Consider the following 57,671-nt stretch of genomic DNA (forward strand, 5'->3'; position numbering starts at 1 on the left):
ATGTGACTTATCTTATGATGGCAGTAATCTGCGAAAAGGATGCAATCGTATCCATTCCGCTCGCAAGTACCGTTCTGCTGTTCTCGGCAGGGTTATGGTTCGGATGGAGACAAAGGAATTTATTCTATCTTTCCGCCATTCCTTTTGCCATACTGATGATTTTACTATCCCTGTTTATCTGTCACAGTAACCTTAGGGATGTCAACATATTTCTCCTCTCAGGAATTATTGTTATCACCGGTACCACTTTATTGATTTATGCAATCCTTCACCTAAAAAAACAATGGTATGGCACAGAAGAGTAACCTGACAATCGAAGTCCTTTCAATTATCGGAGGAGTGCTGACCGCTATCTTCTTTCTGGGATTTCTGGCACTTTCCTCCATTCTCCGATCCGAAACATCCTGTCTGATTGTAGGAAGTATCCTGATCATTACTACTTTATTTGTCAATCGTCTCCTGACCAAACCTTTTCTGGATGCGATGAATATTACGTGCTACATAGCCGGATGTATATTAGCCGGTTATGGAATGAATAGAAACATAGATGTCCTCTTTATTGTACTGATAGGGATCAGTGTAGTAACGATGCTGTTATCCAAAGGGTTCATCCTGACTTTCCTTTCGGTAATCTCATTCTATATGGCACTGTTCGGAGAGATAACGAACTTATTCTCTTCCCTGAATCCGCTGAATGTGGCTGCCGTGCCTATTATAGCTATTTTCTTATTCGTCAATCTATCTGAGACAAAAATACTCAGCTATACGAACGGGGATTTGTCTAAATACAAACCTATTCATTCCGGTCTGTTCGTATCGTGTGTCCTTTCATTGGCCGGGTTGTCTGTCAATTACTTGACAAAAAGCACAAATGACTGGATCATATCTGTTTTCATGTTAGTGGGTATCCTTCTGATGGTTTATAAAATCATGCAGGTGATGCAGGTTAAGAGTCCGGTACATCAGGTGTGCATTTATCTTCTTTGTATCCTGATCTGCCTTCCCAGTCTGCATGCCCCTTATCTATCGGGCAGTATCCTGCTGATACTGATATGTTTTCAGTACGGTTATAAAGCTGAGTCCGCAGTTGCGCTCCTCCTCTTCATCTATTCCCTATCCAAATATTACTATGATCTGGATATCACCTTGCTGACGAAATCGATCACCCTGTTCTTCACGGGAATCGCATTGCTCATAGCCTGGTATATTTTCACTCAAAAAAAGACAAGACATGAAAAAATATAGCCGAATACTGATTATCGCTAATTTACTCCTTCTTTTGGGATACTTTAACTGGTCTGTTTATCAGAAAGAACAGACGTTGAAAGAGGGACAACTCGTATTATTGCAACTGGCTCCTGTCGATCCCCGTTCTCTGATGCAAGGAGATTATATGAGGCTTAACTATAAAGAAGCAAATTCCGAATTGATAAACAGGCAGGAAGCTAAACGCGGTTATGCCGTGCTCAAGCTGGACAAGAATCACGTCGGAGAATTAATACGTCTTCAGGAATCCCTTGAACCAGTAAATGAAAATGAGATCGTCCTGAAATATAAAACGATAAATGGCAGATTATTCCTCGGTGCCGAATCCTTCTTTTTTGAAGAAGGACAGGATTCTGTCTATAATCGTGCCGCTTATGGTGGATTGAGAGTAGATAATAAAGGACAGAGTTTACTGGTAGGATTGTATGACGGGGATTTCCGGCAGATTAAACCGTACAGAGGCAAATGATAATAGTGTATATAAGAAAACAAAAGAGGATGCCAGTGGGAAAAAGGGTGGCATCCTCTATAGGGGACAAATACTAAAAGAGCACTTTCACAAGCACAATCTTTGTATTCAGATCGCCCTTTTGACTCTTTTCACATTCTAGTGAAAAAGGGATTATAGAAGTCCCGACTTTCACAAGCATAGACTTCCATATATTTCTCATGTGAAAACTCCTCATATTGAGGTTAATGGGGAAAATAGAATTTCACATGAGAGTGGGAAATTTCATTCTGCGATGCAGATACTTACACGATTTTCTTCAGGGGTGGAATAAGGTTGTACAGTATCCCCCTTGAAATCTATGATAATCCTATCAGCTGCAATGCCCTTTACTTTCAATGCTTCAGCAACATTTTTAGCCCGAGTTTCAGATAGCCTGTTATTAATTCTCGGATTACCTGTATTTATATCCGCATAACCTGTCACATTCATTCTTGCAGTAGGATGCTTTTTCATATATTCAACCAAAGAAGCAATCTTTGATTGCTGATCATCTTGAATACGTGCAGAATTCAGAGCGAAAAAGATATTCTGTTTCAAAGTATCTCTGACAGTTATTTCTTTTTTCGACTGATCTACTACAGGAGTAAACTCAGATTTTTCTATCACTGTTGTTGGAGTTACTTGCTCCACGTCATAGTAGACAGGCACTGTCTTTTTATAACTTTTACCAAAAGTAAAAGTAAAACCTGCCAAGGCATTGAACTGCCAGTCAGCATTACGGCCCTTCTTTGAGTTGAACTTGTCTGATAACATATTGGTATTCAGCTCCAGATTAATCCCTACATGATCATTTAAATGAAGATTTGCTCCCAAACCACCACGTCCTCCAACATATGCTTTCTTACCTGTCCAAAGATGATGTAATTTATATCCGTTCGCATTTAAGGCTACAGCTTCATCGTTACTAAATACGCCATTCAAGCCTACTCCCAAAAAGAGATAAGCATTAAAAAAACGTTTAGGATTAAAACCACAACACAAATTACCCAGATCAAGCATAGCATCTACACTGCCTTGCAAATACTTATATGTATAAGTAGTAGTCGGGGTTACCCAACCTCCTTTGGCTTGCCAACCGCTAGCCTCAGCCCGGAGCCCGAACAAAGGAGTAAACTTATACCCAAGAGATATTGCTATTGACGGAGAAAGTAAATCTCCAAAACCAGCTTCCCCCACAGTATAGGCACCACCACCCTGGACAGATAAAAACCAATGCGGATTGTGAACTATCTTTCCTTCCTCTTTTATACGAGGCTGGCTGCTTATACTACCTGACTGTTGAGCAAAAACTGCAGTAGAGCACATCAAAAATGCAACTAAAAGAATGTGATATTTATTCTTCATGTTCGTACTATATAATTTCAATTTAAAACAGAGGACGCTCCTTTTATTCCCTCGGAACGTCCTCTGTAATTATGAGAAGTCATACTTTTGCAAGTCAGACTCCTTTATGAGGAAAATATGACTCTGTTATTGAGCATCTTTCGCCAATTTAACAGGAATATTACATATTACGACTGACAAGTCTTTGAATGTAACAGTAGCTGTTACAGTAAGATTGTAATCTTTCACCAAAGTAGAACCTTGATTTTTCCAAGTAACAACACCTGTTGCATCATCTACTTCTAGTCTAGAATCCTTAGACATATTAGAAGTCAGTTCAGTCCAAGCAGCATTTTCTACGAAAGCATATTCTACGCTAACAATATCATTAGTCAACTTATAAGTATCTGTAGCCTTAGAGCTTAATACCAAAGTTTTTGACGTATTATCGTAAGAATAGATATTACTACCTTCATTGTCCTTAACAACGACCTGCGGCATTGTTGCACCTGTGTTCTCACCAATACCATTACCATAAATGCTTATGCCATTAGTAGTACCAGCAACAAACGGATTAACGAATACAATGTTATAGTTAAAGTTACAGATTTCATCGTTTACCAAAGTAACCTTGTAAGTCATGTTCTTAACATCGTCACGCTTAGTCATCGCTTCAGTCAATTTCACTGTTTCATCTGTGTTGAATGAAGTCAAAGGATCCGGAGTAACTCCAGTAATACCAGTTGCCCACTGGAATTGAAGAGCATTTACGTTATTTACCTTATTGTAATATTCAAAGATATTCTCACCTTCCAGGTTAGCAAAATGTTCACTTACAACAGAAGACATTTCCCAATATCCTGAAGTATTCTGCCCTTTAATTACGATACAGTCATCATAAGTTTTGCCATCTGCAAGAGACTTATATGTTTCATTGTAATAAAGAGGATTATAAACATAAGGAACACATTCTTCCTTCACATAGAATATTTGTTCAAGTTTGATATCACCATGTGAGTTATCATTAGAAGGAATAATAATCTTCACTGAATACTTAGCACCCTTGCCATCAATATCTTTATAAGTGTTCTGAGACTTAATTTGGTTGTTAACACCAACCTTGATAGCTGAAGTCTTAGTAGCATCATCATTCAACTTAATATTAAGCAAAAGTCCCTTATTAGAGATCACAACATCAGTTTGCTGAGAAACTTCTTCACTGATGATTGTTTCTTCCTGACCACTCTTATTAGTCACAGTAACCAATACATTATATTTATGATCCTGACCACCATAATAATTCCAGAATGTTGTAGAAGTCAGCTTAGCAGTACCATAAATCTTATTATTGATAGCCTGATAATCCATATTAACGTTATCAAGAGCATAAGTATTGGTAAATGCTTGATCACCGCTTTCTAATTTATGATAATCAGCAGCTTTAGGATCAGACATATTAATAGTGCCATAATCAGGCTTAGTTCCCGGAGTAGGATCTTCTTCTGTAATAGACAGTTTAATATAAGAAGAAGCAACCAGTTTCTTCGCACCACCATTGCTAGTCAAGAAAGCATCTACTCTTACCACCGGAGTACGTCCGATAGCCGGAGTTCCATTAACGACTTCCGGATTAACCTTGATTACACCATTATCAAGTGTATTTTCTCCATCTTTTGTGATGAACCACTGCTGATTAGTCTTCTCGTCATCATTAGCCAGATATTTCTCAGGTATAGAGAATTCATAGCTCATGCCCTTGAAGCCCAGTGCAGCCAACCATTCTGTCTTATTGTCAGAATACAATCCGACATAATCTTTCAGATCAATCGTACTAGTATATTTAAACGCAGCATTTGCGTCTGCATCCAATGCTACAAATTGTTTGATGAAAGCATCCGATTCACCTTTTGCTATAGATTGCGTACGATTATAGAATGTTATAGCAGCCTCACCTTTTACAGTTTTTGCACTATCGGCGAGTATAAGATCTATTTCTTCAGAAGTAATATGAACGTAATCAGAAGTCAGAGGTTTCTGACCATACCATGCCTGTAAAGCAGCAATGTTATATTCTTGGTTTTCAACCAATGCATTCGGGTTGACAGTAGCACCAATTACAACAACACCATTACTTACACTCTTATCATTTACATTCAAAAGAAGAGTTCTGTCACCGGCAGCACGAGTAGTGATTTTACGATCAATAAAACCATATACCGTTTTTGCATCTACATTTGCATCTTCCGGATTCAGACGGTAGTTCATTGCTACAACATTGGATTTACCCCAGTCTGACTGTGCTTTGAAAGTATTATTAGCATTATACTTAGTTTCATCCAAATAGTTCTTAATATGATAGAAAGGATTACTAGTAGTAGCATACGGAACATCCTGGCTTACAACATCTGGTATGAATGCTATAGAAGACAAAGCAATGCCTGAAACAAGATCAACAGAAATTGACTCACCATCTTTTCCCTGCACGCCAGTAAGTGTCAACACATTACCATTAAGGACTGCACTAATACCTCCTTCAGATGCAGCCTTCCAACTGATATCTGTCGATTCAACGAATTTGTTATCTTTCCATATGTCAAAGCATCCGGTTTCCGGATTAGGTACATAGTACAGACCATTTTCACCAGGTTTACCATCTTCGCCCGGTTTGCCGTCTGCACCGGGCTTACCATCTGCACCGGGTTTGCCGTCTGCACCAGCTTGACCATCTACACCGACAGCTTTGTATTGAGTCTTCACACCATCTTTATACCAATAGCCATCATTTTCGCCAATTGTCCAAACAGCAGCGTCTTTACCAGCAGCACCGTCCTTGCCGTTTGTCAGCTCATAGCTTTTACCATCGCTGAGCGTTACAGTAATTCCATTTTCTCCCTTAGTAACGTTCGTGATGACAGCCCCACCATTCACTTTAGCCTGCAATTCATCCAGTGACACTTTTACAGCATCAATCTGTTGTTGCAGATTGTCAATGTCATCATCGTAGTCCTTACAGCCTACGTAGGTGACAGTAGAAAGTGCTAACGCCCCGAAGAACATCACTTTTACAAATTTTCTTTTCATAACTACTTAAAAATTACATTAATAATATATTATTAAACACTAAGTTTCAATAATGCCTGTCCCGTTACTTGGTAGGTAACGGGTAAACCTTTGTGGTAACCTTTATAAAGTAGTTTTTGTAGAAAACAGATTCAAAAAGAATCTAAATCTTTTACCCCTGCTTAGTAGTAGCGGCAGAGGGGAGGAAAATCTTTTGCCAAAATTTAAGGTTAATACAGTCTTAATACAAAGAATCCGCAGTATTTGTCGTTTATGTGTTCTTTTTTTAGTAGTTTATCTGAGAATTTTTCAATTTTGTTTGCATGTTTTCCAAAATATGTCCATATTTGCAGCGCTATTCAGTCCCGTTACCTACCAAGTAACAGGTTAGTAATCAAACTATTATTCCACCAATAGAGCGTTTCACAAAATCAACGATCCTATTATTTGCTTCATCAATTTTCCTACTACGGAATGGCTTCAGATAAGTTTCGGTCACCGTAATGGAAGAATGTCCCATCGCCTCAGAAATGATACCCGGATGAATTTCACAATAATAAGCTGTCGTAGCCCAGGTATGACGTGCTGTATACGAGCTAAGTTTGCTTTCCAGTCCCAGCCACTGACCTAACAATTCCAAATGCTGATTGAAACTCCGCAAGGCCAACTGATATTCTCGATATGCTTCCTGACTTCCTTCAATACTATGAAGAATTGGAAACAAATAAGGAGAACTAAGATCCCGGCTTATGTGCTTTTCTAATAAAAGCATAGCTTCCGGTGTCAGAGTCACTGATAAGGAACGACCAGTCTTACGCCGACGATACGTTATCACGTTTCCTCTTAAATCGCTTTTACGCAAATAAGCCAAATCAACAAAAGGTAAACCACGAAGCAGAAACATCAGAATAAACAGTTCCTTCGTACGACGTAAATCTGAAGGAATTGTGGATGATTTCGACAAACGACTAAAAACTTTTCGCATATCTTCATCTTCCAGCGCACGTTTCCTATCTGCACGTGTTCCTGTGTAAACAGAACGGAATAAATGCGGAATATATTCCGCTTTACGAAGATCAACTGCACGATTATAAACCGCACGCAACACACGAAGGTAAGTGGAAACTGTATTCCAACTGGAACCACGACTGCGAAGATAGACTTCAAAATCTTTCAACCATTCGGGATTTACCTGATGAAAATCAAGGTATTTACTCCCATGAAAGGTTGTCACAATGTTCAAAGTACTTCGATACACATGGGCAGTCCCAAAGTTTCCCTCTGCCCGTAGCCCATCGGCTACTTTCTTAAAAAATGAAATTAAATTCCCCATTGCATAAACTATTAGATATACACTATAATATAAATACACTTCCTATTATTATAATAGGAGCGAACGGTCAAAAAAACAAAGACCTCTTGATAAAAGTTTGGAGGCAAAGAAACGAATTTTAATTGGATCAGCATCAAAAACACGTATTTTGTTGATTTCTGTTGCTTTTACGCATTATACCATAAGTTTTCAAACAAGGGTTTCACCCTTCACCTTTTCTTTAAAGACCTTTATTCATCAGTGATAGTGGGTGAAGGGAGGTACCTTCACCTCTTTCTTCAGACAAGTCAGATACAATCAACCGCTCGTTTACATACAATCAATAGGATGTTTAAAACAAACATTGAGAAGAAAAAAATAATCTATTAGCATCTTTCCATTAGGTTATAGCTAATGCAAATATCATTATAGCAAAAATAAATTAGCTTATAGCAAAATGAATGATACTTTCATGAACGAATGTCATTCTCAGTTCAAAGGGTGAATAACTAGGCCTTCACCCGATATCGCCGATAAATAAAGGATTTCGAAGGTAAAGTGAAGGTGAAGATAATATTTATAACATCCCTCGTATGGCAACTTAAAGCTAGGCTTTAGCAACCATAAAGCATAGCTTTTGGATATCCAAAGCATTGCTTTATGAAAGCAAAGAATATTATAAACGAAGCTAAATGGCAGAAAGACTTTACCAACTAATTTTAAATACTTAGTTTCCTCCTTTTTCTACAACCCATTTCTCTATATTTCGTGTCTTGGCACTGAAATTCACTCCAATTTTGAACAACTCCCGATCATTGGATTCGAAAGGCTGAGCGTAATGTTTCTCATTTATCTGTAGCAATGCTTCCTCCGCTGTACCATCCAATTTAAACTCCATGATATAAACGAATTTATCTGTCTGGAGAACAAGATCAATACGTCCTTCACTAGTATGATATTCTGCTTTAACATAGAATCCTATTAACTTGAAAACAATAAAAAGAACATTTTGATAATGTAATTCCAAATCACGAATCAACTCATAAGGTGTATCAGCAAAGAAACTTTGTAAACGTCGAAAGAAAGAATCATAATCTCCGGCTTCTATCTCACGAACAAATTTCTGAATTTCAAAAGAAGATTCCACTGCATTAGTATTAGCATAGAAAGGAAGCAAGAATTTAACAAACCCTTCTTCCACTTCACGGTTAGGAAATCCAAGACGATAAATACCAAAGCGCTCATCATATCCTTTTATAGTGAGATAACCACTCTGATAAATGACAGGTATCGGATTGTCGGAAGTAGAATCAACACTATTCAAGACTTCAGCACTCGTTTCTTCGTGCGCCATTCTCTGAAGATCATAATGATGTTTTTTTAATAATTCTACCAGATAGGTAGGTGTACCGGTTTCGAACCAATAGCTGCCAAATTCATTACGTAAGAATGCATTGAGAAGACTAAACGGATTATACATGCCGATGGAATTATGAGTAAAATGGTAACCATCATAGTATTCACGCAATGCAACACATATTTCATTATATGTCATTCCACGAGCATCTGCAAATTCAGAAAGTTCAACCTCCAGATTATCATGCAATTCTTGATCACTGACTCCACATATATCTATATATTGATTCCACATGGAGATATCATTGAGATTATTCAAATCGCTGAATACACTAACCTTACCAAACTTCGTCACACCTGTCAGCATAGCAAATTTAATATAACCATCCATAGACTTCATCACGCCATAGAAAGCTTTCAATGTATTCCGGTATTCTTCCTGCAACTCATCTCTACCAATGGCTTGCAACATCGGTTTGTCATACTCGTCGACAAGAATCACCACCCGCTGCCCTGTTTTTTCTGCGGCCAGTCTAATTAAAGTAACCAAACGGTCATCGATCGTTTCATCACTGGAACATGAACCGTATTGAGCTTCGTAAACAAGAAGTTGTCGATCTATCAGACGGATAAGGTCATTTTCAGTATCAAACTTTTTAGCATTCAGATCCAGATGAATAACCGGATATTCAATCCAGTCCTTCTCCAGACTCTCCATCGCCAATCCTTCGAAAAGTTCTTTTCTTCCTTTAAAATAAGCTTCAAGAGTAGATAACAGCAAACTTTTTCCAAAACGACGGGGACGACTTAGAAAATAATAACTGCCAGTCTTTACCAATTTATAAATCAACGCAGTTTTATCAATGTAAAAGTAACCATCTTTTCGAATCTTTTCAAAGTTCTGTATACCGATAGGATAAATTTTACTACTCATATTCTCAGGGATTTTTGATTTGCAATACACAAAGATACTTCTTTCCAAACAAATAACGCCAAGTTACACACAAAAGTTTCTATCACAAAGCTGCGCAAAAAAAGAACCGCCTCCCCCACAGGGAAAGCGGTTCCATACCTTATTTTTATGTCCGGAAAGGAAGAATTACATCATTCCGCCCATGCCGCCCATTCCCGGAGCGCCCATCGGCATTTCTGGTTTATCTTCTTTCTTTTCCACGATCACACATTCTGTAGTCAGGAACATACCTGCGATAGAAGCTGCATTTTCAAGAGCCACACGAGCTACTTTAGCAGGATCTACTACACCGGCAGCATGCAGATTTTCGTAAACATCCGTACGAGCATTGTAACCGAAGTCACCTTTACCTTCACGTACTTTCTGAACAACTACCGCACCTTCCTTGCCTGCATTGGCAACAATTTCGCGAAGCGGTTCTTCGATAGCACGTTTGATGATACCGATACCTGTTGTTTCGTCCGCATTGTCACCCTTCATGCCTTCAAGAGAATCGATAGCACGGATGTAAGCAACGCCACCACCCGGGATGATACCTTCTTCGATAGCAGCGCGAGTTGCACGCAATGCATCGTCTACACGGTCTTTCTTTTCTTTCATTTCTACTTCAGAAGCAGCACCTACATAGAGAACTGCTACACCACCTGACAATTTAGCCAGACGTTCCTGCAATTTCTCACGGTCGTAATCTGATTTAGTAGCAACGATCTGAGCCTTGATCTGATCGCAACGTTCCTTGATGTTTTCTTTCACACCGGCACCGTTTACGATTGTTGTATAATCTTTAGATACTGTTACCTTGTCAGCAGTACCGAGCATTTCGATTGTAGCCTGTTCCAGTTTCAGACCTTTTTCCTCGCTGATTACCACACCACCTGCCAGGATAGCGATATCTTCCAGCATTTCTTTACGACGGTCGCCGAAGCCCGGAGCCTTCACAGCACAAATCTTCAGCTGAGAACGCAGACGGTTTACTACCAATGTAGTCAACGCTTCGCTATCCACATCTTCTGCGATAACCAACAGAGGACGACCTGTCTGAACAGCCGGTTCGAGAATAGGCAAGAAATCTTTCAGATTAGAAATCTTCTTGTCGTAGATCAGAATGTAAGGTTTCTCCATCTCACATTCCATCTTTTCCGTATTAGTAACGAAATATGCAGACAGATAACCGCGGTCGAACTGCATACCTTCTACTACACCGATAGTAGTGTCAGTACCTTTAGCTTCTTCGATAGTGATTACACCGTCCTTAGAAACTTTACGCATAGCGTCAGCAATCAATTTACCGATTACCGGATCATTGTTGGCAGATACAGTAGCAACCTGTTCGATCTTGTCGTAGTTATCACCTACAGTTTCAGCTTGTGCCTTGATTGATTCTACCACTTTGGCAACAGCCTTGTCGATACCACGTTTGATATCCATCGGGCTTGCACCGGCAGTCACATTCTTCAAACCTTCAGCTACGATAGCCTGAGCCAAAACAGTTGCAGTAGTTGTACCGTCACCTGCATCGTCACCAGTCTTAGAAGCGACTTCTTTCACCAGTTGTGCACCGGTATTTTGGTAAGCATCTGCCAATTCGATTTCCTTTGCTACTGTCACACCGTCTTTTGTGATGTGCGGAGCACCGAATTTCTTTTCGATGATAACGTTACGTCCTTTCGGGCCAAGAGTTACTTTTACTGCATTTGCCAATGCATCGACACCTTTTTTCAATTGGTCGCGGGCATCGATATTGAATAATATTTCTTTTGCCATAATGATATCTTATTTATTTTAAAATGATAAGTTTAGAATTTTGAATTAACCCAAGATAGCGAGAACATCGCTCTGACGCATGATAAGGTATTTAGTGCCTTCTACTTCAAGTTCTGTTCCGGCATACTTGCCATAAAGAACTGTATCGCCTACTTTCAATACCATTTCTTCGTCTTTCGTTCCGTGACCAACTGCCACAACTTCACCCTTCAAAGGTTTTTCTTTTGCTGTATCAGGAATAATGATACCACCAATTGTTTTTTCTTCTGCAGGTGCAGGGAGGATAAGCACTCTGTCTGCTAATGGTTTAATGTTCATAGTTCTTTTTTTTGATTTTATTTGTTATACATTATATTCATGATTTGTCCTCTTCTTGAAGAAGACGCTAAATCAGTTGCGAAAAGTATGCCAAAGCAAAATAATGATTGTTTGGCAGAAATTGACTGACAAAATGACTGACAACAGGTTATTAATGGCAAAAAAGCATATTTGTTCCACACTTTTTAAACAATAGAAGCGGATTATTCCTTATAATAACGTATATTCGTAAATGACCCCCAAGATAAACTGTATAGATTATATGAATAAAATAAGTTTTGGCATATCCATCGCTTTTTGCGTACTCTGTTCCTGCACTTCGCGTACAGGACAAAAAACTTCTGAAGAGACTTTACAGGCTGATTCACTGGCACAGGACACGATTGCGGAAACTGTGGCAGAACCTGTCGTCAAAAAGATTACTCCGGAAGAAATTCAAATCACCAAAGAGCTGCTGTATGATAAATACACACTGGAAGATACATATCCTTATAAAGATACGACCCGCAGTTTCCAATGGGACAAAATAAAAGAACAGCTTGCCCTGCTCGAAAACATACAACTGCAACCGTCTCAATGGGCTATCCTCCAGAATTACAAAAACAGAAACGGTGAAGCTCCATTGGTGAAAAACTTCAAAAGAAATGCCTACGGACGGGTAGCGGATACGCTTGGGGTAGAACGATACCAGTCTGTCCCGCTTTATCTGCTGACGGATACGATAGCACCCGAACGCTACGGACAGGATGGTGAACTGACGCGTTTTATTGAGGACGGAGAAAACTTTGTCAAAGCAGAACCGATATTTACAGAAGGCGAATGGATGATTCCTAAAAAGTATGTCAAAATGATCGGAGATACGGTGGTTTTCAATAAAGCAATCTTTGTGGACCGCCATAATCAGAACATTACCGCACTGGAACGCACGGAAAAAGGGAAATGGGTAGTACGCAGTATGCACCCTTCTACTACCGGACTTCACCGACCGCCGTATGCGCAGGAAACTCCTTTAGGAATGTTCGTACTGCAGGAAAAGAAGGTGAAAATGATATTCCTGAAAGACGGCTCGAAAGAGACAGGAGGCTACGCGCCTTACGCCAGCCGCTTCACGGACGGAGCCTACATTCACGGAGTACCTGTTAACGAGCCCCGAAAGACACAGATAGAATATAGCTGGTCACTGGGAACCACTCCCCGATCACATATGTGTGTACGGAACGCAACTTCCCATGCCAAATTTATTTTCGACTGGGCACCTGTTAATGAGACGATTATTTTTGTTTTGGAATAAAAATCCCTATCTTTACCGCGATTTTATTTCAAGCTTAATCCCTATGTTTCAGAAAGTTATATTATTTTTATCATTCCTTTTCATTCCATTCAGCCATGTTTCAGTCGACACAATGGCCGTTCCTGCATCTGACTTTCCGACTCCTGTGTCCGAATTAGCTGCCGGCGAACAGCTCTTTGAAGAAATGGAGTTGGGTGGAATTGTCAATTTCATTGCATTCCGTCAGGCTGTCGCTGGTTACAACCGCATCAAGGAGAAGAGTAAACCGATTCTGACGCTGATTGACTTCTCAAAACCGTCTACCGAAAAACGTTTTTTTGTCTTCGATATGGAGAAGAAACAACTGCTGTATTCATCAGTAGTCTCACACGGACGAAACAGCGGAGAGAATTATGCCACTTCTTTCTCCAACCAAAACGGCTCTTATAAAAGCTCATTGGGATTTTATCTCACTGAAAACACTTACCAAGGCGGAAACGGCTACTCACTCATCCTAAACGGACTCGAAAAAGGAATCAATGACAAAGCAAAAGAACGTTCTATCGTCGTGCACGGGGCTTCATACGCCAATCCGACAGTAGCCGCCTCGGGACGTTTGGGGAGAAGTCTGGGATGTCCTGCCCTCCCGACAAAACTAGCCAAGCCCATCATTAATACAATTAAAGATGGCAGTGTTATGTTCATCTATGCCAATAATAGCAGCTATCTGGCTCAAAGCGACATCTTAAAAAACGTCAGTGCCCCCATACCGGCACTCTAAACAGCCTTTATCAGAAAGAGCTGCACGGACTAACCGCACAAAGGAATAACGACTTTACTTTATCGGCAGGGTAAACCAGAAGCAAGACCCTTTCTCCGGTTCACTATCTACGCCAATCTCGCCACCCAGTTGTTCCACAATACTGCGGCAAATGGAAAGTCCGAGTCCTGTGCCATGTACAAAGGAATTCAGTTTGACGAAACGCTCAAAAATCTCGTTCTGCATTTCCGGCTCAATGCCAATGCCTGTATCGGCAACGTAGAAACGCAGATGAGCCTCATCAAGCTGATCATAGCCTACCCGTATATTTCCTTCTTCCGTGAATTTAATCGCATTGTTTACAAAGTTAGAAATAACCTGATGTAAACGATTGCGGTCACTCATGATGCGACATTCCGGCAGATGGCGGTCAAAAAGGATTTCCACGTTCGGTCTGGCCTTCATTCTCATAGCGAGAACAATATCTTCACAAAGCAGATTTACGTCCAACTCACGTTCGGTGAAATCGAATGTTCCCGCCTCAATCTTCGATAAGTCAAGAATATCTGAAATCAATTGTAATAACAGGTCATTGTTTTCTTCCACAATATCCATGTACTGCCGTCTTTCCTCCATATCCTCCGTATCCACCATCAGGCTGGAAAAACCGACTATGGCATTCAGCGGAGTGCGTATCTCATGACTCATATTGGCAAGGAAAGCAGACTTCAACCGGTCAGATTCTTCGGCTTTCTCTTTTGCCTCTATCAGTTTGGCTTCCGTTTCTTTCAAAGCAGTGATATCATAGTTGACTCCAATCAATTCCACTTGTCCTTTTTCCGGCTCATAGAGATTCAGCACTACATTGGTACGCACCCAGTTCCATTCATTCTTCGTACCGGGACGCAAAATACGCATCTCACCTTTGAAGGCTTTTGCTTTCCCTTTCTTTGCTTCTTCAAAAAAAGCAAGCATACGGGAACGGTCATCCGGATGCATTTTGGAGTAAACACCGACTACATCGGAAAGAGGTGTATTCTCATCCTCTCCCATATTCTTGAACCATTGCTTGATGGCATAGCCCTGACGATTCAGCAGATTGAGTTTGGCATATCCCACCTTGGCATAATCAGATATAAGAAGAAACAGATTCTCAAAATCAGAAATACGCTTCAAGGCATCAATACGCTCCGTATTATCCATATTGATAAGAATATATCCGGTAAGGTTACCATGATTATCATATAATTTGCGGACTTTTGTATAAAGTTCGATGACACCGGCTTTCAATGGACGATAATATCCCGTGTGGCGGGCACATTCGAACGAATAACGGGCACGAAAATCCGTAATACTGCTCTTACGTATACTCTCAAGTATCTGGGCATCCACATTCGGGTTTTCAAAGAAATTGAGTCCGATCACCTCCGACTTATCCGCAATTCCCAGCATATCCATATCTCTTTCGTTCAAATCCACCAGATTACCATCCTTATCGTAAATCTCTACTCCGGCAGGAATATTGGTGAAGATATTTTTAAAGAGTCTTTCACTACGTGCCAAAGCTGCTTGTTCAAAGATCACTTTCTCTTTCGCCCTGCGCAGTTCAAGACAAATACTGATTACATTGGCCAAAGAAGACAGCCAGCGATAATCTTCGTCCGACCATGAAGCGGAACCATCGACCAAATCTACTCCCATAAATCCGTAGACATGATCATTGACTACCAATGGAGTCGCCATCAAAGCCTTGATTCCCTGACGGGACAACACCTCATATTCGCCCTGCCCCATTCCAGGCATCGGCTTTAATGTTTCAAATAGAATAGGCTTCTTTCCCAATATCTGCGATGTCCACCACGGCATGAAGTCTACCGGAATTTCCTGCAATTCATTTATTTCCGCTTTTACTCCTTCCGCTACAACTTCATAGGTACAGTTATAAAAATGATTTTCTTCGTCCGTCTCGAAAATATAGGCACGTCCCGCCCGATAGAAAGCCAGAATATCTTTTAATATCTCATAAATTCCTGTCTCTACTTCTTCATCTTTCAGAAAACGGGACAAAGACCGTGAAATTGAGTTCTGATAATAAAGCAAATCATTGATACGGTGTGAGATGGTTTCCGTTTTTTCATATTCCACCTTTTCGACAGATTGCTGTTCAAAGTCTGCCGCATGTTCAGCCACATATTTCCATAAGGGGGCGGCGTTGAGTGACTGCATGATCTCATTGTTTTCCAGCAGTTGTTTCACTTCTTCAAAAGTCAGCAGATGTACAGACAAATCTTCGGTATCTTCCAGATGTTGATGATCTATCGGTTCGACATCCGTAGCTAGGAAGCAATGAGTCAGGTTGGTATGCGTACTCGGATTGGCAGATATCACCATGTATTCCCGCCAGTTTCCTTTTCCATATCCGGTCTCCTCCCACAGTTCGCGCTGAGCGGAAACTAATGGGGAAGCATCCTCTTTATCACAAACTCCGGCACAGAGTTCATAAGAGGTACGTCCCAATCCAGGACGATACTGACGGACAAATACAAATTTGCCGTCTTTGGTTATTGCTATCGTGTTTACCCAATCAGGATATTCAAGAATATAATATTCAGGGATGCGGTTTCCATTAGGCAATAGCATATCTTCGCAGCGTACTGTCAACCACGGGCGGCGAAACAGATATTTGCTACTTACTGTTTTCCAGGCCTTCTCTTTCTCTTCCATCATTATTTGGTTTGCTTGCGGCAAAAGTAATGATTTTAGCCGGATAACTATTGCCCTATACAAACAAATATCTGTTTTTTACTCGCAAGTGATCTCTATTGTCTGTACCTGTTCGAGGTACTTCTTTGTAGCACTAACTAGCGAACTCCCCATATAATACCAAAACATCAGGCTGATGATGATCATCAATGCACCGATCATCGCAAAGCGACTTCTTTGTTCCAACATACTGCTACTCATATCTCTTCTCCTCTCTTATTTTATGTTTCACAAAGATAACACCGAAACGCTACAAAAAATTGACAAGAATGTTTCAAAAACCTTAAATATTGAATTTATTTAACCAACCGGAGGAAAATAGTCTCCTGCATACAGGCTGTTTTATCCTTCCGGAAATATTAATGTAACAATCTGCTACATTCAATTTAACGATTATTAGTTTATCCGCAAACTAGTTACTATCTTTGCACCCACTAACAACCCTTTTAATTACTATATGGCTTTTACTAATAATATTATGATTGTCCGGCATAAATTGCTGGCTGATCTCGTCAGACTCTGGAAAAACGACCAGTTAGTAGAAAAAATTGACCGTCTCCCTATTGAGCTGAGTCCGCGCAAATCAAAACCGCTGGGGCGTTGCTGCGTACACAAAGAACGTGCTGTATGGAGATACAAGACCTTCCCGCTGATGGGACTGGATATGACGGATGAACACGATGAAGTAACTCCTCTCTCCGAATATGCACAGATGGCACTGAACCGACCAGAGCCAAGTAAGGAAAATATCATGTGTGTCATTGACGAAGCCTGTTCTTCCTGCGTACAGATTAATTATGAAATCACCAATCTTTGCCGGGGATGTGTGGCACGCAGCTGCTATATGAATTGCCCTAAGGATGCAATACGTTTCAAGAAAAACGGTCAGGCAATGATTGATCATGATACTTGCGTCAGTTGCGGTATCTGCCATAAGAGTTGTCCTTATCACGCAATTGTATATATCCCCGTTCCTTGCGAAGAATCCTGCCCGGTGAAAGCTATCAGCAAAGATGAGCATGGCGTGGAACATATTGACGAAAGCAAGTGCATCTACTGTGGAAAATGTATGAATGCCTGCCCGTTCGGTGCTATCTTTGAGATTTCACAGACCTTTGATGTACTGCAACACATCAAGAAAGGAGAAAAGTTGGTAGCTATCATCGCTCCGTCTATCCTCGGACAGTTCAAGACTTCTATCGAACAGGTATACGGCGCCTTTAAAGAAATAGGATTCACCGACATTATCGAAGTAGCCGAAGGAGCCATGATGACCACCAGCAACGAGGCACACGAACTGCTGGAAAAACTGGAAGAAGGTCAGAAATTCATGACTACCTCCTGCTGTCCTTCATACATTGAACTGGTAGAAAAGCACATGACGGAAATGAAACCGTACGTTTCTACCACAGGATCACCGATGTATTATGCGGCACGAATCGCCAAAGAGAAACATCCGGATGCGAAGATTGTATTTGTCGGTCCGTGCGTAGCCAAACGAAAAGAGGTACGCCGTGACGATGCTGTAGACTATATCCTGACATTCGAGGAAGTAGGTTCTATCTTGGATGGAATGGACATTCAGCTGGAACAGGTGAATTCTTTCTCTATACTGCATACTTCCGTCCGCGAAGCACATGGTTTTGCACAAGCCGGTGGTGTGATGGGAGCCGTAAAAGCATATCTGAAAGAAGAAGCGGATAAGATCAATGCTATCCAAGTGTCGGATATCAACAAAAAAAATATAGCCTTGCTGCGTGCCTGTGCCAAAACAGGAAAAGCAGCGGGACAGTTTATCGAAGTGATGGCTTGCGAAGGTGGCTGTATCACCGGACCGAGTACGCACAACGACATTGTTTCAGGACGTCGTCAATTAGCACAAGAGCTGCTCAAGCGGAAAGAAAGCTATGAGACAATGGATAGATAAACTGCGAGAAGAAAGAACACTCCGACCGGAAGAATTCCGGCAACTGCTGACCGAATGTGACGGAGAATCATTGCGCTATATCAATAAACAGGCGCAAGAAGTCAGTCTCCGTCATTTCGGAAACCGGATTTTTATTCGCGGACTGATTGAAGTCAGTAACTGTTGCCGAAATAACTGCTATTACTGCGGTATCCGGAAAGGGAATCCGAATCTGGAACGTTATCGTTTATCCACAGAAAATATACTGAATTGCTGCAAACAAGGGTATGGACTCGGCTTCCGTACCTTTGTGCTGCAAGGAGGAGAAGACCCCGCACTGACAGAGGAACGGATAGAGGATATAGTCTCAACGATTCGCCGGAGTTATCCCGATTGCGCCATAACACTGTCACTCGGTGAAAAGTCGCGGGAAGCATACGAGCGTTTCTTTCAGGCAGGTGCCAACCGCTATCTGCTGCGTCATGAGACTTATGACAAAGAACATTATCAACAACTGCACCCTGCCGGTATGTCATGCGAGCATCGTCTGCAATGCTTACGGGATTTAAAGGAGATCGGCTATCAGACAGGCACCGGAATCATGGTCGGCAGTCCGGGACAGACCATAGAACACTTGATTCAGGATATTCTGTTTATCGAACAGCTTCGTCCCGAAATGATTGGTATCGGTCCCTTCCTGCCTCATCGCGACACGCCTTTTGCCCAGTCTCCCAGCGGAACCGTGGAACAGACGCTCCTTTTATTATCCATCTTCCGTCTGATGCATCCGTCAGCGCTGATTCCGGCAACCACGGCACTGGCTACCCTCACTCCCGATGGACGGGAACAGGGAATATTGGCGGGCGCCAATGTAGTCATGCCCAATTTGTCGCCACAGGAAGAACGAAAAAAGTACAATCTGTATAATAACAAAGCCTCCCTCGGAGCAGAATCTGCGGAAGGACTTAACATATTGCAACAGCAGCTGGAAAAGATCGGTTATCAAATCTCCTTCTCCAGAGGCGATTACAAACAATAAAGAAATGTATAAAGTAGATTCACCCCAAGCAGAAGAATTCATTCATCATGAAGAGATTCTGGAAACTCTTGAATATGCACGGAGTCACAAAGACAACCGCGCATTCATAAAACAGCTGATCGAGAAAGCCGCTCTTTGCAAGGGACTGACGCACCGCGAAGCAGCTACCCTGCTGGAATGTGACCAACCTGACCTGATAGAACGAATCTTCCATCTCGCCAAAGAAATCAAACAGAAGTTTTACGGCAACCGTATCGTTATGTTCGCACCGCTTTATCTGTCGAACTATTGCGTAAACGGATGCGTATATTGCCCTTATCACGCCAAAAACAAGACAATCGCCCGCAAGAAACTGACGCAGGAAGAAATACGCAAGGAAGTAATCGCTTTGCAGGATATGGGGCATAAACGTCTGGCACTCGAAGCCGGCGAACATCCGACTCTCAACTCACTGGAGTATATACTGGAATCCATCCGGACCATTTATAGTATCAGACACAAGAATGGGGCTATCCGCCGTGTAAACGTAAATATCGCCGCCACTACCGTCGAGAACTATCGTCGGTTGAAAGATGCCGGCATCGGCACGTATATCCTATTTCAGGAAACTTATCACAAAGAGAACTACGAAGCCCTCCACCCCACCGGACCGAAAAGTAACTATGCGTATCATACCGAAGCAATGGACCGCGCCATGGAAGGCGGCATAGACGACGTAGGAATGGGAGTACTCTTCGGACTGAATACCTATCGCTATGACTTCGTAGGATTATTGATGCACGCAGAACATCTGGAAGCCCGTTTCGGTGTGGGTCCGCACACTATTAGCGTGCCGCGCATCTGTTCGGCGGACGATATCGATGCGGGAGATTTTCCCAATGCGATTTCCGATGATATATTCAGCAAGATTGTTGCTGTCATCCGGATAGCGGTTCCTTACACCGGCATGATTATATCCACACGTGAATCACAGGAGTCCCGCGAAAAAGTGCTTGAACTCGGTATCTCACAAATCAGCGGCGGCTCCCGCACCAGCGTAGGCGGCTATGCGGAAACGGAACTTCCGGAAGATAACTCCGCACAATTTGATGTAAGCGACACCCGGACACTGGACGAAGTGGTCAACTGGCTGCTCGAATCAGGATATATCCCCAGCTTCTGCACCGCCTGCTATCGGGAAGGACGCACCGGGGACCGATTTATGTCCTTAGTCAAATCGGGACAGATAGCCAACTGCTGCGGCCCCAATGCATTAATGACTCTGAAAGAATACCTCGAAGATTATGCGTCGGAAGACACCCGAATCAAAGGAATGAAGCTGATAGCCAAAGAGACCGACCGGATTCCGAATCCCAAAATCAGAGAAATAGCCATCCGGAACTTAAAAGAAATTGCGGAAGGAAAAAGAGATTTCAGATTCTGAGGGGCAAGGTGCCCCTGCCAAGTTTTCATGCGGATAATAAACGTTACAACAATTGCTTGATTTATGAATTTAATCCACACCCCCAATGCCAACCGGCTCCACATCGCCCTCTTTGGAAAGCGTAACAGCGGAAAATCCTCCCTGATCAATGCACTGACCGGACAGGATACCGCTCTTATTTCCGATACTCCCGGAACAACGACCGACCCCGTGCAGAAAGCAATGGAAATTCACGGTATCGGTCCTTGTCTGTTCATTGATACTCCGGGATTTGACGATGAAGGTGAATTAGGAAACAGGCGTATCGAACGCACATGGAAAGCCGTAGAGAAAACCGATATCGCCCTTCTGCTTTGTGCAGGTGGTGGCTCTGCTGCTGAGGAAACCGGAGAACCGGATTTTACCGAAGAACTTCATTGGCTGGAACAACTCAAGGCAAAAAACATCCCGACCATTCTGCTTATCAACAAAGCAGATATACGGAAGAACACCGCATCCCTTGCCATCCGGATAAAGGAGACTTTTGGAAGCCAGCCGATTCCTGTCAGTGCCAAAGAGAAGACAGGCATCGAACTGATACGACAAGCCATTCTGGAAAAGTTGCCGGAAGATTTCGATCAGCAAAGTATTACTGGCAACCTGGTAACGGAAGGAGATCTTGTCCTACTGGTCATGCCACAAGATATTCAAGCCCCCAAAGGGAGGCTTATTTTGCCACAAGTGCAGACAATGCGGGAATTGCTCGACAAGAAATGTCTGATCATGAGCTGCACCACAGATAAGTTACGGGAAACGTTGCAAGCCCTCTCCCGCCCTCCTAAACTGATTATTACGGACTCACAAGTCTTTAAAACAGTTTACGAGCAAAAACCGGAAGAAAGCAGACTGACTTCTTTTTCCGTCCTTTTTGCAGGCTATAAAGGAGATATCCGGTACTATGTGAAAAGTGCCTCAGCCATCGGAAGTCTGACAGAATCTTCCCGTGTACTGATAGCCGAAGCCTGCACACACGCCCCTCTATCCGAAGACATCGGGAGAGTAAAACTCCCGCATCTGTTAAGAAAGCGGATTGGAGAAAAGTTATCGATAGATATCGTGGCGGGAACTGATTTCCCGCAGGACCTCACTCCTTATTCTTTGGTAATCCATTGCGGCGCTTGCATGTTCAACCGCAAATATGTGCTGAATCGCATCGAAAGAGCAAGGCTACAAAATGTGCCGATGACAAATTACGGAGTAGCTATCGCTTTCCTTAACGGGATACTTAATCAAATAGAATATTAAAATAAAAAGAACAGAACCTTGCAGACTTCAAGCATTTGTCTTATATTAGTCACGCAATCAAATATTTATTAACTTTAGACATAAACAAATGAAAAAGAGAACTATGGCTTTGGCCATCTTTCTGGCAACCGGTGTTACTATGCAAGCACAAGACCGACTGACACAGTACAAAGTCCGGAATGCCATCAGCGTTCGTACCCCCATTATGAACGACAGCATCAATCCTAAAGGAGAAAAACACACCAAAAAGATGTTACTCCAGACCCCGGTCGTACTACATTTGCCGGATGCACCGATGCAGTCGCTCACTGCGGACACAGCGGGGTATCTCAGCTTCGAGAAAGCGGATAAAGACAATAAACTTTATCTGGTTAAGACTCAGATTCGTGCAGAACGTTTCCTGAAAGGGAAGTTGAAAATCACCTCCCCCGTCCGCTGGGAAGTCTTCATTGACGGAGCTTCCAAGCAAGTAAAAGATGCGGCAGAAGACAGCATCACCTCCGGCTCATCACGTGACATCGCTCTCAGCCTTGAACCGGAGCGGGATTACGAGATAATCATCAAACTGCTTTCTGCTTCCGACGACAAAGCGGCACCAACACTGAAATGCGAACTGATCAAAGACGAGAAATTCAAGGATACCGCCTGCAATCTAGATCCGGAAGCAAAGAAGCGTTTTTCTCTAGACAATACAGTTTATGGTAACCGTGCCATCGCTGTTTCCATCTCTCCCAGCGGAAAGTATCTGTTGACCCGTTATTGGGATAACCACGCTGCCAAACGCTCACGCACTTATTGCGAACTGACGGAACTAAAGAGCGGAAAAGTACTCCTGACCAATCTCAGAGACGGCATGAGCTGGATGCCTAAAAGTGACAAGTTATACTACACGGTAACTGCCCTGACAGGAAATGACGTAATCACCCTCGATCCTGCCACACTCCGCGAAGAAACGATTTTGCAAAGTATTCCCGAACAGAGTTTCAGATGGTCGCCCAACGAAGATTTTCTGATTTACTATCCCCGCGAAGAAGGAGTCAAAGAAGACGGCCCTCTCCGCCGCATCGTAAGTCCGGCAGACCGTATTCCCAATTCCCGCGGACGGAGTTTCCTTGCGAAATACAACCTGTCCGACGGTGTCTCCGAACGCCTGACTTATGGCAACCACAGCACGTATCTGCAAGATATTTCTCCGGACGGAAAATACATGTTATATAGTACATCCAAAGAAAACATCACTCAACGTCCGTTCTCTCTGTCCTCACTTTACCAGGTAGATTTGGAAACGTTGAAAGTGGATACTCTTTTCTATGAAGACCGCTTTATCGGAGGTGCGGGCTACTCTCCTGACGGCAAGCAGCTATTGCTGACCGGCAGCCCCGAAGCGTTCGGCGGCATCGGAAAGAATTGTGGCAATCACCCTATTGCCAATGATTTCGATACTCAGGCCTTTATTATGGATCTGAGTACCCGCAAGATACAGCCGATTACCAAAGACTTTCATCCGACAGTCAGCCCTCTGCAATGGAATCATGGCGATGGGTGCATTTATTTCAATACGGACGATGGCGATTGCAAAAACATCTATCGTTATTCTCCGAAGGACGGAAAATTTGAGAAGCTGAACCTTGAAACGGACGTTACCAGCGCATTCGCTCTGTCCGAATACAATCCGGGCATCGCAGCTTACATCGGTCAATCGGACTACAACGCCGGAGTGGCCTATCTCTATGACATGAAGAAAAAGACTTCCAGCCTGCTTGCCGACCCGATGAAACCGATTCTGGAGAAAATAGAATTAGGCAAAACAGAGCCGTGGAACTTTACCGCTTCCGACGGAACTGTCATCACTGGCAAGATGTGCCTGCCTCCGAATTTTGATCCCAACAAGAAATATCCGATGATCGTATATTACTATGGCGGTACGACTCCGACTACCCGCGGAATCAGTAATCCGTATTGCGCACAATTATTCGCTTCACGTGACTATGTGGTCTACGTCATCCAGCCTAGCGGAACGATTGGCTTCGGACAGGAATTCTCCGCCCGCCACGTCAATGCGTGGGGCAAACGTACAGCAGATGACATCATCGAAGGCACGAAGCAGTTCTGCAAAGAGCATCCGTTTGTGGATGAAAAGAAAATCGGATGTCTCGGTGCTTCTTATGGCGGATTCATGACGCAGTATTTACAGACGCAGACGGATATTTTCGCCGCTGCCGTGTCGCACGCCGGAATCAGTGACGTGACCAGCTACTGGGGTGAAGGTTACTGGGGGTATTCCTACAATGCCATCGCCGCAGCCGACAGTTACCCGTGGAAGGACCCGGACTTGTTCACCAAACAAGGCTCCCTGTTCAACGCCGACAAGATAAACACTCCGTTACTGCTGCTACACGGTACGGTAGATACCAATGTGCCTATCGGTGAAAGTATCCAGCTTTTCAACGCGTTGAAGATACTTGGCAAGACTGTAGAATTCGTGACCGTAGACGGAGAAAACCATTTCATCTCCGATTATGACAAGCGAATCAAATGGCATAATTCCATCATGGCATGGTTTGCCCGTTGGCTACAGGATCAGCCGGAATGGTGGAAGGAAATGTATCCGGAACACCATTTATAATTCATGATAAATACGTATCCCCGGTCGTACACAAGAGTAATTCTTGGATATACGACCGGGGATACTTCTACTTTGCAATCTCATCTATTTTAATTCTACCTCGATAGCTGCCGGATAAAGCCGTTGCGGATCGAAGAACACAGCACAGCTATTAACCATATTCTTCAAATCAGCCTTTACTTTTCCCTCGAAAACCTTTTTGCCATTCACCGTCAGAGTCACCTTTTCAGTTAAATCGACCAGCTCGTCACAGAGATAAATGACCACTTTCCCTTTATGCGCCTGCGCATATTTCTTCGCAAACTTCATCTCTATTCCCCATCGTTGATCCTTCTCCGTGGCTTCATAAACAACATCATCGACCTTCAATGAAATATGATTTCCCGAAATACTCATTTCATAATAAGTACGCGACTTCCCCTCTTCATCGGATCTTTCCTTCACATACAGATTATAAAATCCTTTCCGGTAGAGTCCGTCCATCTCAAAATTCTCCCAGCTTACATATTTGGGATAAGGATTGCGGACATATTGCTTCAGCCAGGGAGTCGTCGGACGATAATCAATACTATGCCCCATTCCGGGAATCAGTTCTATCTTGTGAGTGAAATAGCCGGGATGCTGATGCGCCAAACTATCGAATGCTTCCAGCACATATCCGGTCAGTGTATTCCGGTAAAATCCGGTATCCTTGTCTCCTGTCCGCAAAGAAAAAGCAATATTACTACAATTCTCCGCAGGAGCATTCTTTAAAGGTTCCCCTCCTGCCATCGGTCCCGCAGCAGCCCAATAATCAGCATAAAATGAGGCCAGACGCTGACTGCCATATCCGCCTTCCGAGATTCCGAAAACATACACTCTGTTGGGATCAATCTTTCCCAAGAGCAAGGACTGTCGGAGCAATTTCTCCCAGGCAAACTGTTTAGCTTTCTGCCACCAACGATAGTACTCGCCTTCGTTCGGAATCTGTGGAATAAAGTAAACGGAAGGAGCATCATCAAAATTCCGGCAAATTTTCAACCCGGTACTCCATTCCCGTTCTTTGGGTCCCGAGCCATGCAGATAGAGGAATAATGGAAGTTCATTTCCTATTCCATCTGTCCCTTTCATTCCCCAGTAATAGGGCATCACAGCATTTGGTTCCAAACTATCAGGAAGTTTCCAGTAGCCGGTAGAAGCGGATGAGAGTGTATCCAAAGCTATTAATTTTTCTTCTTTAAAACCATCATTTGCCTCTTTCCACAACTGCCATACGACATCACGATAGTGTTCTACCTCTGACAGTTTCAACGGTTTTCCTGCGTCAAAAGAGGTTGTCTTACCGGAAAGAGATTCAGAAAAGAACGTAACAATCTCTTTTCTTGTCTGTGCCTTCACCGACTTCCCGGGGTAATTCTCATTTGCTTCGAGTTCATGAGCTGCTGAAGAAACAACACTGGCGGCACAGACTATGCCTAGAACGAACGTGTTTTTTATTGTTTTCATACTACTTTGAAGTTTGCCGTTTTTCATATATTTGCTAACGATTTAATGTATGCACAAAGATAGAAATTACTGTCCGGTTCTCCTTACCTTTTCAGTCTAATCTAAAAACTAATATCCAAAGTTTTTAAATTAGAAGTAGAATTAAGCCTTCCGAGAATATGAGCACACGAAGGAGTTGTTTCATATAATTACCATTTCATCCTATATAGTTTCTGATAGTCGGTTTTCATTCGGAGCCGCATCTTTATATCTTTACAAAAACAAAAAAGGCCTTTAATAAACACGGATTCTGTTTATAATAAACTTATTGCACGTTTATTATAAACGGTATCCAAGTTTATTAAAAACGATATTCGTCCCTTTTTAAGTACGAGACGAAATGGGGCAGGCATAATTAACGACAAAATGGGGCAATAATCATCTGATCATTGCCCCATTCCAAGTTCTTCTGATACTTATAAGTAACAGTATAAAGGTGATATTTATGTATCTATTTTTCTTATTATATTCATTTTATTTATGCCTTTTCTTTTCCCAAAGATACAACATAAAAAGTCATTTGTCAAGTACTTCACGGGAAAAGCGGATATTCTCACTCTATACCCTGCTTTTAATTGCGTAAAGCAGCTATCAGTTCTTCCACCGAAACAAGATTCTGTTCGCCGGTTTCCATATTCTTCAGCATTGCTTTGCCTTCGTTCATTTCGTTCTCTCCTACGATAGCTACGAACGGAACAATCTTGGCATTGGCATAGCTCATCTGCTTCTTCATCTTTGCCGCATCCGGGAAGATTTCCGCACGGATACCTGCCGCACGAACTTTTGCCAGCATACTCATGGAGAAAGCAGCTTCTTTATCACCAAAGTTTACGAACATCAATTCCGTACCGTTCACTGCTTCCTTCGGATAAAGTTCCAGTTGATTCAATACATCGAAGATACGGTCTGCACCAAAAGAAATGCCGACTCCCGACACACCGGCCATACCAAATACTCCTGTCAGGTTGTCATAGCGACCGCCACCGGTGATACTGCCGATCTGCACATCCAGCGCTTTCACTTCGAAGATAGCACCGGTATAATAATTCAATCCGCGAGCCAGCGTCAAATCAAGTTCGATTTCATTTTTCAAGCCCATTGTTTCCAGTGTGCCCAGAATAAATTCGCTTTCTTCCACTCCTTTCATGCCTGTTTCACTGGCTGCCAGCACGCTCTTTAGTGTAGCCAGCTTTTCAGCATTGGTTCCGCTCAGCAGAATGATCGGCTGCAATTTGGCAATCGCCTCATCACTGATCCCTTTCTCTTTCAGTTCCGCATTGACGTTCTCCAGACCAATCTTATCCAGCTTGTCAATAGCCACTGTGATATCTACAATCTTATCCGCTTCACCGATAATCTCAGCGATACCGGAAAGAATCTTGCGGTTATTGATCTTAATGCACACACGGATGTTGAAACGGCTGAATACAGTATCGACAATCTGCATCAATTCTACTTCATTCAGCAGTGAATCACTACCGACAACATCGGCATCGCATTGATAGAACTCACGGTAACGTCCTTTCTGCGGACGGTCTGCACGCCATACCGGCTGTATCTGATAACGCTTGAACGGAAAAGTTATTTCATCGCGGTGCATCACCACGTAACGGGCAAAAGGCACCGTCAAGTCATAGCGCAAACCTTTCTCACAGAATTTGCTTGCCAGCTTAACAGCATTACGACTCAATAACTCTTCATCTGTGATGCCGGAAAAATAATCTCCTGAGTTCTGAATCTTAAATAGAAGTTTGTCACCCTCATCGCCATATTTCCCCATCAGTGTAGAAAGCATCTCCATCGACGGAGTTTCTATCTGCTGGAAACCATACAGATGATATACGTCACGAATCGTATTGAATATATAATTACGCTTCGCCATTTCTACCGGCGAAAAGTCACGAGTTCCTTTAGGAATACTTGGTTTTGCTGCCATGATATAATTACTGTTTAGTATTTTAATTGCGCAAATTTACTGCAAATTTCCGAGCAACGCTTGCATATATCCGAAAAAATCGTCAATATTGTATCTTCAGTCTGCAAATCTCTTTAAACTGATAGCGAGACAACAACTTTAAGAATATAAATTATTAACCATATTATGAATAACACAATTATCGGATCGAGATATAAAACCGGGCTTTTTCTCCTGGCTGCTTCTCTCATAGCAATGTCGTTACCGGCACAAAACAAGACTCAGAAGTCGCCCCCATTCAAGAGTATCCGCACCACCGTGCATCAGGCAGTACAAAAGAATACGTCGTGGACACCCGGTGCCATCATTGATCAGATTCATTTCGTAAAATACAACCGTTACGGACAAAAGATAGCGGAAAACTCACTGAAACCGGATGGCAGTGCCGACAGCAAAATCGTCTTTATATACGACGAAGACGGCAATGTAGAAAAGGAAATTGTTGCTTCCATCAAGCAAGGAGGAGTCAGCAATATCTTTGAATATCACTACGACGCGCAAGGCAGAGTAGACGGAAAGAAAAAGATGGATGCACAGCAGGAGATTATGAGTGTGGATACCATTCTGCGCAATGAAGCCGGTCAGGTGGAGAAAAGGATTTATTATGGGATAAATATTATGGGAGACAAGAAAAAGCTCCCGTTCCGCGAAACCATAAGCATTAATTATAATGAACAGGGACAAATTACGGAAGTGATCGAAGAAAGTACACTGAACAAAAACACCGGATCGGGCAAACGGGAACTGGCAAAAAGCGACACACTGCCACTGAAACGCTACTCGGAAGGAGCATTCAAAAGATACAATGCGCCTCAAAGCAAGAGAGTGGATATGGAATACGACACATACGGCAACTGGATCAAACGAGTGGAATATAACGGTCCGAATCCGGAGTATATTCTTGTGCGCCACATCGAATATGCCGGTCCGGAAGATACCGACCGGAAACTTCTCCTGCTGCAAGGAAAAGTAAAATCGGTACATCAGACTTCGTATATAGCGGCTCCCTTGGGAACGGAAATCATCAACCGAGGTCCCAAAAGCGGTACCTTCTTTATTTATCAGTTCGACAAGGAAGGAAGAAAGACAATGGCAAGCCACTTCTCGAATACGGGAGTTCCGGAAGGTACGACAGAGTATAGCTACAATGCCAACGGCGACATCGAAAAAGAAATCCGGAAATCACCTGCCGGTAAAATGGAAAGCACCACTGTATGGACTTACAACGACGAAGGTAACGTGAGAATTAAATCAATGACGGATGCCAATGGAGAGCCGATGCGCAAAACTCTTTTCCGTTACAACACCGAAGGAAACTGCACACAAGAAATCTGCTTCTACAAGGATGGTTCAACGTACAGCGAATTTCATTATCAACATGATCCTTATGGCAATTTAATCTGTAAAAAGGTAGTGAAAGCACCGGCAGAAGCACCGGGAGAGGAATACGAGTCGATCGACCGGGTATGGAATGCCCGTGGAAGGATCGTTGAAGAGAAAATCGGGACTCCTCCCAACGAACGTCAGTATAGTTACCAATACAGCAGCCGTGGAGAGGTTGTTTCCGGAACGGAATCAATCAGCGGTCAGCCGGCAGTGAAGTTTGTCTATAAATTCTATAATGACCCGCATGGCAACTGGAAAAAACGAATCAAATTCATTAATGAGAAAGCGGTTCTGTATGAGGAACGCGAATATACGTATTACAACTAAAAAAAGAACGCCTCCATAGTCTTTGAAAACGATGGAGGCGTCAAAAAGATTAATCTTTTCTCTTAGTCTCTTCTGCCCATAGCAATCATAATGTAATAGATCAGCGTAGCCAATGAACCCAGTGCAGCAACTACATAGGTGTATGCAGCAGAGCGAAGAGCGTCTTCGGCTTGCGTATGATTGTATGAATTAGTAATGCCGGATGAACTCAGCCACACAAGCGCACGCTTACTTGCATTGATTTCCACCGGCAAGGTGATAAAGCTGAACAAAGTGGTGGTAGCAAACAGAATGATACCAATCCACAACAATTGCGGGAATGAGTTGAACAGCAGAATACCGCCCAGCAATACCCAAGTCATGATAGAGGACGAAAAATTCACTACCGGCACCAAGGCGCTGCGCATTTTCAACGGAGCATACATACGTGCGTGCTGAACAGCGTGTCCACATTCGTGTGCCGCTACGGCAGCCGCCATGATACTATTACTTTCATATACACCTTCACTCAGATTCACTGTTTTGTTAGCAGGATTGTAGTGGTCGGTCAGCTGACCGGGTGTATGAGTTACTTGTACATCGTAAATTCCATTGTCGTGCAGCATCTTCAGAGCTACGTCGCGTCCTGTCATACCGTTTCCTGTCGGAATTTTGGAATACTTCTTGAATTTGTTCTGCAAATTCATCTGTACCAACCAACTTGCTACGGCAATACCAATAAATAATACCCAATAAGACATCATATACTTTTCATTTTAATTATTACTCTATATTTCTATAAACAAATTGTTTGCCAAAAATAAAGGGAAACTACGTATGTAACGATAGTTTCCCTATGCTTTTATGAAGAATTAGCTAAAAATTAGTCAATTGTAAGTTCTACAACGTAATCAATATCTTTTGGTATCTCTGCAAGCTCCAGCAACACGCCTTCTTTATTTTTATTGAAGCGGACAGGTGTGCCGTTCTTAAACAGGACTGCTTTCTTCACCTTCTTATCTGCCAAAGGCAGGAACAGGGCTTTATCCTGCAAATTCAGAATGTGCACATACAGCTTGTTTCCTTTCTGCGTCGTCACTCCCCAGTCATGCGGAGCAACCGCACCGCCACGGGTTCCATAAATCGTTTCACCATATTGATTCATCCACTCTCCCATTTCTTTCAACCGCTGTACGGCTACTTCCGGAAGCTCTCCGTCGGGCTGAGGGCCGATATTCATCAACAGGTTTGCATTCTTTCCGGCTGCCTTTACCAGATAATGAATCAGCGTCTTCGTTGATTTATAATTCTGATCCGTAATCTTATATCCCCACATACCATTCATCGTTTCGCAGGTTTCCAAGGGCAGGTGACTTACACTTTGTCCGGAAAGCCCTGCGGTATTTTCTCCGGGCAGGTCACGTTCGAATATCTGAATATCTTCACCGGCAAAAGGAGTCTGATGATGGTTATTTCCTATCAGGCAACCCGGCTGCAGTTTATGGATCATGGCATATTGTTCCGGCAACTCCCAGTTAAAGCCGGGATTTCCATCCTGATCCCACCATCCGTCGAACCAAATAGCTCCTACCGGACCATAATTAGTCAGCAGTTCCGTCAGCTGATTGTTCATGAACTGATAATAGCTTTTCCAGTCTCCTTTCGGATTCGGACGTCCTGTACCCCGTCCTGTACGACCCCAAGGATAATCTTCCCGCGTCCAGTCAAGATGAGAGTAGTAGAAATGGAGTTTGATTCCCTGTTTGCTACAGGCTGCTGCCAGCTCCTTGATGATATCCCTCTTAAAGGGAGTTGCCTTTACGATATTGAAGTCCGAATATTGGGTATCGAACATGGAGAAGCCGTCATGATGGCGGGAAGTCAGGCAGATATATTTAGCTCCCGACGCTTTGATGGCTGCCACCCACTTATCCGCATCAAACTTGGAGGGATAGAAGCCGCCTGCCAGTTTGGCATACTCTTTATAATTCAGATTATTGTTTGTCATAGTCCACTCACCGGTGGCAAGCATGGCATACAGTCCCCAATGAAGGAAAATACCGAATTTATTATCCTGAAATTCTTCACGGGCTTTGAGGTTTTCTTCACCAGGCTGGTAAGAAGACTGTGCGTGGATCCGGGAGGAGATTCCCAGACTCATACCTATTAATAATAGGAAAGTAATGAAATGTGTTTTCATAATGCGTTATAGTTAATATTGGGGGTAAAGAAAAAACAAAAAGGCGGAGTAATTTCCATTTCTCCGCCTCTCATTAAGTTATAGAACAAAGGAGACCAAAAGCAATAGTATCATCAATTCCCCTCCTTCCAGGAGGAGAATTAAGATACTACCGGACTTTTTAGTCAGCCCCATTTCTTATTCTTCAGTATAACGTTCGATTGTCTGGGCTCTGTCCGGTCCGACAGATACAATCTTGATTTCCACACCAAGTTGTTCTTCCAGGAAAGTCAGATAAGCATTGAATTCTTCCGGGAATTCATCTTCGCTCTGCATCTTTGTCATATCTGTCTTCCAGCCCGGCAGTTCTGCATATACAGGCTCCACACCTTCAGTGATGTCGTATGGGAAATAATCGATTTCCTCGCCATCTACCTTATAAGCAACACAAGCCTTGATGGTGTCGAATGTATCGAGAACGTCGCTCTTCATCATGATCAGTTTGGTAACACCGTTTATCATAACGGAATATTTCAGAGCTACCAGGTCAATCCATCCGCAACGACGTTTACGTCCTGTTACAGAACCGAATTCATGTCCCAGTGTGCACATCTTGTCACCAGTCTCGTCGAACAGTTCTGTCGGGAACGGACCGGCACCTACACGAGTACAGTATGCCTTGAAGATACCGAACACTTCGCCGATACGGTTCGGAGCTACTCCCAGACCGGTGCAGGCACCTGCACAAACCGTATTGGAAGAAGTAACAAACGGATACGAACCGAAATCGATATCAAGCATCGTTCCCTGAGCACCTTCGCAAAGAACGCTCTTGCCGTCTTTCAGATAGTTGTTAACCTCATGCTCACTGTCTACAAAATGGAACTGTTTCAGATATTCGATACCTTCCATCCATGCTTTTTCCAGTTCTGTGAGGTCATATTCGTAGTTCAGACTTTTCAGGATTTGTTCGTGACGAGCTTTCGCCGCACCGTATTTCTGTTCGAAGTTATGAAGGATATCACCTACACGAACACCATTACGGCTAACTTTATCCGTATAAGTAGGGCCAATGCCTTTACCGGTGGTTCCTACTTTCGCATCTCCCTTGGCAGCTTCGTAAGCGGCGTCCAGTATGCGGTGTGTCGGAAGGATGAGATGAGCTTTCTTAGAAATGTGCAAACGCTCTTTCAATGGATGTCCCGATGCTTCGAGTGCCTCAGCTTCCGCTTTGAACAATGCCGGATCGAGCACTACACCGTTACCGATAATATTTACCTTATCTCCCTGAAAAATACCGGAAGGAATAGAACGAAGTACATACTTCTGTCCTTCGAACTCAAGTGTATGACCGGCATTCGGACCGCCCTGGAAACGAGCGACCACATCGTACTTAGGTGTTAATACGTCGACTACTTTACCTTTACCTTCGTCGCCCCATTGTAATCCTAATAGAACATCTACTTTCATTTTTCTTTTTTATTGTTGTTACTGACTTTTTTCCGTTTATTAGCTCTGTCGCACTTGCTGCACAATCCATATATATATAAGGAGTAATGCGAAAGTTGAAAGCGGCTTAATTTTGTATTTTCGATGGCATGCTGCAATTCCTCGTTCTGAAACTCGGTCACTTTGCCGCATTGAGTACATATCTGATGATGATGTGTCTCGCGATTGTATGATTTTTCGTATTGGGAGGAAGTGCCGAACTGATGCTTGATGATCAGCCGCGCATTGATAAGCAGAATAATAGTATTATAAAGAGTTGCCCGGCTCACCCGGAAATTCTCCTGATCCATCATTCTGGAATAGAGCATATCGATATCGAAATGTCCGTCGATGGAATAGATAGTTTCGAGTATGGCGTAACGTTCGGGAGTCTTACGATGCCCGTTCGCCGTGAGATATTCTGTGAATATCTGCCTTACTGTATCTTTCACATTTTGAGTTTCCATCATCAGCACAAAATTAGCGCGAACAAAGTTAAGCCTTTTTTGTGGAAAGCAAAAGAATTTCTGAGAATAAGTAATAAGTATTAAGTAATAAGTATTAGGTATTAACCGTAGCTACTTAGATTTCATGCGGCGGATATCCGCATGGTAATACTTAATACTTATTACTTAATACTTATCACTAGCTTCTTCTTTTACCATATTATAGAGCATCTGCTCCGCTTCCACTGTGGAATCTGCCATTCCTTCAACCATCCGGCATACACGGAAAGCATGTTCTTCGTTATGCTGCATATACTTACGGATAGCCAGAAGAGCTGCATTCCGCACATGATAGCTTTCTGAATGAACAGCGCAAAGTGCCTGGTCGAGCAATTCGCCGGAAGCTCTTTCTGTCATATCTCCCTTTTTCATCAAAAGACGGGCAGCTGTCAGGAAACCGCAAGTCTGCACATATTCCTGTTCATCAGCCATCCAATGAAAAGATTTAGCAGGGGCATACGGCAAATGCTGGAAAAGATTCATACAGGTCAGTTCCGCAATCTCTATGTTACGGATACTTTCTACCCAGATATCAGCTATCTCGGGATAAAAGGTATCTACAGGCTGCAACATGGCTGCCATGATTTTGCATTCGCGAATATCTTCTTTCCACAATGCCTGCGCCAGGTCGTGGTTCTTTTCATACCCTTCGGCAATCATCTTTATGCGGGGGATTTCGACTCCGAAATTGAGTTTGTATACCAATCCCTTCTCACGCATACTTTGGGACACAGCCCCGTTCATAGAGAGACGGAGCTGTGTTTTGATATCTTTCAGTTGTTCTTTTATATCCATTTTCAATATTAATTATTTACGGAAGGCAACGGAGAATAATCTTTGCTGTAACGCAACATTTGTTCTACATAGTCTTCGTCATAAGACACGGTAACATCCGTGATATTTCCATCCTTGTCAGTCACCAGTTCATAGACCGGATTTACAAAACCTTTGTAAGGAGCCAGATTCAGCTTCTTATAGCGTGCCAACACTTCGGCATGCAAAGCAGGATCAACCTTCACGGCATAATTTTCAACCAATGTACGGGCACCTTCAAAATCACCGGTCGATTTGATTCGCTGAATTTCAGCCAGCAGTTCACCGAACAACTGACGGACTTTCTCATAATCATTGACTACGACATAGGTCTTTCCGTCCTTCTTCACCATTTCGACCACTTTGTCGGGAGCACCTTTTTCAAATACCCAGCGGGCGATCAGCTGACGGTTGCGCATATGAGCTTCTTCGATATTATTTCCCGGTTCGATACGTACAAGCTGTGTCATCAGACCATTCATCAGGAAAGTATAATATTCAGCTTTATAAGCCTCTGCATCCGGAACAAGTTTCAGTTCTACCAGTTTCGGGTCAGCCACGTAGTACAATCCGAACAAGTCGGCACGTGCTTCTTCAATAGTGGAACCATACGCTTTCAAAGCGTCAGGGTCTACTCCCGGAAGCAATTTGCCAGAACCATGTCCCAGACATTCGTGCAAGTCTGTATGAAGTTCACCTGTCAAGTCGCCATATTGGTCGATCCGCTGTCTCTCTTCGTCATTGCAGACAAACTCTTCATTGAACCCGTTACCGTGGGCAGCTTTATTATAAGCATCTGTGATATTGCCGATAGTAACTGACTTAGAGCCGTGATGAGCACGAATCCAGTTAGCGTTCGGAAGATTGATACCGATGGCAGTTGCAGGATACAAGTCACCGGCAAGAATAGCGGCAGTGATCACCTTGGCAGATACCCCTTTTACCTTTTCCTTTTTGAAAGATTTATCAACCGGCGAATGATCTTCGAACCATTGCGCATTGCTGCTGATAATCTCTGTGCGGTGCGTAGCATCCAAGTCTTTGAAGTTGACCAGTGATTCCCAGCTGGCTTTCACTCCCAGCGGGTCGCCGTAACTTTCTGTAAAGCCATTCACAAAGTCAATTCTTGAATCAAGGTCTTTCACCCAAAGGATAGCATATTCATCGAAGTCTTTCAGGCTGCCTGTTTCGTAAAATTGAATCAGTTTGCTGATCACAGCTTTCTGTGCATCATTTTCGGCAACAGTTTCCGCTTTCTTCAGCCAGTACACAATCTTTTCAATCGCCTGAGTATAAAGTCCGCCTACCTTCCAGACTTTTTCCTGTATTTTCCCATCTTCTTTCACCAATCGGCTGTTGAGTCCGTAAGAAACCGGAGTTTCATCTTTTGGGTCTTTCATTGCTCCGTAGAAGCTTTCCGCTTCCTGCTGAGTGACTCCGTCGTAATAATTGCAGGCAGAAGTCAGCACCAAGTCTTCACCGTCCGCCTGATTTACACGCTTTGACAGGATAGCCGGATCAAACATAACCGGGAAAAGCTCATCACAGAGTTGTTCGGCAGTCTGTCCCTCTGACAACGGAAGTAATTGGGCGTCTGTTCCGAGCACTGCCTGTTTCAGGAAGTCCTGCGAGAAACCGGGCACAAACTTTTCCATGCCGTAATGATGATGAATACCATTGGAGAACCATACCCGTTTGAGGTACACTTCCATATTTTTGAAGTCGGGAGCCGACTTGTCTCCTTTATAATTGGTGTAAACAGCTTCGAGCATCCGGCGGATTCTCAGGTTATATTTTCCGTTCTGATCAAACAGGATGTCGCGTCCTTCGAGCGCAGCCTGAGTCAGGTAATAAACCAATTCTTTCTGTTTCAGCGTCAAGGTTTCGAATTCGGGAACCTTGTACCGCAATATTTGTAAGTCTGCAAATTGTTCCACTGTATAATCAAATTTATCTGCCTCAGCAGTTGTTGTTTTGGCCCCACCGCAAGATACAAGGATCGTAGCGGTAACTGCCATCGAAATAAAATGTTTTTTCATAATTACTGATATTGATTAATTAAATAAGAAAAGGAATTATCCCCGAACTTTTCATTCAGAGGTAATTCCTTTTGGTCAGTATCGGAAAACGCAATTACTTCTTACTTTCAGCGTGTTTCTTGCGATATCCGTTAGGAGTTTCACCTACGTTCTTGTAAAATGCAGCGTAAAAAGATTGACGATTTGCAAAGCCAACCATTGCACTGATTTCTTCCACATTCTTGTCGGCATAACGCTTGTCTGTCAACAAATGCAGAGCGTCTTTCACTCTGTACTCATTCAACAAACAAGAGTAGTTCATACCAAAACGAGAATTCACTACTGCAGAAAGGTAGCGAGTATTGGTCTTCAACTCTTTAGCCAAATCTTTAGCTGAATAGTCAGGATCTTTATACTTCTTCTGAACTACTACAATGTTCAGAATCTTGTCATACAACTCGTCTGCCAGTTCCGGTCTGATTAATGACCGATATGCAGCCTTCTTTTCTTTCTTTTCCCTCAGATTGTAGGGACGTTTCTTTGGAGCTTCCTCCGCTTTTTTGTTCTCTAAATCACTCATTGAATTAACTGGTTAGGGTTTGTTTATTTGTTATTAATTGCTCATTCGCAACGTTACATGTTACAAATGTCTTACTTTTTTTTTAAACACACAATTATTTTGTGCATTTTTTTTCTAATAAAACAATCAAAAACCTTGAAAAAGAGGAATTAAGGGTGAATAATAAGAAACTTTAACTCTTGGAGCATTTAAATCAAAACATAAATCGAGACATGATAAAGATTGCTAAAGAAAAGCGTACCTTTGCCACAAAGTTTAAACAAATGTTGATGAAAGAAACTCTAAAATCATATTTCGGTTATGACAGCTTCCGGCCCTTACAGGAAGAGATCATCCGCCACCTGCTGAACAAGCAGGATTCACTGGTACTGATGCCCACCGGTGGAGGTAAATCGATCTGTTATCAACTGCCTGCATTGCTCTCCGAAGGTACAGCTATAGTGGTCTCCCCGCTTATCTCACTGATGAAAGACCAGGTAGAAACATTGCAAGCCAACGGCATCGCAGCAGGAGCACTCAACAGCAGCAATGACGAAACGGAAAATGCCAATCTCCGCCGTGCCTGCATCGAAGGACGCCTGAAACTGCTTTATATTTCACCGGAGAAGCTGATAGCGGAAAAGGACTATCTGTTGCCGGATATGAATATTTCGCTCTTCGCTATTGACGAAGCCCACTGTATTTCCCAATGGGGACATGACTTCCGTCCGGAATATACACAAATGGGAATGCTCCATCAGCAGTTTCCGCAGGTTCCGATTATTGCATTAACGGCAACAGCCGACAAAATAACCCGCGAGGATATAATCCGACAGTTGCATTTGATACATCCCCGAACGTTTATTTCTTCTTTCGACCGTCCCAACATCAGTCTGGACGTAAAACGCGGTTTTCAGGCAAAAGAGAAGAATAAAGCGATTCTGGAGTTTATCCACCGCCACAGAGAAGAAAGTGGAATCATTTATTGCATGAGCCGTAATAAAACGGAAACTGTAGCACAAATGCTGCAAAAGCAGGGAATCCGATGCGGTGTTTATCATGCCGGATTGTCTCCGCAGCATCGGGACGAGACTCAGAATGACTTCATTAATGACCGTATTCAGGTAGTATGCGCCACCATTGCTTTTGGTATGGGAATTGACAAATCGAATGTCCGATGGGTTATTCATTATAATCTTCCTAAAAGTATTGAAAGTTTTTATCAGGAAATCGGGCGTGCCGGACGGGATGGCTTGCCAAGCGACACTGTATTATTCTATTCACTGGGCGATCTGATCCTGTTAACTAAATTCGCCACAGAAAGCAACCAACAGACGATCAATCTGGAAAAGTTGCAACGTATGCAGCAATACGCCGAAGCGGACATCTGCCGCAGAAGAATTCTGCTGAGCTATTTCGGAGAAACCTCAACAGAAGACTGCGGCAACTGTGATGTCTGTAAAAACCCTCCACAACGCTTTGACGGTACAGTCATCGTACAAAAAGCGTTGAGCGCCATAGCTCGTGCAGAACAACAAATAAGTACAGGGATATTAATTGATATTCTTCGTGGAAGTTATTCGGCAGAAGTTACGGCAAAAGAATATCAGGAATTAAAGACATTTGGAGCAGGGCGAGACATACCACCTCGTGACTGGCAGGATTATTTACTCCAAATGCTACAACTGGGATATTTCGAAATAGCCTATAATGAAAATAACCATCTCAAGATCACTCCAAGCGGAAGTGACATTCTTTTTGGAAAAGCGAAAGCAATGCTTGCCGTGATTCATCGGGAAGAAATCGTCACAGGAAAAGGGAAAAAGAAAAAGGTGGTCATCGCCAAAGAACTTCCTTTCGGTATCCCCGGTGGAGAAAACGAAGATTTATTCGAAGCACTACGGGGATTGCGTAAACAGATTGCCGATCAGGATGGTCTTCCGGCATATATCGTTCTATCGGATAAAGTGTTGCATCTGCTCAGCATTTCACGGCCGACTACCATCGAAGCATTCGGAGAAATCAGTGGTATCGGAGAGTTTAAGAAGAAGAAATATGGAAAAGAGTTTGTGAATCTGATTAAGCAGTTTGTATAATAATGTATTAAGCTGCCCCCCCCTATCGATTTACCTTTAATAAAGAGTAACTTATTCAAGCGTAATCAGGAAGGACTATATAATAAGATGAGTAAACAAAAAAGGGGAAGCGATTGCTTCCCTTTTTTGTTTAATTCAAGAACATTCGATCTATTTAGCCTATAATCCATTTACTACCCGGTATGAACGAGATAATCTTTGTCGTTATATAACAGCAGACAAATGTAGTCACTGCGATACATGGGATGGCGGCAACAGTAGGCAGTTCCAGCGTATTTTTGAATACTGTCGCCCATAATCCGAGCCAGAATATATGCATAAGGTACATACCATAACTAAGTTTCGACATATCTGTTACGAGACGTGGAGCTTCCGGCCGGTTTATACAAGTGAAGAGAAGGAATGTACCCGCTGTAAGAAGTACACAGTTAATCGTACAGAAAGCCCATCCTATTTCTATGACAGGTGTAGAATGAGTAATTCCGGGAATAGCCTGTATATAGAATGAGTAAATAGTCAGCGCAGCCCCGGCAACCATTGAAATGAGTCCTACAATGAAACGTTTGGAACGATCCCATTTTAAGTGTACACGTATGTAGTGTGCCAACACAAGATATCCAAGATAACCTGAGAAATACCACAACATATGGTATTCGTTCCAAAAACACTGCCCCCACACTTCACCAAACCAGCGATTGAAGTACGGCATACACGTTGATAACAGGAACAGTCCTATGAAGAAACGTTCTTCTTTTGCAGTGGCTTTACTCAACCAAGGAGATATAATAGGTATAAACAGGTAAAGACTTATCAGGGGATACATGAACCAAAGGTGTCCGGCAAGCGTCGGGAAGTTCAGGAATATTCGAGACATATCCTTTATTGATGTTTCGCTGTCTATCTGTCCCCACAACATCGGCAGGATACTATAGAGTATCATAAATATGAAAAACGGTGGCAGGATATGAGTGAAGCGTCGGCGGTAGAACTGCCATGAAGTCTGTCCCTCCTTCATCGGTACCAGCAGGTAAGCAGAGACAATCATGAACAATGGTACTGCCATGCGTGAGAAACCGTCGTACACGGCCACCCACAATCGGTCTACTTCACTGGCTAAAAAAGATTGCGGTCCCGCCATGTCCGTAGATCCGGCAGCACCATAAAAGTTTTCACTGGCGTGTACCACCATAACGAGGAAACATGCGAACACGCGCACGTAATCTAAAAAAACAATACGTTTCATTTTCTGTTTGGGTATTAATTAGTAGTAATATGTTTTTAGTTTTGTCTTTTATTTACATTGTTTCAGCTGCTCGTGCAAATCAGCAGGAGGTATGCCCAGCGAAATAGCTTTTTCAAAGTCCATCTTTGCCAATGCTTTCTTTTTCTGTGTCAGATAAATATTGCCACGCAACAAATAGGCATCCGCCGAAGAAGGATTCAGGCGAATAGCTTCCTCCAAATCGACCAAAGCCAGATCTTCATGCTTCATCTCCCGTTCCACATCTGCACGGGCAATGTAAAGAGTCGCATCTTCGGGAGTTGCCGTAATCATCTTATTAAGAATTTCGAGCGCTTCCTTGAATTTTCCTTCTTTCTGTTCCAAGGTAGCCAGTCCGAGCCGACCGCTATAACTTTGCGGGTCAATCGCCAGCAAACGGTTATAATCGATTCGTGCCGCAGGGTAATCCCTCCGGAGTACATAGATATATGCCCGCATCAACAGCGCTTCCTTATTCTGCTTATCTTCGTCAAGTACCTGACAATAATCGGTATAAGCACGGTCTGTATTTCCCATTTCCAGATTAATCGCAGCGCGGTCCAGCAGGATAGGTACCGCCAATGGAGCAAAGTTCAGCGCAAAAGAATAAGATTCGAGTGCCTTATCATATTCACCCAACCGACGCTGTACCAATCCCAGATTGGAAAAAAGCATAGCATTCTTTGCATTCTTCGGCTCCAGTTTCAAAGCCTGAAGCAGTAGTTCTTCGGCTTTGGAAAGACTGTCCATTTCGATATATTCAATCGCCTTTTCTGATAATTGCTGATAGGTCTGCGCACACAGGGCAACCGGAAAGCTAAGAAATAAAATTAAAATAATTCTTATCATGATTCAAATATTAATCCAAAGGATAGGCATCAAAAGCGAACAACTCGGTCGACAGATAACGTTCTCCCGTATCAGGTAACAACGCAACGATTTTTTTGTTCCTGAACTCCGGACGCTGTGCCAACTGACGGGCTGCATATACGGCCGCTCCCGAAGAGATTCCAGCCAGCAAACCTTCTGTCGTAGCCAGTTCCCGGCCCGCACGAATGGCTTCGTCATCGGGCACACCGATCACTTCATCCACTACAGAAGCATTATAAAGTTTCGGAATAAAATTCGCCCCGATTCCCTGTATGCGGTGTGGTGCTGCCTGACCTCCTGCCAATATGGGAGACGACGCAGGTTCAACCGCAACGATATGAACATCCGGATTATGTTTTTTTAAGGCGCGCGCCACGCCGCAAATCGTACCTCCGGTTCCTACTCCGGCAACGAACACTGCCACTTCACCATCCGTATCCCGCCAGATTTCTTCTCCTGTTGTCCGCTCATGGACAGCAGCGTTCGAAGGATTTTCAAACTGTTGCAGGATCACCGATCCGGGGATACTATCACGCAACTCCTGCGCCTTGGCAATAGAAGCAGCCATCCCGCCCAAACCATCTGTCAGCACAATCTGCGCCCCCAGTGCTTTCAACAGGTTTCGCCGTTCCAGGCTCATCGTTTCGGGCATAGTCAATATCAGGTGATACCCTTTAATGGTCGCTACCATCGCCAGTCCGACTCCCGTATTTCCGCTGGTCGGTTCGATAATGGTGGCACCGGGTTTCAGTGCCCCGCGGGCTTCCGCATCTTCAATCATAGAAAGAGCGACTCTGTCTTTTACGCTTCCCGCCGGATTAAAAGCCTCCAGTTTAGCGATAATATTCTGATTAAGACCATACTTTCCACTGTATCCGGAAAGTTCCATTAGAGGTGTATTACCCACTAAATCTGTTAATTTATTCGCAATTTTTGCCATCATTCACCTCGTTTTATCAGGTTGATGCGCAAAGATACAGAAAAGAATTGTACCTTTGTCTCCGTTCAATATTTTTAAGTTTATAGATATGAAAAAGAGAATCCTGCAATTTCTCACGACTTATTTTTTGTTCGTTCTTCTGTTTGTCCTTCAAAAACCTATTTTCATGGCTTACTACCATGAACTCTATACAGACGCCTCAATCGGCGATTATTTCAGCGTGATGTGGCACGGCTTGCCGCTGGATTTCTCACTGGCAGGATATCTGACTGCCATCCCGGGCTTCCTGCTTATCGCTTCCGCCTGGACAAAATCTTCCATACTACGCCGCATCCGGCAAGGTTACTTCGGAATCATCGCTTTTGTGATGTCCTGCATCTTCATCATCGATTTGGGCTTATACGGTTTCTGGGGATTCCGGCTGGATGCCACCCCGATCTTCTATTTCTTCTCATCTCCGAAAGATGCCATGGCAAGCGTCAGCTTCTGGTTCATATTACTCGGAATCCTAGCTATGCTGATCTATGCAGCCATCCTCTACGGTATTTTCTACGCCGTACTTATCCGGGAGAAAGCACCGTTGAAGATACCTTATCAGCGGCAGTATGTATCTCTCGTCCTTTTATTACTGACAGCTGCGCTCTTCATTCCTATCCGTGGCGGTTTTTCCGTATCGACAATGAACCTGAGCAAAGTATACTATAGCCAAAACCAACGGATGAATCATGCAGCTATCAATCCGGCATTCAGTTTTATGTATTCTGCTACCCATCAAAACAATTTCGATAAGCAATATCGGTTCATGGACCCGAAAGTTGCAGATGAGCTGCTGACCGAAATGTTGGATAAACCTGTGGCGGCAACAGACAGTATCCCTCAAATTCTAAATACTCAACGCCCGAATATCATATTTATTATCCTCGAAAGTTTTTCTACACATTTAATGGAAACGATGGGAGGACAGCCGAATGTAGCGGTGAATATGGATAAATTCGGAAAAGAAGGAGTGTTATTCACTAATTTCTACGCAAATAGTTTCCGGACGGATCGCGGACTGGCATCTATTATCAGTGGTTATCCCGGTCAGCCGAGTACCAGCATTATGAAGTATCCCGAGAAAACGGATGGACTTCCTTCCATTCCTCGCAGTCTGAAAAATGCCGGATACAGTTTGGAATACTATTACGGAGGGGATGCAGACTTCACCAATATGCGCTCTTATCTGGTTTCATCGGGTATTGAGAAGATTATCTCCGAGACAGATTTTCCTTTGTCCGAACGTCCGGGTAAATGGGGAGCACCGGATCATACACTTTTCCAACGTTTCCTGAAAGACCTCAAAGAAGAGAAGCAGCAGGAACCTTTCTTTAAAATCGTGCAGACATCAAGCAGTCACGAGCCGTTTGAAGTTCCGTTCTACCGATTGGACGATAAAGTGCTGAATGCTTTCGCCTATGCTGATAGTTGCGTAGGAGATTTTGTGAGACAGTATAAGGAGACACCGATGTGGAAGAATACACTGATCGTACTTGTACCGGATCATTTGGGAGCTTACCCGCGTCCGGTAGAAAATCCGCTGGAAGGGCATACTATTCCGCTAATACTGATCGGAGGAGCCGTAAAAGAACCACGAGTGGTAGACACATACGCTTCGCAGATCGATATTGCCGCTACGCTGCTTTCTCAGCTCGGATTGCCGCACGATGACTTTACTTTCAGCAAGAATATATTTAACCCGTCTTCTCCCCATTTCGGATATTTCACGGAACCGACCCTGTTTGGCATGGTGACTGCGGAAAATCAATTAGTGTATAATCTGGATGCCAACACCGTCCAGATAGATGAAGGGACAGAGAAAGGGGCCAATCTGGAAAAAGGAAAAGCCTTCCTTCAGAAACTATATGATGACCTGGCTAAGCGATAAGATCAGACAAATCCATATTTTAATAATACGACTTATTTTATGATAGAATTTCTTTCGGATATAGACACCCAACTGCTTTTGTTCTTCAACGGAATACATTCGCCTTTCTGGGATTACTTCATGAGTGCATTCACAGGTAAGGTTATATGGGTCCCGATGTATGCCAGTATCTTATATATACTGCTCAAGAATTTTCATTGGAAAGTAGCATTGTGCTATGTGATAGCAATCGCCCTCACTATCACGTTTGCCGATCAGATGTGCAATAGTTTTCTTCGTCCGCTGGTAGGTCGCCTGCGTCCCTCCAATCCGGAAAATCCGATAGCGGATTTGGTTTACATCGTGAATGGAAGACGAGGAGGAGGATTTGGTTTTCCTTCCTGTCATGCTGCCAATTCTTTCGGACTTGCCATATTTCTGATTTGCCTGTTCCGCAAACGCTGGTTAAGCATATTTATCGTACTTTGGGCATTTACCAACTCTTATACACGCCTGTATCTGGGATTGCATTATCCCGGTGATTTAGTAGCAGGAGCCATTATCGGTGGATTCGGAGGTTGGCTGTTCTACTTTATCGCCCATAAGTTAACGGAACGACTTCAATCAGACATTCCTGCTCCTGGAAAGGGCGCCGGAATGAAACAAACGGAAGTTATGATCTATACCGGATTGCTGACTTTAGCAGGCATTATCATCTATTCCATCGTGCAAAGTTAGTTTATAACATGGGCAAAAGAAATATCATCCATAAGTTATTCCACAATCTCAAAAAGCCTGAAGGCTTTTGGGGAAGAGTCATTCTCCGGGAAATGAACAAACGGCACACTTTGCTTTCCGAATGGGGAATGTCACATATAACATGGAATAAGGAATGGAATGTGCTCGACATTGGTTGCGGTGGCGGAGCCAATCTTACACAGCTGATGCGCCGCTGTCCGCAAGGAAAAGCATACGGCATTGACATTTCACCGGAAAGTGTCCTTTTCGCACAGAAGAAAAACAAAAAATATCTTTCCACCCGCTGTTTTATAGAACAAGGTACGGTAGACACACTGCCTTATACCGATGAAATGTTCGACGTGGTCACTGCCTTCGAGACGGTTTACTTTTGGAACGACCTTCCGAAAGCATTCACCGAAGTGACACGGGTATTAAAGCGGAACGGACATTTCCTGATTTGCTGCGAACTGAATAACCCGTCAGTCAAAACCTGGACAAATCTGATTGACGGGATGATTATTCGTTCTTGTGATGAATTGAAATCCATACTCTTGCAGTCCGGCTTTGTCTCCATTGCTTCATATAAGCATGAAAAAGGGCCTTTGTGCATAGTAGCCCGGAGAATAGCTGAGTCATAATCTTATCGGGCTAATACGATTTCTGAATAAGGAAATCCGCCCCCTGGATATAACGATTCCCAGCTACCTTTTAGTAAATCATACACATAAATCAGCCTTCCATTCCGACTACCATCAAACAAGACATAAAGTTCCTGTTTCTTAAAATCTTCCGAAACAAGTGTGGCTACTGAACACGCAGCATTAGAGAATGTGGTTAAAGGTTCGTCCAGCGTCTTTGTAGTCGGGTTCCATAACCTAAATTCTGTTCCATCCCCGTCCCCTGCCGTCGCACCATTTCTCTTCGATACGATATATCCGCCAACACGTGTATATTTAGCCGTTCCCATACCTTCTACAGGCTTAACTATCCAAAAAGGAATCAATGCCACTGCCTGTATCGGTTCGCCAACATATATACTTTTCTCTTCTATATTTTGTCCGTTCAAGACTACTGGTGAAAAAGTTCCATCGCCGTTATCTACCGAACAGAGTATATTTCCATCACTCATTTGTATACAGGGATAACGTGACAATGCTTCAGCCTTCATCCCTTCGGGCAGCAGAAAACCATAATCAGGTTTCTCCGGCACATACATTCTGGTATAGGGCATCACATTAACTGTTTTAACAAATAAACGGTCTCCGCCTTGATATACCCCAAAAACAGAATTACCGGTCGCTATCCCCATTGTTACAAGCTGATCAGCTCCCGGTTTTTCCCAATAGTTCATAGAAAGATCATAAAGTCCGGTCGTACGGCGATCATCCTTCGTCCATACTCCACTAAGGCTCCAGCTTCCGGGAAGGTTGACTACACAAGAGAAGTCTTGATTGTCTGCAAGTCGTACTATCTCTGCCGTTTGTGGCTTTTCAAGATTGATGTATTCGATAGCATGAGGACGGTGGGTATTGGAACGGGAATTAATGATACCATAAAGCTGAAAATCTTTGGGTGCCTGTCCATCCGCCACCGAAATCTTTCCTAAAGACATCATTTGACCGGAGCGGCGTAATAAGATTTCCGTTGTAGAAGCAGGCCAGTGTCCGGGAGCCAGAAAAGTAATGCTCGTAGCCGTCTTTTCCGTTATAACACCCCGTCCCCCTTTAGCATATCCTTCATGCAGCACTTCGTCTTGAAGCGGCCAGCGAATATCGAACATGATTTCATCATTGTCCTGGAATCCTTCCGCCATTATCGTTACCTTTTCACCGGGTTTGAATACTGTTCCCGAAGCAGGCATTACAACATTGGTCACTAAAATCGGTTGTTCGTCTTTGTCATCAGAACTACACGCTGCAAGCAGCAAACCCAACAGTAAGAATAGATAATTTTTTGTCATAGCATTTGTGTATTAATCTGTGCAAATGTACTGTTTTTCATTAGCAAATATCTTACTCTTCTACTTTTTAACAGTCCGATTAGTTTTTCCTCCCAACGGACTCATTTTATTAAGCAAAAGAAAACAAGGAAACGGAATGCACGAAAAACAAAAAAGAGGCTGAACTCCGTTTAAAGAATCCAGCCTCCATATATCTTGTTCAGAATGATCTGTTTAAGCCTTCTTGATATAGTCAACAATCCACTGTCCTACTTCCTTTGTACCGTATTTGGCACCATCAGCTACTTGAATTTCCGGTGTACGCACGTTTTCATCCAGTGATGCATCAACCGCCTTACGAATCAGCGCACCTTCTTCTTTACAGTCGAAATATTCAAACAACATAGCTACAGACAGAATCTGTGCCAACGGGTTCGCAATATTCAAGCCCTTCGCCTGTGGCCATGAACCATGAATCGGTTCGAATACCGGAGTACTTTCACCGGTAGAAGCTGAAGGAAGCAATCCCATAGAGCCGCTGATAACGGAACCTTCGTCAGTCAGAATATCACCGAATGTATTTTCAGTCACCATCACGTCAAAGAAAGCTGGTTCCTGAATCATCTTCATGGCAGCATTATCCACAAACATATAGTCAGTTGTCACCTCCGGATAATTGGGAGCCATTTCCTGTGCAATCTGACGCCACAGACGGGAAGAAGCCAGAACATTTGCCTTGTCTACCACAGTCAGGTGCTTTCTGCGTTTCATTGCATATTCAAAAGCAACTTTCAGGATACGTTCAATTTCCGGACGAGTGTAGTAGTTTGTATCGTATGCTTTATCATTATCCTGATATTTCTCACCGAAGTACATACCGCCGGTCAGCTCACGGATGCAGATGAAATCCGCATTCTCAACCAGTTCCGCACGCAACGGAGATTTATGGATCAGGCATTTGAATGTCTGTACCGGACGAATATTAGCAAACAATCCCAATTTCTTACGCATTGCCAGCAATCCCTGCTCCGGACGAACTTTCGCAGTAGGATCATTATCAAACTTCGGATCACCTACGGCCGAAAACAAAACAGCATCTGCATCTTTGCAAACCTTATATGTTTCTTCCGGAAACGGATCACCTACTTTATCAATCGCATCTGCACCGCAGATTGCATATTCGTAACTTACTTTGTGACCAAACTTCTCGCAAACGGCACTCATTACATCTACACCTTGTACCGAAATCTCCGGTCCGATGCCGTCGCCTGCTAATACAGCAATTTTAAAATCCATGTTACTTTTCTTTTTATCTTTTATACTACTCAAAGTTAATTAATCTCTGTCATATCGGAAGCATCAAATGCATGTTAATATAAAATCAACTTATTCTTCAAGTAGATTCAACATCTTCATTGTTGCTTTAATGGCAGCCTCCGTCTGGTCGGCATCAAGTCCACGGGTACGGAACACCTGTTCGTCATAGTTCCAGGTAATTACTGTCTGCACAAACGCATCTGTACGTCCACCCGGTGGGATAGATACCGCATAATTCGTCAACATGGGGAATTTACGTCCTAACGTCACTTTATAAATTTTACGCAACGCACGTACGAAAGCATCATACTGACCATCGCCACTTGAACTTTCTTCGTATTCCTTTCCGTTTATTTCGATCTTTAAAGTCGCCATCGGTTTCAGACCGTGAGCCAGATTTACAAAATAACTCTTTAGCTTGACCTTCTCACCTATCGCCCCGTGTTTCAATACATCCGATACAATATACGGCAAATCCTCCTGAGTCACCAACTCTTTCTTGTCCCCCAGTTCAATGATTCGCTCCGTCACCTTGCGCATGGCATCTTCATCGAGCTCCAGTCCCAGATCTTCGAGGTTCTTACGGATATTTGCCTTCCCACTTGTTTTTCCTAATGCATACTCACGTTTACGTCCGAAACGTTCGGGAAGTAAATCATTACAATACAAATTATTCTTATTATCGCCATCGGCGTGAACGCCTGCAACTTGTGTAAAGACATTCTCTCCCACAATCGGCTTATTGGCAGGAATTACAATACCGGAATAGGATTCTACTACCCGACTGACATCATTCAGGCGGCTTTCATCAATATTGGTCATTGCATTGAAATGATCTTTCAGAATAGCCTGCACACTGGAAAGGGGGGCATTACCAGCCCGTTCGCCAAGTCCGTTGATCGTAGTGTGCAATCCTCTGACACCACTCAACACGGCAGCCAGCACATTACTTACCGCCAGATCATAGTCATTATGCGCGTGAAAATCAAAATGGGTATTCGGATAACGCTTCTTCATCTTCCGCATATATTCTATCACCTGCAGCGGGTTCAGGATTCCCAATGTATCGGGCAACATATAACGTCTGATGCTTGTCTGCTTCAAGCCATCCATCAACTGAAACACATATTCGGGAGAATCTTTCATTCCGTTACTCCAGTCTTCCAGATATACATTCACTCCGATATCCTGTTCATCTGCGTAATGTACTACGTTGATAATATCTGCGATATGTTCTTCGGGAGTCTTTTTCAATTGTTGGGTACAATGTTTCAATGACCCCTTACAAAGAAGATTGATGACACGACACCCGGTACGTTGTATCCAGTCCACCGAAGTATGACCGTCCACAAATCCCAGCACTTCCACTTTCTGAAGCAGATTGCGGCGGGCTGCCCAATCACAAATCATCTTCACGGCTTCAAACTCACCTTCCGATACACGTGCTGAAGCAACCTCTACCCGGTCTACCTTCAAATCCTCCAATAGTAAACGGGCAATCATTAGTTTCTCATGGGGCACAAAAGATACTCCGCTGGTTTGCTCACCGTCACGGAGCGTTGTGTCCATGATCTCTATTTTGACGCCTTGTTTTCCCATTCTTCTATTTTATTTTTATTGCTTAGCAAGAAGTCTATGTCATCCAGTCCGTTCATCAGACAAAGTTTCTTATAAGCGTTGATTTCAAAATGTTCACTCTTACCCGTTGCTTTATTAGTGATGGTCTGTTCGGGAAGGTTCACTTCCACTTCCATCTTCGGATCAGCAAAGATAGAGTCGAAGAGTTCCTGCAAAAATCCTTCAGTAACAACTACCGGAAGTACGAAGTTGTTCAACTCATTATTTTTGTGAATATCGGCAAAGAAGCTCGATACTACCACACGGAAACCATATCCGGCAATCGCCCAGGCTGCGTGTTCGCGGCTGGAACCCGAACCGAAGTTCTTTCCTGCCACCAATATCTGTCCGCTATACGTAGGATCGTTCAACACGAAATCCTTGTTCAACGAACCATCGGCATTATAACGCCAGTCACGAAACAGGTTATCACCGAAAAACTTCTCTTCACGAGTCGTTGCTTTCAGAAAACGTGCCGGAATAATCTGGTCAGTATCTACATTCTCTAAAGGAAGGGGTACACAAGTACTTGTTATTATATTAAATTTTGTCTTAGCCATCTTTCTGTTTACAATTTAAATATTTACAAATTACGATTGAAATTACATCAGTTCACGCGGGTCGGTAATCACTCCTGTCACCGCAGCGGCAGCAGCAACCAACGGGCTGGCCAGTAAAGTACGGGCACCCGGTCCCTGACGACCTTCAAAGTTACGGTTGCTGGTCGATACCGAATATTTTCCTGCAGGAATCTTGTCATCATTCATCGCAAGGCATGCTGAACATCCCGGCTGACGGATTGCAAATCCCGCCTCAGTCAATATCTTGTCAATTCCTTCCTTACGAATCTGGGCATCAACCATCCATGATCCCGGAACCAGCCATGCGATTACATTATCCGCTTTCCTGCGTCCCTTCACCAGAGAAGCGAATGCGCGGAAGTCCTCAATACGGCCATTAGTACAAGCACCCAGGAATACGTAATCAATCTTTTTACCCAGTAACGATTCACCCGGCTGGAATCCCATATATTCCATCGATTTTTTGAAAGAAACCTGTGCAGCCTCTCCCATTCCTTCCGTAGTAGGAATGTTTTGCGTAATTCCCATTCCCATACCCGGATTGGTTCCGTACGTAATCATCGGCTCAATATCCGCTGCATCAAAACGGACCTCCTGATCGAATACGGCGTCATCATCGCTCTTCAGCGTTTTCCAGTATTCCATAGCCTGATCCCATGCTTCCCCTTGCGGAGCATTCTCACGTCCTTTGATATATTCGAAAGTCACTTCATCCGGAGCAACCATACCACCACGTGCTCCCATTTCAATAGACAGATTACAAAGAGTAAGACGTCCTTCCATAGTCAGATTGCGGATGGCCGAACCTGCATATTCCACGAAGTAACCGGTAGCTCCGCTGGTAGTCATCTTAGACATCATGTACAGAGCAACATCTTTCGCAGTCACTCCTTTACCCAGTTCGCCATCTACGGTAATGCGCATTGTTTTCGGTCTTGACTGAAGGATACATTGTGAAGCCAGTACCATTTCCACTTCACTGGTACCGATGCCGAAAGCGATAGCTCCCATTGCACCGTGAGTAGAAGTATGCGAGTCACCGCAAACAATCGTCATGCCCGGCAGTGTCAGTGCACGTTCCGGACCTACCACATGGATAATTCCGTTTTTAGGATGCATCATACCGAAATGTGTCAGACCGAAATCTTTCGCATTTTTCGTCAGTGTATCCACCTGAGTCTTGGAGATCGGGTCTTCAATCGGTTTATCCTGATCATGTGTCGGAGTATTGTGGTCGGGCATACAGAATACCTTTTCCGGACGTAATACCTTGATGCCACGCTCACGCAATCCGGCAAAAGCCTGCGGACTGGTCACTTCATGACAATATAAACGATCAATATAAAGTTGTGTCGGCCCATCTTCCACCGTAGTCACCACATGGGCATCCCATATTTTATCAAATAATGTATTCATCTGTTATATCTATTTTTACTATGTATGATTTATAATTAATGCGGGGTACGTATTTCAGTACCACTTTCGCTGTTCCTTTATGCCTTGAATTTATTAATACAGTCAATATAAGCTTCTACCGATGCGGCTATAATATCCGTATTTGCTCCGAAGCCATAATAAATCTGATTATCATATTCCACCTGCATATGAACCTTACCTACATCATCACTTCCCTTGCTAATAGCCTGAATAGTGAATTCTTTCAATGTCATGTGACGATCTACGATCTTTTTCAGAGCCTTGATGGCAGCATCCACCGGACCATTACCACTCGCACAGGCTTCAAACTTCTCACCGGAAATATTTAGTCCCAGACTGGCAACTGAACGGACGCCGACACCACTTGTCACCTGCAAATACTCCAACTTAATACGATGATTCTGGCTGCGGTCTGCTCCTGCCAATACCAATACATCATCATCATTGATATCTTTTTTCTTATCGGCCAGTTTCAGGAACTCCTCATATACCTTATCCAGTTTTTCCTGATCCAGGTTAACTCCCAACAACGACAGGCGATTCTTCAATGCCGCACGTCCGCTACGGGCAGTCAATACGATAGAGTTATCATCGATGCCTACATCATGCGGATCGATAATCTCGTAAGTTTCTACATTCTTCAACACACCATCCTGATGGATACCCGATGAATGGGCAAAAGCATTGCGACCTACGATTGCTTTATTCGGCTGTACAGGCATATTCATCAAGCTGGATACCATACGGCTAGTCGGATAAATCTTCTGTGTATTGATATTGGTCTGAATATCGATCTCATGATGACTCTTGATAATCATTGCGATTTCTTCAAGAGCGGTATTTCCAGCACGTTCGCCGATACCGTTAATGGTCACCTCTACCTGACGGGCTCCATTCAGAACACCAGCAATCGTATTTGCTGTTGCCATTCCCAAATCGTTATGACAGTGAGTAGAAAGAATCGCATTATCAATGCCGTCTACATGATCAATCAAATATTTAATCTTTGCACCATATTCGGAAGGCAGACAGTAACCCGTCGTATCCGGTATATTCACCACTGTCGCTCCCGCTTTGATAACCGCTTCTACCACACGTGCCAGATATTCATTGTCCGTACGCCCTGCATCCTCTGCATAAAATTCCACATCATCCACATAACGACGTGCATACTTCACTGCTGCTACCGCGCGTTCGATAATCTCTTCCCGATTGGAGTTGAATTTATATTTAATATGAGAGTCAGAAGTACCGATACCTGTATGGATACGTTTATGCTTGGCGAATTTCAAAGCGTCTACCGCTACATCAATATCCTTCTGAACAGCACGGGTCAAAGCACAAATAGTAGGCCAAGTCACCGCTTTAGAAATTTCAATCACAGAATTAAAATCTCCCGGGCTGGAAATGGGGAAGCCGGCTTCAATTACATCGACCCCCAAAGCTTCGAGTGCCTTCGCTACCTGAATCTTCTCCACTGTGTTCAACTGGCATCCCGGAACCTGTTCACCATCCCGAAGGGTGGTATCAAAAATAAATAACCTATTGTCCATCTTCTATCATTTTATGTTATTATTGGCTCAAAAAAAAACCTTTCACACTTGGAAGTGAGAAAGGCTTTCGTATATTTTCAGTATACACATTTACGCGCAGCACTCACTTCCACTAACCTTTGATAGTAGAATAATAATACCGCATAGTAGAATATGTATAAACATCTGATTCATTTTTTGTCTCTTTTATAGTTTGACGGTGCAAAGGTATGGATTATTTCTGTACTACCAAATAATACGTTACTTTTTTATCGAAAATAATTTCATTTCATAAGTTAAAGTCGGTTATTAGCAGAAAAGTATTACTAACAAAGCCCCGTATTTCATCAAACAGAAAAAGGGGGCATAGTGCAGACACACTATACCCCCTTTTAATTTATCGTTCTAAATCAATAGATTACTTTTTATCACAGCATTCCTTCTTTTCTGTGCAATCAGCTTTCTTATCGCAAGCAGTAGCACAAGAGTCTTTAGCCTGGCAGCAAGAGTCAGTTGCTTCAACAGCAACAGTTTCTACAGTTTCAACTGTTGCTTCTTCACCTTCAGAAGCGGCAGCGTTATTAGCTTTGTTACCAGAACAAGAGATCACAGCGAAAGAAAATGTTACTGCTACAGCAGCCAAAAAAAGTTTTGTTTTCATACCTTTTAATTTGCTTTAAACGTTTAATAAAATAATTGTCGTCGGCAAATATAGCTATTTTTTCCTAAACTGCCAAAACAAGAAATCCCCGCCAGTCATCTTTGACTGGCGGGGACTTTCTAAAAATGGCGGCTACCTACTCTCCCACTGTTACGCAGTACCATCGGCGTGACGAGGCTTAACTTCTCTGTTCGGAATGGGAAGAGGTGGAACCCTCGTGCTATAACCACCTGAATAAATTCAATAAGGTTATGACATGATGAAAAGTAAAACTTAAGTAAGATATCAGAGTCAAATGAATGAACTTACTGATACGCTCGCTAAACGTATATATCGCGATCCGCACCGTCCGAAAGAAAGTGAACGGGCAATTAGTAATGCTCGGCTTTGATGTTACCACCTTTACACCTGCATCCTATCAACGTCATCGTCTTTAACGACCCTAAGAAATCTAATCTTGTGGCTGGCTTCGTACTTAGATGCTTTCAGCACTTATCCAATCCCGACTTAGATACCCAGCAATGCACCTGGCGGCACAACTGGTAAACCAGCGGTCAGTCCAACACGGTCCTCTCGTACTAGTGTCAGAGCCACGCAAATTTCATACGCCCACGATAGATAGAGACCGAACTGTCTCACGACGTTCTGAACCCAGCTCGCGTGCCACTTTAATGGGCGAACAGCCCAACCCTTGGGACCTTCTCCAGCCCCAGGATGTGACGAGCCGACATCGAGGTGCCAAACCCCTCCGTCGATATGAGCTCTTGGGAGGGATCAGCCTGTTATCCCCGGAGTACCTTTTATCCTTTGAGCGATGTCCCTTCCATACGGAAACACCGGATCACTATGCTCTAGTTTCCTACCTGATCGACTTGTTAGTCTCCCAGTCAAGCGCCCTTATGCCATTACACTCTACGGACGGTTACCAATCGTCCTGAGGGCACCTTTAGAAGCCTCCGTTACTATTTTGGAGGCGACCACCCCAGTCAAACTACCCACCAAACAGTGTCCTCGCAACTACGAGTTAGAACTCAAATAATCAAAGGGCCGTATTTCAACAGCGACTCCACAAATACTGGCGTACCTGCTTCAAAGTCTCCGGCCTATCCTACACATCAATTACCCAAATTCAATGTTAAGCTATAGTAAAGGTTCACGGGGTCTTTTCGTCCCATCGCGGGTAATCGGCATCTTCACCGATACTACAATTTCACTGAGCTCACGGTTGAGACAGTGTCCAGATCATTACACCATTCGTGCAGGTCGGAACTTACCCGACAAGGAATTTCGCTACCTTAGGACCGTTATAGTTACGGCCGCCGTTTACTGGGGCTTCAATTCAATGCTTCTCTTGCGATGACATCTCCTCTTAACCTTCCAGCACCGGGCAGGTGTCAGGCTGTATACATAATCTTTCAATTTGGCACAGCCCTGTGTTTTTGTTAAACAGTTGCCTGGACCTATTCTCTGCGCCCAACTCTCGTTGGGACCCTTTATCCCGAAGTTACAGGGTCAATTTGCCTAGTTCCTTAACCGTGAATCACTCAAGCGCCTTAGTATATTCAACCCGACTACGTGTGTCCGTTTGCGGTACGGGTACCTTAAGGATTAAGTTTAGCGGATTTTCTTGGGAGTATGCTTACACGCACTATTGGATTGTTCCGAAGAACGCTCCATACTATCAGGTTCGACTCTCATCCCGGATTTGCCTGGGATGATCAACATCTACACCCTTCAACGGACTATTCCGTCAGTCCGCGGCGCTGTCACTGCTCCGTCTCCACGTCACTCCTTAAGGTAGTACAGGAATATTAACCTGTTCTGCCATCGGCCTCACCGTTCGGCTGAGCCTTAGGACCCGACTAACCCTGATCCGATTAGCGTTGATCAGGAAACCTTAGTCTTTCGGCGAGGGGGTTTCTCACCCCCTTTATCGTTACTTATACCTACATTTGCTTTTCCACACGCTCCAGCAAAGCTCACGCTTCACCTTCGACGCAGAGTGGAATGCTCCCCTACCGATCATTACTGATCCCATAGCTTCGGTAAAACACTTAATGCCCGATTATTATCCACGCCAAACTCCTCGACTAGTGAGCTGTTACGCACTCTTTAAATGAATGGCTGCTTCCAAGCCAACATCCTAGCTGTCTTAGCAATCTGACTTCGTTAGTTCAACTTAGTGTTTATTTGGGGACCTTAGCTGATGGTCTGGATTCTTCTCCTTTAGGACATGGACCTTAGCACCCATGCCCTCACTCCTGTGATAGAACTAATGCGCATTCGGAGTTTATCAAGACTTGATAGGCGGTGAAGCCCTCGCATCTTATCAGTCGCTCTACCTCACATTAGTAACTCACAAGGCTGCACCTAAATGCATTTCGGGGAGTACGAGCTATCTCCAAGTTTGATTAGCCTTTCACCCCCACCCTCAGTTCATCCGGAAGCTTTTCAACGCTTATCGGTTCGGTCCTCCAGTTAGTGTTACCTAACCTTCAACCTGACCAAGGGTAGATCACTTGGTTTCGCGTCTACTCCTTCCGACTCGACGCCCTGTTCAGACTCGCTTTCGCTTCGGCTGCACATCTCAAGATGCTTAACCTTGCCGGAAAAAGTAACTCGTAGGTTCATTATGCAAAAGGCACGCCGTCACTTCTTACGAAGCTCCGACCGCTTGTAGGCGCACGGTTTCAGGGACTATTTCACTCTTCTATTCGAAGTGCTTTTCACCTTTCCTTCACAGTACTGGTTCGCTATCGGTCTCTCGGGAGTATTTAGCCTTACCGGATGGTCCCGGCAGATTCACGCAAGATTTCTCGTGTCCCGCGCTACTCAGGATACCACTACGCTTAATTTGACTTCGTATACCGGACTATCACCGTCTATGGTTCCACTTTCCAGAGGATTCTACTCATCAAATGTCTTGCGACATCGTGGTCCTACAACCCCACACATGCCGTAACATGGGTGGTTTGGGCTATTCCCCGTTCGCTCGCCACTACTAGGGGAATCATTATTATTTTCTTTTCCTACAGGTACTAAGATGTTTCAGTTCCCTGCGTTAGCTT

General features: G+C 43.4%; 42 protein-coding genes and 2 rRNA genes (2 of these 44 only partly in view). 15 read left to right on the forward strand and 29 right to left on the reverse strand.

Annotated elements, in window-relative coordinates; genetic code table 11:
• The 3 genes in view from ACHLI0_RS07375 to ACHLI0_RS07385 are tightly spaced (each overlapping or abutting the next) and all read left to right on the forward strand, a layout consistent with a single transcriptional unit that may run on beyond the window.
• On the forward strand, positions 1–305 hold the 3' portion of the coding sequence (locus tag ACHLI0_RS07375) for a DUF2157 domain-containing protein (RefSeq protein WP_490748781.1). It extends 613 nt beyond the left edge of the window; only the last 305 of its 918 coding nucleotides appear in the window; its start codon lies off the left edge, out of view; its stop codon occupies positions 303–305.
• On the forward strand, positions 289–1,245 hold the full coding sequence (locus ACHLI0_RS07380) for a DUF4401 domain-containing protein (RefSeq protein ID WP_055221479.1): 957 nt from the start codon (positions 289–291) through the stop codon (positions 1,243–1,245). Before ACHLI0_RS07375 ends, ACHLI0_RS07380 begins: the two co-directional genes overlap by 17 nt.
• On the forward strand, positions 1,232–1,735 hold the full coding sequence (locus ACHLI0_RS07385; RefSeq protein ID WP_055221481.1) for a GDYXXLXY domain-containing protein: 504 nt from the start codon (positions 1,232–1,234) through the stop codon (positions 1,733–1,735). The genes ACHLI0_RS07380 and ACHLI0_RS07385 overlap by 14 nt, the downstream gene beginning before the upstream one ends.
• A 264-nt stretch (positions 1,736–1,999) precedes the next feature.
• Here the strand turns inward: ACHLI0_RS07385 and ACHLI0_RS07390 are convergent, their stop codons facing one another.
• The 6 genes from ACHLI0_RS07390 to ACHLI0_RS07415 all read right to left on the reverse strand — a co-directional run bounded on the left by ACHLI0_RS07390 (position 2,000) and on the right by ACHLI0_RS07415 (position 11,883).
• Positions 2,000–3,121, reverse strand: a complete 1,122-nt coding sequence (locus ACHLI0_RS07390; RefSeq protein ID WP_055221550.1) for an OmpA family protein — start codon at positions 3,119–3,121, stop codon at positions 2,000–2,002.
• 126 nt (positions 3,122–3,247) lie between these two features.
• Entirely contained in the window at positions 3,248–6,157 is a 2,910-nt protein-coding gene (locus tag ACHLI0_RS07395) for a PL29 family lyase N-terminal domain-containing protein (protein WP_490748783.1), read from the reverse strand.
• Positions 6,158–6,554: 397 nt separating this feature from the next.
• A complete protein-coding gene (locus ACHLI0_RS07400) occupies positions 6,555–7,493 on the reverse strand; it encodes a tyrosine-type recombinase/integrase (protein WP_490748784.1) in 939 nt (312 codons plus the stop codon).
• 706 nt (positions 7,494–8,199) lie between these two features.
• Positions 8,200–9,762: an ATP-binding protein gene (locus tag ACHLI0_RS07405; protein WP_234119935.1), complete on the reverse strand. Its 1,563-nt coding sequence runs from the start codon at positions 9,760–9,762 to the stop codon at positions 8,200–8,202.
• 165 nt (positions 9,763–9,927) lie between these two features.
• Positions 9,928–11,565 carry a chaperonin GroEL gene (gene groL / locus ACHLI0_RS07410; protein ID WP_490748785.1) on the reverse strand — a complete coding sequence of 546 codons (1,638 nt, stop codon included), beginning with the start codon at positions 11,563–11,565 and terminating at the stop codon, positions 9,928–9,930.
• A 45-nt stretch (positions 11,566–11,610) separates the two neighbouring features.
• The gene (locus ACHLI0_RS07415) at positions 11,611–11,883 is read right to left on the reverse strand and encodes a co-chaperone GroES (protein WP_010539043.1); all 273 of its coding nucleotides are present in this window, start codon (positions 11,881–11,883) and stop codon (positions 11,611–11,613) included.
• Between the two features lie 262 nt (positions 11,884–12,145).
• Here ACHLI0_RS07415 and ACHLI0_RS07420 point away from each other — a divergent pair, with 262 nt between their 5' ends.
• Both ACHLI0_RS07420 and ACHLI0_RS07425 read left to right on the forward strand, forming a co-directional pair.
• Entirely contained in the window at positions 12,146–13,174 is a 1,029-nt protein-coding gene (locus ACHLI0_RS07420) for a L,D-transpeptidase (RefSeq protein ID WP_490748786.1), read from the forward strand.
• Between the two features lie 43 nt (positions 13,175–13,217).
• The gene (locus ACHLI0_RS07425; RefSeq protein ID WP_394812630.1) at positions 13,218–13,934 is read left to right on the forward strand and encodes a murein L,D-transpeptidase catalytic domain family protein; all 717 of its coding nucleotides are present in this window, start codon (positions 13,218–13,220) and stop codon (positions 13,932–13,934) included.
• 54 nt (positions 13,935–13,988) lie between these two features.
• On the opposite strand, the gene ACHLI0_RS07430 is transcribed toward ACHLI0_RS07425, so the two are convergent.
• Both ACHLI0_RS07430 and ACHLI0_RS07435 read right to left on the reverse strand, forming a co-directional pair.
• A complete protein-coding gene (locus ACHLI0_RS07430) occupies positions 13,989–16,640 on the reverse strand; it encodes an ATP-binding protein (RefSeq protein WP_234119939.1) in 2,652 nt (883 codons plus the stop codon).
• A gap of 75 nt (positions 16,641–16,715) precedes the next feature.
• Positions 16,716–16,865, reverse strand: a complete 150-nt coding sequence (locus ACHLI0_RS07435) for a hypothetical protein (RefSeq protein ID WP_162303121.1) — start codon at positions 16,863–16,865, stop codon at positions 16,716–16,718.
• Positions 16,866–17,133: 268 nt separating this feature from the next.
• Here ACHLI0_RS07435 and ACHLI0_RS07440 point away from each other — a divergent pair, with 268 nt between their 5' ends.
• The 5 genes from ACHLI0_RS07440 (at position 17,134) to ACHLI0_RS07460 (ending at position 24,954) form a co-directional block, all read left to right on the forward strand.
• Positions 17,134–18,603, forward strand: coding sequence for a 4Fe-4S dicluster domain-containing protein (locus tag ACHLI0_RS07440; RefSeq protein WP_055221493.1), 1,470 nt, complete (start codon positions 17,134–17,136; stop codon positions 18,601–18,603).
• Positions 18,584–19,621 (forward strand): [FeFe] hydrogenase H-cluster radical SAM maturase HydE, encoded by a 1,038-nt coding sequence (hydE, locus tag ACHLI0_RS07445; protein ID WP_490748787.1) that lies wholly within the window; start codon positions 18,584–18,586, stop codon positions 19,619–19,621. The genes ACHLI0_RS07440 and hydE overlap by 20 nt, the downstream gene beginning before the upstream one ends.
• A gap of 4 nt (positions 19,622–19,625) precedes the next feature.
• Complete coding sequence (gene hydG, locus ACHLI0_RS07450; protein ID WP_414236740.1) at positions 19,626–21,044, forward strand: [FeFe] hydrogenase H-cluster radical SAM maturase HydG; 1,419 nt, start codon at positions 19,626–19,628, stop codon at positions 21,042–21,044.
• Between the two features lie 63 nt (positions 21,045–21,107).
• Positions 21,108–22,328: a [FeFe] hydrogenase H-cluster maturation GTPase HydF gene (gene hydF / locus ACHLI0_RS07455; RefSeq protein WP_490748788.1), complete on the forward strand. Its 1,221-nt coding sequence runs from the start codon at positions 21,108–21,110 to the stop codon at positions 22,326–22,328.
• An 88-nt stretch (positions 22,329–22,416) separates the two neighbouring features.
• The gene (locus ACHLI0_RS07460) at positions 22,417–24,954 is read left to right on the forward strand and encodes a S9 family peptidase (RefSeq protein WP_490748789.1); all 2,538 of its coding nucleotides are present in this window, start codon (positions 22,417–22,419) and stop codon (positions 24,952–24,954) included.
• Between the two features lie 84 nt (positions 24,955–25,038).
• Here the strand turns inward: ACHLI0_RS07460 and ACHLI0_RS07465 are convergent, their stop codons facing one another.
• Both ACHLI0_RS07465 and hisS read right to left on the reverse strand, forming a co-directional pair.
• The gene (locus ACHLI0_RS07465) at positions 25,039–26,439 is read right to left on the reverse strand and encodes a hypothetical protein (RefSeq protein ID WP_490748790.1); all 1,401 of its coding nucleotides are present in this window, start codon (positions 26,437–26,439) and stop codon (positions 25,039–25,041) included.
• A 610-nt stretch (positions 26,440–27,049) separates the two neighbouring features.
• On the reverse strand, positions 27,050–28,414 hold the full coding sequence (hisS, locus tag ACHLI0_RS07470) for a histidine--tRNA ligase (protein ID WP_490748791.1): 1,365 nt from the start codon (positions 28,412–28,414) through the stop codon (positions 27,050–27,052).
• A gap of 165 nt (positions 28,415–28,579) precedes the next feature.
• Here hisS and ACHLI0_RS07475 point away from each other — a divergent pair, with 165 nt between their 5' ends.
• Positions 28,580–30,166 (forward strand): RHS repeat domain-containing protein, encoded by a 1,587-nt coding sequence (locus tag ACHLI0_RS07475; RefSeq protein ID WP_490748792.1) that lies wholly within the window; start codon positions 28,580–28,582, stop codon positions 30,164–30,166.
• A 62-nt stretch (positions 30,167–30,228) separates the two neighbouring features.
• On the opposite strand, the gene ACHLI0_RS07480 is transcribed toward ACHLI0_RS07475, so the two are convergent.
• The 7 genes from ACHLI0_RS07480 to ACHLI0_RS07510 form a co-directional block, all read right to left on the reverse strand.
• Positions 30,229–30,909, reverse strand: a complete 681-nt coding sequence (locus ACHLI0_RS07480) for a zinc metallopeptidase (RefSeq protein WP_008763217.1) — start codon at positions 30,907–30,909, stop codon at positions 30,229–30,231.
• A 119-nt stretch (positions 30,910–31,028) separates the two neighbouring features.
• The gene (locus ACHLI0_RS07485; RefSeq protein ID WP_258894075.1) at positions 31,029–32,345 is read right to left on the reverse strand and encodes an alpha-L-fucosidase; all 1,317 of its coding nucleotides are present in this window, start codon (positions 32,343–32,345) and stop codon (positions 31,029–31,031) included.
• 177 nt (positions 32,346–32,522) lie between these two features.
• Positions 32,523–33,794, reverse strand: coding sequence for an adenylosuccinate synthase (locus tag ACHLI0_RS07490; protein WP_008763215.1), 1,272 nt, complete (start codon positions 33,792–33,794; stop codon positions 32,523–32,525).
• Positions 33,791–34,279: a Fur family transcriptional regulator gene (locus ACHLI0_RS07495; protein WP_008767710.1), complete on the reverse strand. Its 489-nt coding sequence runs from the start codon at positions 34,277–34,279 to the stop codon at positions 33,791–33,793. The genes ACHLI0_RS07490 and ACHLI0_RS07495 overlap by 4 nt, the downstream gene beginning before the upstream one ends.
• A gap of 165 nt (positions 34,280–34,444) precedes the next feature.
• On the reverse strand, positions 34,445–35,113 hold the full coding sequence (locus tag ACHLI0_RS07500) for a DNA alkylation repair protein (RefSeq protein WP_259031395.1): 669 nt from the start codon (positions 35,111–35,113) through the stop codon (positions 34,445–34,447).
• An 8-nt stretch (positions 35,114–35,121) separates the two neighbouring features.
• On the reverse strand, positions 35,122–37,170 hold the full coding sequence (locus ACHLI0_RS07505) for a dipeptidyl-peptidase 3 family protein (protein ID WP_490748793.1): 2,049 nt from the start codon (positions 37,168–37,170) through the stop codon (positions 35,122–35,124).
• Positions 37,171–37,264: 94 nt separating this feature from the next.
• Positions 37,265–37,729 carry a helix-turn-helix domain-containing protein gene (locus ACHLI0_RS07510; RefSeq protein ID WP_008763211.1) on the reverse strand — a complete coding sequence of 155 codons (465 nt, stop codon included), beginning with the start codon at positions 37,727–37,729 and terminating at the stop codon, positions 37,265–37,267.
• A gap of 269 nt (positions 37,730–37,998) precedes the next feature.
• Between ACHLI0_RS07510 and recQ the strand changes: the two genes are divergently transcribed.
• Positions 37,999–39,804 carry a DNA helicase RecQ gene (gene recQ, locus ACHLI0_RS07515; protein WP_490749559.1) on the forward strand — a complete coding sequence of 602 codons (1,806 nt, stop codon included), beginning with the start codon at positions 37,999–38,001 and terminating at the stop codon, positions 39,802–39,804.
• A gap of 154 nt (positions 39,805–39,958) precedes the next feature.
• Here recQ and ACHLI0_RS07520 read toward each other — a convergent pair whose 3' ends face one another.
• Genes ACHLI0_RS07520 through cysK form a run of 3 tightly spaced genes read right to left on the reverse strand, consistent with a single transcriptional unit; the run spans position 39,959 to position 42,875 of the window.
• A complete protein-coding gene (locus tag ACHLI0_RS07520; protein ID WP_490748794.1) occupies positions 39,959–41,047 on the reverse strand; it encodes an acyltransferase in 1,089 nt (362 codons plus the stop codon).
• Positions 41,048–41,095: 48 nt separating this feature from the next.
• On the reverse strand, positions 41,096–41,914 hold the full coding sequence (locus tag ACHLI0_RS07525; protein ID WP_055221512.1) for a tetratricopeptide repeat protein: 819 nt from the start codon (positions 41,912–41,914) through the stop codon (positions 41,096–41,098).
• Positions 41,915–41,924: 10 nt separating this feature from the next.
• On the reverse strand, positions 41,925–42,875 hold the full coding sequence (cysK, locus tag ACHLI0_RS07530) for a cysteine synthase A (protein WP_490749560.1): 951 nt from the start codon (positions 42,873–42,875) through the stop codon (positions 41,925–41,927).
• A gap of 88 nt (positions 42,876–42,963) precedes the next feature.
• On the opposite strand from cysK, the gene ACHLI0_RS07535 reads away from it, so the two are divergent.
• From ACHLI0_RS07535 to ACHLI0_RS07545, 3 genes are read left to right on the forward strand one after another with little or no spacing between them, the layout of a single operon-like run.
• Positions 42,964–44,799: an LTA synthase family protein gene (locus tag ACHLI0_RS07535; protein WP_172685150.1), complete on the forward strand. Its 1,836-nt coding sequence runs from the start codon at positions 42,964–42,966 to the stop codon at positions 44,797–44,799.
• Positions 44,800–44,838: 39 nt separating this feature from the next.
• Positions 44,839–45,516 carry a lipid A 4'-phosphatase gene (lpxF, locus tag ACHLI0_RS07540; protein WP_490748795.1) on the forward strand — a complete coding sequence of 226 codons (678 nt, stop codon included), beginning with the start codon at positions 44,839–44,841 and terminating at the stop codon, positions 45,514–45,516.
• Positions 45,517–45,524: 8 nt separating this feature from the next.
• Positions 45,525–46,157, forward strand: coding sequence for a class I SAM-dependent methyltransferase (locus tag ACHLI0_RS07545; protein WP_490748796.1), 633 nt, complete (start codon positions 45,525–45,527; stop codon positions 46,155–46,157).
• Between the two features lie 2 nt (positions 46,158–46,159).
• On the opposite strand, the gene ACHLI0_RS07550 is transcribed toward ACHLI0_RS07545, so the two are convergent.
• The 9 genes from ACHLI0_RS07550 to ACHLI0_RS07590 all read right to left on the reverse strand — a co-directional run.
• A complete protein-coding gene (locus ACHLI0_RS07550; protein WP_490748797.1) occupies positions 46,160–47,479 on the reverse strand; it encodes a DUF4784 domain-containing protein in 1,320 nt (439 codons plus the stop codon).
• Between the two features lie 213 nt (positions 47,480–47,692).
• On the reverse strand, positions 47,693–48,754 hold the full coding sequence (gene leuB / locus ACHLI0_RS07555; RefSeq protein WP_225680367.1) for a 3-isopropylmalate dehydrogenase: 1,062 nt from the start codon (positions 48,752–48,754) through the stop codon (positions 47,693–47,695).
• Positions 48,755–48,844: 90 nt separating this feature from the next.
• Positions 48,845–50,374, reverse strand: a complete 1,530-nt coding sequence (locus tag ACHLI0_RS07560) for a hydroxymethylglutaryl-CoA lyase-like TIM-barrel protein (protein ID WP_008763199.1) — start codon at positions 50,372–50,374, stop codon at positions 48,845–48,847.
• Entirely contained in the window at positions 50,350–50,952 is a 603-nt protein-coding gene (leuD, locus tag ACHLI0_RS07565; RefSeq protein ID WP_008763198.1) for a 3-isopropylmalate dehydratase small subunit, read from the reverse strand. The genes ACHLI0_RS07560 and leuD overlap by 25 nt, the downstream gene beginning before the upstream one ends.
• Before the next feature lie 42 nt (positions 50,953–50,994).
• Entirely contained in the window at positions 50,995–52,389 is a 1,395-nt protein-coding gene (leuC, locus tag ACHLI0_RS07570) for a 3-isopropylmalate dehydratase large subunit (protein WP_008763197.1), read from the reverse strand.
• A gap of 77 nt (positions 52,390–52,466) precedes the next feature.
• Positions 52,467–53,963 carry a 2-isopropylmalate synthase gene (locus ACHLI0_RS07575; protein ID WP_490748798.1) on the reverse strand — a complete coding sequence of 499 codons (1,497 nt, stop codon included), beginning with the start codon at positions 53,961–53,963 and terminating at the stop codon, positions 52,467–52,469.
• 397 nt (positions 53,964–54,360) lie between these two features.
• Entirely contained in the window at positions 54,361–54,603 is a 243-nt protein-coding gene (locus ACHLI0_RS07580; RefSeq protein WP_048696945.1) for a hypothetical protein, read from the reverse strand.
• A gap of 123 nt (positions 54,604–54,726) precedes the next feature.
• A 5S ribosomal RNA gene (gene rrf, locus ACHLI0_RS07585) occupies positions 54,727–54,837 on the reverse strand.
• A gap of 117 nt (positions 54,838–54,954) precedes the next feature.
• Positions 54,955–57,671, reverse strand: a 23S ribosomal RNA gene (locus ACHLI0_RS07590) (it continues 163 nt past the right edge of the window).

Source organism: Bacteroides sp. RCH18 (genome assembly GCF_058231005.1).

What these genes read in the sequence shown, in the direction of transcription:
- ACHLI0_RS07380 (WP_055221479.1), top strand. Translation starts at nt 289, where the DNA reads ATGGCACAGAAGAGTAACCTGACAATCGAAGTCCTTTCAATTATCGGA.
- ACHLI0_RS07385 (WP_055221481.1), top strand. Translation starts at nt 1,232, where the DNA reads ATGAAAAAATATAGCCGAATACTGATTATCGCTAATTTACTCCTTCTT.
- ACHLI0_RS07390 (WP_055221550.1), bottom strand. Translation starts at nt 3,121, where the DNA reads ATGAAGAATAAATATCACATTCTTTTAGTTGCATTTTTGATGTGCTCT.
- ACHLI0_RS07395 (WP_490748783.1), bottom strand. Translation starts at nt 6,157, where the DNA reads ATGTTCTTCGGGGCGTTAGCACTTTCTACTGTCACCTACGTAGGCTGT.
- ACHLI0_RS07400 (WP_490748784.1), bottom strand. Translation starts at nt 7,493, where the DNA reads ATGGGGAATTTAATTTCATTTTTTAAGAAAGTAGCCGATGGGCTACGG.
- ACHLI0_RS07405 (WP_234119935.1), bottom strand. Translation starts at nt 9,762, where the DNA reads ATGAGTAGTAAAATTTATCCTATCGGTATACAGAACTTTGAAAAGATT.
- groL (WP_490748785.1), bottom strand. Translation starts at nt 11,565, where the DNA reads ATGGCAAAAGAAATATTATTCAATATCGATGCCCGCGACCAATTGAAA.
- ACHLI0_RS07415 (WP_010539043.1), bottom strand. Translation starts at nt 11,883, where the DNA reads ATGAACATTAAACCATTAGCAGACAGAGTGCTTATCCTCCCTGCACCT.
- ACHLI0_RS07420 (WP_490748786.1), top strand. Translation starts at nt 12,146, where the DNA reads ATGAATAAAATAAGTTTTGGCATATCCATCGCTTTTTGCGTACTCTGT.
- ACHLI0_RS07425 (WP_394812630.1), top strand. Translation starts at nt 13,218, where the DNA reads ATGTTTCAGAAAGTTATATTATTTTTATCATTCCTTTTCATTCCATTC.
- ACHLI0_RS07430 (WP_234119939.1), bottom strand. Translation starts at nt 16,640, where the DNA reads ATGATGGAAGAGAAAGAGAAGGCCTGGAAAACAGTAAGTAGCAAATAT.
- ACHLI0_RS07435 (WP_162303121.1), bottom strand. Translation starts at nt 16,865, where the DNA reads ATGTTGGAACAAAGAAGTCGCTTTGCGATGATCGGTGCATTGATGATC.
- ACHLI0_RS07440 (WP_055221493.1), top strand. Translation starts at nt 17,134, where the DNA reads ATGGCTTTTACTAATAATATTATGATTGTCCGGCATAAATTGCTGGCT.
- hydE (WP_490748787.1), top strand. Translation starts at nt 18,584, where the DNA reads ATGAGACAATGGATAGATAAACTGCGAGAAGAAAGAACACTCCGACCG.
- hydG (WP_414236740.1), top strand. Translation starts at nt 19,626, where the DNA reads ATGTATAAAGTAGATTCACCCCAAGCAGAAGAATTCATTCATCATGAA.
- hydF (WP_490748788.1), top strand. Translation starts at nt 21,108, where the DNA reads ATGAATTTAATCCACACCCCCAATGCCAACCGGCTCCACATCGCCCTC.
- ACHLI0_RS07460 (WP_490748789.1), top strand. Translation starts at nt 22,417, where the DNA reads ATGAAAAAGAGAACTATGGCTTTGGCCATCTTTCTGGCAACCGGTGTT.
- ACHLI0_RS07465 (WP_490748790.1), bottom strand. Translation starts at nt 26,439, where the DNA reads ATGAAAACAATAAAAAACACGTTCGTTCTAGGCATAGTCTGTGCCGCC.
- hisS (WP_490748791.1), bottom strand. Translation starts at nt 28,414, where the DNA reads ATGGCAGCAAAACCAAGTATTCCTAAAGGAACTCGTGACTTTTCGCCG.
- ACHLI0_RS07475 (WP_490748792.1), top strand. Translation starts at nt 28,580, where the DNA reads ATGAATAACACAATTATCGGATCGAGATATAAAACCGGGCTTTTTCTC.
- ACHLI0_RS07480 (WP_008763217.1), bottom strand. Translation starts at nt 30,909, where the DNA reads ATGATGTCTTATTGGGTATTATTTATTGGTATTGCCGTAGCAAGTTGG.
- ACHLI0_RS07485 (WP_258894075.1), bottom strand. Translation starts at nt 32,345, where the DNA reads ATGAAAACACATTTCATTACTTTCCTATTATTAATAGGTATGAGTCTG.
- ACHLI0_RS07490 (WP_008763215.1), bottom strand. Translation starts at nt 33,794, where the DNA reads ATGAAAGTAGATGTTCTATTAGGATTACAATGGGGCGACGAAGGTAAA.
- ACHLI0_RS07495 (WP_008767710.1), bottom strand. Translation starts at nt 34,279, where the DNA reads ATGGAAACTCAAAATGTGAAAGATACAGTAAGGCAGATATTCACAGAA.
- ACHLI0_RS07500 (WP_259031395.1), bottom strand. Translation starts at nt 35,113, where the DNA reads ATGGATATAAAAGAACAACTGAAAGATATCAAAACACAGCTCCGTCTC.
- ACHLI0_RS07505 (WP_490748793.1), bottom strand. Translation starts at nt 37,170, where the DNA reads ATGAAAAAACATTTTATTTCGATGGCAGTTACCGCTACGATCCTTGTA.
- ACHLI0_RS07510 (WP_008763211.1), bottom strand. Translation starts at nt 37,729, where the DNA reads ATGAGTGATTTAGAGAACAAAAAAGCGGAGGAAGCTCCAAAGAAACGT.
- recQ (WP_490749559.1), top strand. Translation starts at nt 37,999, where the DNA reads ATGAAAGAAACTCTAAAATCATATTTCGGTTATGACAGCTTCCGGCCC.
- ACHLI0_RS07520 (WP_490748794.1), bottom strand. Translation starts at nt 41,047, where the DNA reads ATGAAACGTATTGTTTTTTTAGATTACGTGCGCGTGTTCGCATGTTTC.
- ACHLI0_RS07525 (WP_055221512.1), bottom strand. Translation starts at nt 41,914, where the DNA reads ATGATAAGAATTATTTTAATTTTATTTCTTAGCTTTCCGGTTGCCCTG.
- cysK (WP_490749560.1), bottom strand. Translation starts at nt 42,875, where the DNA reads ATGGCAAAAATTGCGAATAAATTAACAGATTTAGTGGGTAATACACCT.
- ACHLI0_RS07535 (WP_172685150.1), top strand. Translation starts at nt 42,964, where the DNA reads ATGAAAAAGAGAATCCTGCAATTTCTCACGACTTATTTTTTGTTCGTT.
- lpxF (WP_490748795.1), top strand. Translation starts at nt 44,839, where the DNA reads ATGATAGAATTTCTTTCGGATATAGACACCCAACTGCTTTTGTTCTTC.
- ACHLI0_RS07545 (WP_490748796.1), top strand. Translation starts at nt 45,525, where the DNA reads ATGGGCAAAAGAAATATCATCCATAAGTTATTCCACAATCTCAAAAAG.
- ACHLI0_RS07550 (WP_490748797.1), bottom strand. Translation starts at nt 47,479, where the DNA reads ATGACAAAAAATTATCTATTCTTACTGTTGGGTTTGCTGCTTGCAGCG.
- leuB (WP_225680367.1), bottom strand. Translation starts at nt 48,754, where the DNA reads ATGGATTTTAAAATTGCTGTATTAGCAGGCGACGGCATCGGACCGGAG.
- ACHLI0_RS07560 (WP_008763199.1), bottom strand. Translation starts at nt 50,374, where the DNA reads ATGGGAAAACAAGGCGTCAAAATAGAGATCATGGACACAACGCTCCGT.
- leuD (WP_008763198.1), bottom strand. Translation starts at nt 50,952, where the DNA reads ATGGCTAAGACAAAATTTAATATAATAACAAGTACTTGTGTACCCCTT.
- leuC (WP_008763197.1), bottom strand. Translation starts at nt 52,389, where the DNA reads ATGAATACATTATTTGATAAAATATGGGATGCCCATGTGGTGACTACG.
- ACHLI0_RS07575 (WP_490748798.1), bottom strand. Translation starts at nt 53,963, where the DNA reads ATGGACAATAGGTTATTTATTTTTGATACCACCCTTCGGGATGGTGAA.
- ACHLI0_RS07580 (WP_048696945.1), bottom strand. Translation starts at nt 54,603, where the DNA reads ATGAAAACAAAACTTTTTTTGGCTGCTGTAGCAGTAACATTTTCTTTC.